We start from the raw sequence: 57,671 nt of genomic DNA, 5'->3' as shown, positions 1-57,671 counted from the left end.
GGGGGCGCATCCCCAACTATCACAAGTACGCTGGGCAGATGACACCCAAGGCCTATATTGAACAGGTACGGCAGAAAGCTATCCACGATCCGGTGCTTAACTTCCAGCTCTCTAACGACTTCCACCCCATCCGCATCCTGAAAGGGTATCTGGAAGGCGATGCGGCTTCCAATGAGTATGCGGTGCTGATGGAGTGGAACAATATTTTCTACGAAAAGCCGGTGCAGAAGGCCGCCACCCTTAAAAAAGTGATCCGCCTGGGGTTGATCCAGTGGCAGATGCGCCCCTACGATTCGGTGGAGGACCTGTTACAGCAGGCAGAGTATTTCGTGGATGCGGTTTCGGGCTATCGCTCCGACTTTGCCGTGTTCCCGGAATTCTTTAACGCCCCGCTCATGGCCAAAAACAACCACCTCTCGGAGGCCAACGCCATCCGCGAGCTGGCCCGGCATACCGATGAGATTGTAAGCCGGTTTTCCGGCCTGGCCATTTCCTATAATATCAACATCGTGACCGGCAGTATGCCGGAACTCCATGAAGGAAAACTGCTCAATGTAGGGTACCTCTGTAAGCGGGACGGGACGGTGGAACGGTATGAAAAACTGCACGTTACGCCGGACGAAGCCAAGGTCTGGGGCATGCAGGGCGGCTCCGGCCTTAAAGTCTTCGATACGGATTGCGGCAAGGTAGGGGTCTTGATCTGCTACGACAGCGAATTCCCGGAACTCAGCCGGTTGCTGGCAGACCAGGGGATGGACATCCTCTTTGTTCCCTTTTTGACCGACACCCAGAACGGGTACGCCCGGGTGCGCAACTGCGCCCAGGCGCGGGCCATCGAAAACGAGTGCTATGTGGCCATTGCCGGGAGCGTGGGCAACCTGCCCAATGTGCACAACATGGATATCCAATTTGCCCAGTCTGCCGTGTTTACACCCTGCGACTTTGCCTTTCCCACCAACGGGATCAAGGCAGAGGCCACCCAGAATACAGAGATGATCCTCATCGCCGATGTGGATATCGACCTGCTCCGCGAGCTGCACGAACACGGGGCGGTACGGAACCTGAAAGACAGGCGGACCGACATCTTCGAACTTCGGATGACTCCGGGGAAGTAATGCCTCAGGCGTCCTTTTCGGGGTTTTGCCTGGGCAGGCGCCGGACCTCTTTAAGCCCTTTGTGGATGATCCATTCCAGTTGGCCGTTTACGCTGCGGAATTCATCGTCTGCCCATTTCTGGACCGCTTTGAACGTTTCCGGGTCTAGCCGGAGGACAAAGGCCTTGCGCTTGCTCACAAAATCAGGAATTCAGCGTTCCGGCATTGACCACAGGCACCGCTTCCTTATCGCCGCATAGCACCACCATGAGGTTGCTGACCATGGCAGCCTTCTTGTCTTCGTCGAATTCAATGATCTGGTCCCGGCTCAGCTGCTCCAGGGCGTCCTCCACCATGCCTACTGCGCCTTCCACGATCTTCTTCCGGGCGGCTACAATGGCCACCGCTTGCTGGCGTTTGAGCATGGCATTGGCAATTTCCGGGGCATAGGCCAGGTACCCAATCCGGGCTTCGATAACTTTTATCCCGGCAATGGCCAGGCGCTCGGTAATCTCCACTTCCAGGGCCTCATTCACCTCATCCATCCCGGAGCGCAGGGTGAGCTCTGCCTGCTCATCGTCGAAATTGTCATAGGGATAGGACCCCGCCAGCTTCCGGACAGCGGCGTCGGTCTGCACCCGGACAAACTCCACGTAATTATCTACGTCGAAGGCAGATTTGTAGGTATCCTGTACCTGCCAGACCAGGATAACGTTGATCAGGATAGGGTTCCCGATCTTGTCATTTACCTTAACCCGTTCACTGTCGAAGTTGCGGGCCCTGAGGGAGATCTTCTGGCGCGCGTAGAACGGATTGGCCCAGAAAAACCCGTTCTCTTTAACCGTACCCTTATAGGCCCCGAAGAGGACCAGCACCTTGGAACTGTTTGGGTTTACAATAAAGAACCCCCGCATAATCAGGATCATCAGGGGGAGGCCCACCAGGAACCAGGGGCTGCGAAGGGCAATCAAACCGGCGATGGTCCCTGCAATAACCAGAAAGAGGACCAGCAACATCAGATACCCGCTGCCGGGCCTGATTTCTTTTTCATTTTTCATTTTGATACATATTTGATATCATAATAATACTACTTTTCTGCTAAATAACCAAACTGCCATACAAAAACGATCTATCGGTGCCCTAGGTTACATGGCTTTCTGGCCCTTTTGCTTATTTTTCACTCCGATAGACACCCTGCTCCATGAACCTGACCACCAAAATTATCCTGGCCCTTATTGCCCTGCACCTGGTTGTAGGGTTTGGCTGGCTGGTTTATAAACTCACCCCGCGTAAAACAGACAAGGAGGATGATCCGGAAGCTGGACCACCATAAACCTGATACTGCCCGCGCCATCCGGGAGGTTTTCCAGGCCTCTTACGCCGTAGAAGCCAGGTTGCTCGGGGCAACCGATTTCCCGCCTCTGAAACGGCCCCTTGAGGGGTTTACAACTTCCTCCAACGATTTTTATGGATTTTTTCGCTCGGGTGCCCTGGCCGGGGTTGTAGAGGTGGTACCCGGCACGAACTCAACGCATATCCAGAGCCTGGTGGTCCTACCCCGGTTCTTTCGAAAAGGGATTGGCAAGGCTCTGGTGCAGTTCGTCCTGGACACCTACGTTACCTCCCGTTATACCGTAGAGACCGGGCTGAAGAATCTGCCGGCCACAGCGCTCTATCTCCGCTGCGGGTTCCGGGAATCCGGGCAATACGATACCGACCACGGGGTCCGGAAGATCCGGTTTGAAAGGCAACGGGACCCTTCCCCATAGCGCTACCCCTTACCGCGCAGGCATAAAAAAAGCGGCCCGGGGGCCGCTTTTCGGAATTTAAAAATGAACCTCAGTTTTATTTCAGGTCGAAACGGTCCAGGTTCATAACCTTGTCCCATGCCTTGACGAAGTCCTTAACGAACTTCTCGGATGCATCGCTGCAGGCATATACTTCGGCCAGGGCCCGGAGTTCGGAGTTCGATCCGAAAATCAGGTCGGAACGGGTTCCGGTCCAGCGCAGGTCGCCGGTCTTGCGGTCGCGCCCTTCAAAGACCTCCTCGGCCTCATCCACCGGCTGCCACGCAGTACGCATGTCCAGCAGGTTTACGAAGAAATCGTTGGAAAGGGTTCCCGGACGGTCGGTGAAGACCCCGTGAGCGGAACCGTCGTAATTGGCACCCATGGTCCGCATCCCTCCTACCAGCACGGTCATTTCGGGTGCGGTAAGGGTCAGCAGCTGGGCCTTGTCTACCAGCAAGTGCTCCGACTTCACAGAAGCAGGGCCTTTCAGGTAGTTGCGGAACCCGTCTGCATAGGGCTCTAAGTGTTCGAAGGATTCCGGGTCTGTCATTTCCTGGGTGGCATCGGTGCGACCCGGGGTAAAAGGCACGGAAACATCATGTCCGGCATCTTGGGCCGCTTTTTCTACAGCCGCACATCCGCCCAGGACAATCAGGTCTGCCATGGAGACTTTTTTGTTGCCGCTCTGGGCTCCGTTAAAGTCTGCTTGGACCTGGGTAAGGGCATCCAGCACCCGCCCCAGTTGTACGGGGTTGTTGGCTTCCCAGTGTACCTGGGGCTCCAGGCGCACCCGTCCGCCATTTGCGCCGCCCCGGTTGTCGGAGCCGCGGAAGGTGGAGGCAGAGGCCCAGGCGGCCCCAACCAGTTCGGAAACGCTCAGACCTGTAGCCAGGATGGCTTTCTTAAGACCAGCGATGTCCTTGTCGTCTACCAGGTCGTAATCGCGGGCCGGGATCGGATCCTGCCAGATGAGGTCTTCCTTCGGTACTTCCGGGCCCAGGTAGCGGGACTTCGGCCCCATATCCCTGTGGGTTAGCTTAAACCAGGCTTTCTGATAAGCTTCCTTAAACTCCTCCGGGTTTTCCAGGAAGTGGCGGGAAATCTTCTCGTAGGCCGGGTCCATGCGCAGGGAGAGGTCCGTAGTGAGCATGAAGGGAGCGTGTTTCTTAGACGGGTCGTGGGCATCCGGTACAGTACCGGCACCTGCCCCGTCTTTCGGGCGCCACTGGTGTGCCCCTGCAGGGCTCTGGGTCAGTTCCCACTCGTATTTAAACAGGTTGGTCAGGAAAGTGTGGCTCCATTTAATCGGGGTATCCGTCCAGGCGCCTTCCAGCCCACTGGTAATGGTATCCGAGCCTTTACCGGTACCGAAATGGCTCTTCCAGCCCAGGCTCTGCATCTCGATGGAAGCCCCGGCGGGTTCTGCCTCCAGGTACTCGGAATCTTTGGCGGCCCCGTGGGTCTTACCAAAGGTATGGCCCCCGGCAATCAGGGCTACGGTTTCGTAATCGTTCATCGCCATACGCCCGAAGGTCTCGCGGATGTCATGGGCGGCGGCTACCGGATCCGGGTTACCGTTGGGGCCCTCCGGGTTCACGTATATAAGCCCCATGTGGGCCGCTCCCATTTGTTTTTCCAGCTCGCCCTTCTCGTTATACCGGTCCTTGTTGCCGAGCCATTCGGCCTCGGAGCCCCAGTAGATATCCTCCTCGGGTTGCCAGATGTCGGCACGCCCACCGGCAAAACCGTACATGGGCAGCCCCATGGACTCATGGGCCACATTCCCCGCCAGGATCAGCAGGTCTGCCCAGGAGAGTTTCTTGCCGTATTTCTGTTTGATGGGCCACAGCAGTACGCGGGCCTTGTCCAGGTTGGCGTTGTCCGGCCAGCTGTTGAGCGGGGCAAAACGCTGGTTGCCTGTTCCGCCGCCTCCGCGCCCGTCGGAAATACGGTAGGTCCCGGCTGCGTGCCAGGCCATGCGGATAAAGAAGGGGCCGTAGTGGCCGTAGTCTGCCGGCCACCAGTCCTGGCTGTCGGTCATCAGGTCGGTGAGGTCCTTTTTAACCGCGTCGAGGTCGAGCGATTTAAAGGCTTCGGCATAGTCGAAATCCGGATCCATTGGGTCCGCCTTTTCGGAATGCTGGCGAAGGATGTTCAGGTTAAGTGAATTGGGCCACCAGTCGCGGTTGGTAGTACCCCCGCCAGCCGCCTGGTTGAGCTCCCCGTTCAAAAAGGGGCACTTTGAGGCGTCGTTGACGTCGTAAGATGTGTGTGAATGATTTTTATCTCCCATGTTGTTTGTGAATTTTCGATTTGCTGGTATCCAAATGTAGCATAATGGATTCTTATACTTTTCGATTTTCCATAGGAATAAACTATACGGTTTAGGGAAAACTTATAGTAGTATCGCTCCCGTGGAAAGGACCTTAAATTTAAGCAATTAACATCCCATTCGAAAGCAATTCACGGGATATTTCGAGAGGGAAAGCTGTCCTGTCGGGATGGGGGCAGGTGCCTGGGATTGTTACCTCCCATACCATGCGGTTATCCGAAATTCCATAAGTTTGACCCTGACCCATCAGGCTTGTTAAAAATAGGCCTTCAAGACACCTGAATGAAACACCAACGACATTGCGCTCTGCGCGCCTGGGCCACCACCTGCCTGGCTGGCCTGCTGATGTGGGCTACCGGCTGCGGGGAGCAACCTCCTACCGCCTACCAGGAGCACCGCCCCAGTTTTTCTGAACTCCGACACGGAGACTGGACCGCAAACCAATGGGTGCGAAAACCCGAAAACCTGCTGATGCTCCACGAGAGTTTCAAGCAATTCGGGTACTTCAAACTCCTGGACCAGGTCCATCAGGGTGCCGGGGAGTTTCTCATTGGCCCTGTTTATGTCCGAAAGAATTTCCGCCAATGGGCAGACAGCCTGGAGGCCTCATTTGCGGATCCGGAGGCTTTTGGGACCTACTACCGGGAATTCTGGGAGCGCCGCCGAGAAGAAGGAAATGATTCGGCCGTACACCTCATCCTTCGGGAATTCAACGACCTTACCCACCGGGGCCGCATGCTGCCTTCCCGGCCCGGCAGGGTTAACGACACCCTCGCAGCCCTGCTGAACCTGGAATTCGGCACCGGGGCCTGGATCGAGGAGCGGGCCCTTTCGGCATTTGGCCAGCTTAAGGCATTTGGTATGCACCAATCGGCCTACAACCTGTTGTACGAGCGGCCCGAAACCGCCGGGCTGGGGTGGAACCGGGACAGTCTGGAACAAACCTTGAGGCCCTTGAAAGCGGGAACGTCAGGGTATCCGTGGCTGGCCGATCTGGAAAAATAAAAGGGTACTACCAGGAGGTTTAAAGCAACCCCCCGGGCAAAACCTTATCTTTATAGTATCCGCCAAGGCCCGAGACGGGTTTGTAGCGGAGATAAAACCCCAAATCTCACTGCCATGCGCCACTACATCCTATTGCTATTGGGCGTCCTGCTCCTGATGCAGGGCTGTTCCTCGGACGATTCCGGGGAAGACCGCCGTACCCTGCTGACCTTCACCGAGAATACCGCCGTGATCCCCCCGGACCCGGATGCCCCCGTCCAGATCGCTACGGTTGGCTCCGGGGACAAAAGGGTATTCCGCTACGAGTTCACCATCGATTCCGACCCTCAGATTGCCGATTCGGGCTTCTCGGAAATTCTGATTTTCGAAGTGGATGCGGCACTCACCTCCTTTACCGCGACAGGACTGGCCCTGGTGCGGCTTTCCCCCTATTACCGTCAAAGCTGTTTTTGCGAAACCAATGACAGCTTCCCGGTAACAAGCGGCACCATTTCCGGAAACCGGCGTTCGCAGACCGAATGGGAGGTGGATATTGATGTCTCCTTTCTCTATGGGTCCATCGAAAAAGAACTGCAGGTATCCGGCATCTTTAAATTGGCAAACTAAAGGGATGGGCGGACTTCCCGAAAAATCCGGGGGATAAAAATACCCGCCCCTTACTCCTTTGGCCACACCCGCTTTTGTATCTTTAAGTCCGGTATGAGGATACTTATTCCATTGTGGATGCTTGCCCTGGCCATTAGCACATGCACCGACCGGGGACGGGAATTGTTTGCCCCGGGCCAGGCAGATTGGGAGGTCCATGGTGCGGCCCAATGGGACTTCCGAGACGGGCTGCTTCAAGGCCGGGCCGATTCCGCAGAAGGTTTTGTAATGACGCGGGAGCGTTACACCGATTTCCGACTGGAACTGGAATTCATGCCGGACAGTACCATCAATTCCGGCATCTTTATCCGCTGTGCCAAACAGGAACTAAGTGCCACGGACTGCCATGAAATCAATATCTGGGACCTGCACCCCAACCCGGAGTTCCGGACCGGGGCTATCGTAACCCGGCACCCCCCCCTGGCCCATGTCAACACCCTGAACCGCTGGAATACCTACCGTATAGACTGCCGCCCCGATACCCTGAAGATCTGGGTGAACGACACCCTCACCGCCAGGCTGGCAAACCCCGGGCTTGGGTCCGGTTATATCGGATTGCAGGCCAGCGGGACTGGGACTATCCGCTTCAGGAATATCCGCTTATACCCTTAAATAATGCTCCGCACGATTATGACCCGAACCTTGGTTGCCCTGATTACCCTGTTGGTTGCCCCTGTCCTTCCGGGGCGCGCCCAGGCGGAAACCGACCTTGTTGAATGGTCAGAGGCGTACCAGGTAACCCTCTCGGACTTCCGCTCTGCCGCCACACAAATCCACCCGAAACTGCCCGGGAGCAGCATGCAGTCCGGGGTACGCCTGGGCTTTGGGGTACAGATGAGTACGGCCGCATTTATGTTTACCCGAAATTTCAACCCAAAGGTGAGCGCCACCCTGCAGCGGTCGGCGGCATTCCTGACCGCCCCGGACAGCACTACGGCCAAGCAGCTGGCAGGGCTGGCCCGCTACGAATTCGACCTTACCGAACTCTATGCCCGCAAACTCCGCAAAGCCCTGTTCGAAAACAAAAAAACCTTCTCGGACATCGGGTTTTTTGAGCCCTATTTCCAGGAATTACAAGCCGAAATGGCCGCGGAGAGCAGCCGGGTGGCCAACGTCACACAGATGGGGCAGGACCAGGATAAACTCAGGGAAGAGCAGGAGCGGGTGCGGGAGGAGATAAACGCGCTTTCCGGTTTCTGCAAGACCTGTAAACCGCCTAAAAAAAGGAATTAGAGAGAGTACTATTCCCTATTATAAGTATCTCAATTTTTGCATAAGTTGTATTTTGGAGATCATGTCACGTTTTCTGTCACTTGCCCTTGCATTCCTGACCTTCTTCATCCAAGGCTGCCGGGAAGCCGAAACTTATGAAAAAAACACCTCGGCTTCTGCCGAATGGGCCGGGCAATACCTGCTGCGAACCCAGGGGCAGGACAACCCCAACGTAACGGAACGCTACGTGCTGGCCACCAGTGGCCAGGCCGAACACCATACCTTAAGGCGCAACGGGCGGTTTTCGGAGTACCACCTGGAGAAAATCCGGCGCGGCAGGTGGTTGGAAACCGGTCAAAGCCTGGAGATTACCCTGGAAGCGCCCGGGGATTCCATACGCGAAACCTACCACCAGACACTGCGCTCCCCGGACAGCACGCGCACAGACACCCTTTGGGACAACGGCAAAGGCAGTACCCTGCAACGCCTGGTTAAATTCCGGTAATCTTCAGGAATAACCGGTCTGTAAGGCCACGATGAGCGCCAGTGCCGCTATCCCGAACAGCAGGAGGGCAGGTTTCCAGATAAACCGCAGCCACTGATTATAAGGGATTTCACAAACGGAGAGGATGGCCATAAGCGCCCCGTTGGTGGGTACCAGCATATCCATATTGACCGCCCCGTACTGATAGGCCAGGACACAAACCTGCCGCGGCATGCCGGCCAAATCGGAGAGGGGGGTCAGGATGGGCATGGTCAGGATGGCCTGGCCCGAATAGCTGGGGACCGGCAAGTGCAGGAGGGATTGACCCACAAGCATCCCCAGGGCCGCCAGGGGGGTGGGCAGGGCTTCCATGGGGGCAAAAAGGCCATATACAATGGTGTCTATAACCATCCCCTTTTTAAGCAGGAGGGAAATACTGCCGGCCATACCAATGACGACACTGGCGTAGATCATCTCCCGGAACCCGCCGGCGTAGGTCATCCCGGTCTGGTTAAGCCCCATGCGCGCTATAAGTCCACTGGCAATAGCCAGGGCAAAAAAACAGCCCGAAAGGTGGTTAAACCCCCAGTCCCATTGCAGCATCCCGTAGGTAACCAGGCAAAAAGTCGCGGCGAGCAACCCCAGGATAAGCATCCCCCTGGAGCTGAGTTGCCCGTTGGAGGCATCCATCGGGATTTTGGCTACCGGGTTCCGCCTTGCATACCGCACCAGGTATAGCACCCACACCCCCAGGGCAATGGCCAGCACTACCAACCGGAAAGGCATGCCCGAGAGCAGGGCCAGACCCGCTTCCTGCTGGGCCAGTAAGACGGCAAACGGGTTAAGCGGGCTGAAGGCTGCCCCGAGGACTGCGGAACCAAAACTCATGGCCACCGCCAATTTGGCGTCGTAGCCCATGGAGCGCGAGAAGAGCACCAAAATGGGAGCCATGGCAATCACTTCCTCCTGCAAACCGATGGTAGCCCCTGCGGCCGCAAAGAGGACCGAAACCGCCAGGATGGCCAGGGCTTCCCTGCCCTGTAACAGGTCTACGATACGCTGCAGGGCCTGCCCCAGTACCCCGGTTTTTTCGATCAGGTAGAAACATCCGCCAATAAGTAGGATCAGGACAATCAGGTCTGCCCGGTCTACCAGGCCTTCCGGGATGGCTAGGACCAGGTCCATAACACCAAGGGGTTCGGCCTGTATTTCGGAATAGGAATCCGGCACCACCGTTACCTGCCCGGAGGTTGGGTGGGTCTGGCGCTCATAGGCCCCTTTGGGAACCACAAAGGTGAGGCCCCACGCCAGCAGGATTACCCCCAGCATAATGGTAAAGGCATTCGGGAATTTTTTCATGGAAAATCGGTTGGTCTGAGGGGAAATGAATGTCCTGCCCACGGGAAACGCAGGTGTACGCCCCGGGGAAAGGTCAGATACCGCCCCTGGTTTTCTTAAATGTAGGTAAAAAAACGGTTCCCGGGCCGCTTACAGCAGGCGGTCTGCCGCGTCCTGCCAGTTGTCCAGGCGTTCGAAACCTGTGGTGTGGATGTTGTGGGGGGAGGTAAACAGGATACTGCGGCCCTGGAAGGTCTCCAGGTTGTGGCTGCGGTCGTCTATGAGGATATCTCCCCTGAGAATGTGCTTGTCCCCGCAGAGGATGCGGTTGCGCCAGTGGATAAAGGGGAAGTGCTCATCCAGCCATTCGTGTTTTTCCTTCAGGGAATTGGGAAATTGCATAGCAGCCGAAGCAATAAAGACCTCATACTTCTCAACGAGTTCCCTAAGCACTTCCTGGCTGTGGGCAATGGGGTTGAGTTCCCTGAAGAAGCCCGGCTCGTAATAGTGGTTCCAGATGGTTTGCCGGTACTCGGGAACCTGTTGCCAAACTTCCCCGCCCATGCATTGCTCCCGGCTCAGGGCCGTACCATGGCGGGCATTGAACCGTTCGATATGCGCGCCGTAGGTATCTGCAATTACCTCGTCCATGTCCACAAATAGCGTCATTGCCGTCCTTTTTTTTGCAAAGATCGGAAAAAGTGGCAAGCTGTTGCTTTCTGGGAATTCAGGGGCGTCGGATCTCGAAGTTCATGATGGGGGATCCCATTTGGACCATCAGCCCAAGCCAAAGGGGCATAAGCATTTCCGTGCCCCGGGCGGCACCGATCCCCCCGAGATCCAGCACCCGCCCACGTGGCCACCCCAGGGAAGCCAGCAACCCCAGAACCACCTCTTTTGCTCCGGGGTCATCCCCGCACATAAAGAGATTATGGGCGCCGGGAACGATATCCGGCTGGACCATGACCCGAAAATTTACCGTATTGAGGGCCTTCACAACCCTTGCCCCGGGAAACCGTTGCTGAATACGTTCCCCAAGGGAATCTGTATTGCAGTAGGCCAGGGTAGGCGGAAACCCTTGGGAAAAATCCAATGGGTTAGCCACGTCCAGGAGGACTTTGGACCCTATTTTATCGGCACCTATCTGGTCTAGTGCGTCCAGGGAAACCATCCCACCTGTGGCATTGACCAACACCTCGGACCCGTCCGGCACCTGCCCGAAGGACACCAGGGTTACCCCGGGGTTTTCGGCATGCCAATGGGCAAATGACTCCCCGCTTTGCGGGTCTTCCACCGTTCTTTTTGCGGTTTCATCCGGGTTTCGGGTCGCCATCCAAACCTGGTGGCCCTGGGAATGGAATGCAGCTGCCAGGGTTTGCCCCACCACACCGCTGCCAATGATTGTGATTTTCATGGTTTTTCCCATAATGTACTAAATATGAGCAAATAAACCCATGACCGCTCCGTCAGGAGGACCTGGCAATGCCCCGCCGTGAAAATTTAGTATCTTTCGGGACCGTCCCAACAGGGACGCCCCATTGCCTATACCTATGAGAAAGATCGCTTACCTTATGACAGCCCTGTTGCTGTGGTCCTGTTCGGACGACGACGGGGGCACTGGACCAAACCCCAATGCCGAACTGGTAGTGGGCACCTGGAACCTGACGGAACTCCGGATCAGCCCTGCCCAGGACATCGACGAGGACGGGACCCCTACCTCGAATGTCCTGACTGAGCTGGACTGTATCAGCGCACGCATTACCCTGCGCGCGGACAACACATGGACCTTTAACGGAAACGACCTGGTGGTGACTACCATTACCGGGGGCCTCTTCAAATTTTTCTGTTCGGAAGAGAACCGGACCTCCGGCGGGAACTGGGACATCCAGGGCAATACCCTGCGCCTGGCCGACGGCACCGGAAATGTCACCCAGTTTGCCTTCGACAGTGCAAACAACACCCTTACCAACCTCATCGGCGAGGTGCTGCCAGGGCTACAGGCAGAGGTGTATACGCAGTAACTTGACTTCCCTTATCCAGGGATGCCCACCTCCACACGGACCACCTCCCCGGACCTTTTGAAAATGGCGGCGGAACGTTCAGGGTCTAGCCTGTGCCCGGGCTTGCGCTCCGGCTTGCCCTTAGCATAATGCACTTCGATATAGGCCTCTCCCGAGCGGTGGTAAACAATGGGCACCTGGCAATAGGTAAAGGCCAGGGAACCTGCCGGCAGGGCCAGGGATTCCTCATTTCCTGCTAGGTTGCGGTACACGAAGGTATCTGCCTGGCCCAACCATTCTTCCGGGTCGAACCAGAACGGGCCAAACGCTATGGCACCGGATTGGACCCTTACCCCGAGCTCCATAAGCCGGGTCAGGACATCTTCCTTCACCTGGCCCGTCATCCCGGGTTGCTGGGCACCCCGGTGTGCAGGGGTATGAGAGTAGGGGTCTGTAGGGAAAGCCCCGTAAACCCCTGGGGATTTATGTACCCCAATTCCGGCGTTGACCTCGTGGTAATGTCTTTCAAGCCTGCGGATCAGCTCCTGCGGCGCCCCACTTGCCTGGCCCCTGGCACAGGTCTCCAGGACCGCCAGGGATAATTTGGATACCATGTGCCAATAAATGGATCCGAGACCTTCATAGCCAAAAAAGGTGCCGCTCCGCCCGGTGAAGGAGCGATGGTCGAAAAGCTCCTCATAGGTTTCCAGGATGAGCTTCCGTTCACCCGCTACCAAATGAGCGTAGGAGGGCGGAAGGCAGTCCAGGGCTTCTGCCAGACGGGAGGCATTATTAAAGGCCCCGTTAAAGTGATACCCACCAGAGCTGTCCTGCTCGATAACCGACCGGTCCCCGTCCTCCAGCAGCTGTTTCAACAATTCGGATGCTGCGACCCGGGCTTCCGGGATAAGATTCTTCCGGGTAAAGGGCGGCAGGTCTTTATTCGGGTAGAGGATATAGCTATTCTGATCTTTACGGTACAGGGCACTGGAGCGCAGGGCATCCATCAAGTCTGCGGATGCGGCCGCATCCAGGTACCCGGAACTCAGTACTGCGACCTGACCTTCGAGCATCAGGTCCAGGTAGGAAACCGACAGGGACCCGGGCTGGCTAAGGTCGATGAGGTTGTAACTATGGAAGAGTTGATCCTTCCGGCGGTTGGCTGCAATGGAATGTGCGGTGTAACGAAGCATCTGCTTAACAAAGACGGCCAGTCGGTCTGCAGGTAATTCGGATTTACCACTGGGGAGCCTCCCCTGATAGACAGAGGCACGGTACTGCTCCCCTGCCCTTCCCAGGGTCTCGGTAAGGGCCATCCGGCGCACATCGTCGAAGGATCCGGACAATTCCCCTTCATGGGCCTTAAGAGCCTGGTCCGCGGCGTCGAAGAAATCGAGCAAGGCCTTGGAAACCATGGCACGTCCGGGCTGGTGCCGATCCAACACCCCATCCAGGAAATTCAGGAAGCGGTGCAGGTAATACAGGGTTACCATGGATACCCCGTTGCCCACCAGGGCATTGTTGGCGTCATTCCACTCCGGGCGCTGGGTGTTGAGCCAAATCCCGGCTTCGGGGACAAAGTTGGATACCTTGGCCAGGAGCATGGCCAGGAGTTTTTCCACCAGGTTCACGCGGTAGGGCTGCCCGTCCACCCCCCTCAGGAGCACTCCATCGGAACCGGAATCGGACATTCGTTTGCGCAGTTCCTTATCCAGGGCCGCATCGAATACAATGGTATCCTTTGGGTTCTGCAGGATATCGTCGAAGGATTTGATGCGGTAGGGCACATCTACATAGACAAAGACATCTGTTTCCCAGAAATCCATGAGGCGCCCCGGTTCGTAATCTTCTGCAAATTCCAGGAATTTCAGCAGGTAGATCACCTGGTGGTCTCCCCAGTACCCTATGTAGGACCAGGGGTCGTCGGGTTCGATAACCTCCCAGTCCACCCCGTATTTGGTAATCCGGTACGGGTTATACCCATCTGCCGTGGAGGCATTCAGGAATTTGTGGATCATCCCATGGATAAAGCCCGGATACGAATGGGCCAGGGCTTCCCAATTCTGGAAAATATCCCTCCAGTTCCCCTGGTAATCCAGGATTTTAGCCCCATCCGATTCGCGCTGGGTATTGATGGAAAACTTATTCCAGGGCCTGCTGGGATCCCCGTGGCGGCGGCTGAATTTCAGGGGGAGGTATTCCAGGCACAGCCGCATCAGATCTGCATCGGCAACCTGCCCGGCCCTTTCCAGGAGGTCGAAGCGGGTAAACGCTTCCGGCAGGCCCGAGAGCATTTCCCGGTGCTGCTGGGAGACCCGCTGGCTGGCCCTGCGAATGTATTCCGCCAGGTCTTCACGCTCCAGGAGGTAATCCTGGTCCATAATTCCGCCCCGCATGATGTTGTACATCACGTTGGCGTAGTGGCGCATGGTGCGCAGGGGGTCGGCCGTTAGCTGTAAGCCATCTGCCGCTGCAGCAAGCCCCATTAATTTTTCGGTTCCCAAACGGATATCGGACTCTACTTCCTGTAGCAGCGCATCCGGCTTCCCAAGGGCTTTGTGCAGGTCCGCCACCGCGGAAGGCCCCTGGTTCACGTTGGCTACCAGGGTCCAATGGTGCTCCCTGCCTGCATCCAGGTTAAGCCGGGAATAGGCCAGGTACGCCCCTTTCTCCCCTTTGTTCAGGGTCTCCGGGGTGGGGGTTACCCCATGCCGAAAGTCCTCCACCTGCCTGGCAGATACCAGGCAAACCGGGGATTCCAGCCCGGCGGACCAGACCACATTGGCTTTTAGCGCCTCGCTGGGTTCGGCCCGGTCCACAATAATGGCGCTCAGGGCATAGATGCCCAGGCCGCTTTCGGGCAGCAGTTCGCTCTTCTTATAGGCGTCTACCAGGTTGCTCCGGGTATTCTGCAATTCTGTGGTTACCCCATGGGGTACCAGGTTGAGGAACCCGTCAAGCAGATGTACCTCACAAGGGTTCCCGGAAGTATTGCACAGCCGCGCCTTTCTCACAAATCCGAAACGGTTGCTGGTCTCCCACTGGTATTGAAAGACCAACCCCAGGTCCAGATTTTCCTCCTCGAAGATCAGGGTATTGCCATACCGGTTCTTATAGAGGTTGCGACGGATGTTGTAAAGCCCGGAATACCGCTCGGAGAAGGGTTCCCAAAGCATAGAACCCCCAGAAGCCGAAGCGACGCGGAAAAGGGTCTTACAGCCCGTGGTATCCACAGATTCCGTGATCTTGTCGTCTGTATAATACGGGAAAAGGGCGAACTCGCTGTTTTTACGACCTGCCGTCAGGCCCCCGTTACTGGAGATAAACATCCAATGGTTCCCATCGCTGACCAGGCTCATAAAAAATGGGCGCATCTGGTCTACATTGGCGATTTTATAAAAGGATTCCCCCTGGAATTCAACAATCTCTCCTTCCACCTTGCCGGAAGTATCCAGGATCGGGGTATTACCTACATGAGTTTGCATAAGTACTGCTCTTTTTAAATACCATAGGCCCCTTCAGAATTACGCTAAAGAGGCCCGCGGGTGTTTGTGATAGGTGCGTATCCCTTATTCCACCAGGAACGGGATGTTTGCCGTTGCGGCATGCGGATGGCCATCTGTAGCATATACAAATAGCCGGTAGGCGCCGGGGGCCGGGGCCGTCATTTCGAGCTCCCCTCCGGACTGGGACTGGAAAAGCCCCGTTACGGCTTCCGGACGCTCCTCATAATCCCCGCCTTCTCCCAGGTCAGTACTCTCAGGCAGCACTTCCCAGCGGTAGGTAAGGGGGTCAGACTCCGGATCTGTAATCACGGCGCTCGCCGTCACTACAGACCCGCTGGCAATTCTGACATTCTCATAGGCCGTTTTACCATTGAGGGTAAAGCTCTCGATCTGGGGGGTCCGGTTGTCCGGCCACGCCCCATTCCAAATATAATGCATCACATCTACAGACTCGGTTTCCTTTCCATCTTCGAGAAAAATCCCGTACCAGGTAGGTGTGCGCTCCTGTTTGTTTCCCCACAAAAAAACATAAGATCCGATACACTGCAGGCTGTCTGCCTCAATCCCACCCTGGAAGCGCTTCAGGTATTTCGAGGCCTTAACCGAGCTGTGCTCTTCAATTGGGGCTTTCCAATCCGTGGTAGGGACTTCCCAGTGGCCGGTAGCCCCCCATTCGGTCACCATATAGGGGCCTTCCCATCCAAACTCGCGCACCAGGCGCGGGAGGTCGGGTAAATCGCCATACATCTGTACCGAAAGAATATCCAGGTCCGGGCACCGGGCCTTGATGTAATCCACTTCCTTTTTGGAAATGCCCGCCAGGCTTGTAGTGGTCAGGTGGTTCGGGTCTACTTCATGGATCATCTCCGAAATTTCGTTCACTGCATCCCATACTTTCGGATTGGTATAATGCAGGTTGAGCTCATTGCCAATACCCCAGATGAGCAGGGCCGGATGGTCCTTTAATTCGAGGACCTGGCGACGAATATCCTCCAGTTGCGCCTGTACGGCCTCGCGGTCGTTGTAATCGAACCCGTGCCTTTCCCGTGCCACCTCGATCCCCATGGTTACCATCAGGCCATTGGCATAGGCTTCATCGAGGATTTCCAGGGCCGGACGCTGTCCGTTATCGGTCCTCCAGGTGCGAAACGAATTCCCGTTATGTGCGGCCAGGGCCGGGATATTGCCAAATTCGAGGCCTGCTCCTTTGATGTAGAACGGTTCTCCGTTTACCTCCAGGGTATACTTCCCTTCTGCTTCACTGAGGGTTACCTTGGCAGGGCCTGGTGTTTCCTGCTGCGCTGCGGCTGCAGGTTCGGGTTGCTGCTTACAGGCAATGAGACAAACAATGCTGAATAAAACTAAAATTGAACGCATAATGAAAACTTATTTTCGAATCAGTAACTCCTCCACCTCTTCCAGGCTCCTGCCCTTGGTTTCGATGACATATCGTTTTACAAACAAAAGCGCCAAAAGCGATAAAAGGGCGTAAATGGCAAAGGTTGTTGTGGGGCCCAGGTTGGATAGCTCCCAGGGAAATACCTGGGTTACCGAGAAACTCACCAGGGAGTTGAAGAAACCTACAACCGAGATGGCAATCCCTTTAATCTTACTCGGGAAAATCTCGGATATCAGCGTCCACATGACCGGTCCAAGCGAAATCGCAAACGCCGCAACATAGAGCAGAATGGCGACCAATACCAGGGTGGCATTGATCTGGATAAAGTTGGTGATCTGGTTCCGCTTGAAATCCAGGAACTCATCTTCCGAAAGGCTCGGGGCAATCGCCTCAAAGAGGGCTGCCTGCCCGTCGAAGGAACGCCCCTGGAACTCGGTCAGCTGCGCCCGGGTCTGCTCATTGGAGACCTTCGCCAGGGCGGCATCGCTAAACTCGTAAGTCGCATTGTTAAACGCCAGGGTTGCCAGCAGAAGGGCTATGGTCATACAGGTTGTCCCGATAAGCAGCAGGGGTTTGCGGCCCAGCTTGTCGATAAGCCAGATGGCCACAAGGGTAAATACCAGGTTGGTGAGCCCTACCACTATAGCCTGGAGGAAGGAGGAATCGGTGCTGCCACCCGCCTGTTCGAATATGGTGGGGGCATAGTAGAAAATGGCATTGATTCCGGTAATCTGTTGGAAAAAGGCAATCCCCATAGCAATGATCATGATGGTGGCGTATTTGCTTTGCAGCAAATCGGAGAGTTTGCCTTTGGACTCCTTTTTGGCGAGCCCGCGCTGGATTTCCACAATGGTGGCTTCTGCATATTCCTCCCCGCCGATTTTTACGAGGATCTTCCGGGCCAGATCAATTTTGTTGAGCTTCTGGATTAGCCACCTCGGGCTTTTAGGGACGGTAAAAAGGGCCAGGAAATAAATCAGGGCCGGGATGGCCTCCACCCCCAGCATCCACCGCCAGCTATCCTCACCCAGGTCTACCAGGAAATAATTGGAAAAATAAGCCACGGAAATACCGATTACGATATTGAGCTGGTTAAAGGATACCAGGCTCCCCCGGAGTTTGGGCGGGGCAATTTCGGCGATATAAACCGGGGCGATCAGGATGGCCCCGCCTATGCCCACACCCCCGATGATACGGGCGATGATAAATTCGGTATACCCGGTTGCCAGGGCAGACCAGGATGCAGAAATCGTAAAGAGGGCTGCCACCACAATAAGGACATTGCGGCGTCCGAAGCGGTCGCTTATGGGGCCTGCGGCAAGGTTGCCCGCCATGGCACCAAATATGACACAGCCTACGGCGAAACCGAGCATGGCGTCGGTCATTTCAAAATAGACGGTAATTCCGCGGACGGCGCCTGAGATTACAGCGCTGTCGAAGCCCAGAAGGAACCCCCCCAAAGCCACGATGAGGCTTATGAGGATGGTATAGGACTTGTTCATCTTAATGGTGGTTTCCTGTTGCATGTCGGTCGGTTTTGGTCAGGTTGATTTTCCATCAGACACCGGGGCTCCGGAGGGAATCCCCGGAGCCCGCTGACGATGTGCCTTGAAGGTACATAATTCTATTGATACACCCGGATGTAATCCACCTCCATGGTCGACGCCGTAAAACCGGGGTCGATGGCTCCTCCGAAGGTGCCGCCCATGGCTACATTCAGGATCAGGAAAAAGTCCTTGTTGAAGGGCAGGCCCGAATTATTGGTTACGGCATGGTACTCCTGGTCATCCACGAAAAAGCGGATTTCCTCTGCGGTCCATTCCATGGCATAGACATGGAAATCGTCCGAAACCCCGGTCACCACAGTGGATCCGGTACGGGCATTGCCCGCAAAGTTGTTCGGGTCGTGGGTAGAACCGAAGATGCGGTCCTGGTCGTTCCCTACGTGCTCCATGATGTCGATCTCCCCGGCAGCCGGCCAGATGTTGGTTTCAAAATCGGCCCCCAGCATCCAGATGGCAGGCCATGTACCGCCGCCGGTGGGCAGCTTGGCACGGACCTCTACCCTCCCGTACTGAAATTCGAACTTTTGGTAGCTCTGGATCCTGGAAGAGGTATAGTCACTACCGGAAAAAGCCTCTGCGCGGGCCGTTATTTTCAGCAGGCCATCTTCCACAATAACGTTCTCCGGGCGGTCGGTGTAATACTGGGATTCCCCGTTACCCCAGCCGTTGTTTCCGGTACCCAGGTCGTAATTCCAAACGGCCGGGTCCGGTGCCCCGTCGGTATCGAAGGCCTCTTCAAAAATGAGGGTGTCGAAACTGTCGGCCGGGGGGGTTCCGCTATCCTCCGGCACAAATGTGGAATACCAGGCCAGGGGGTCGTCCCCGTTAAAAGGCTGGCTGATTCCCCGAACCGTAAGACGGTCTTCGGTAAGTTCCACGATCTGATACTGGCCTGAGATAACGGCCCAATAACTCATAAAACTGTTCCCCACATCGAGGGTTCGGGTCCCGTCGGCATTGTCGATAATCACGAAATTACTGGCAAAGGAGGCCTGGTCGGTAATGTCGCGGCATTCATCCACAAACTGGCCCGGGGTGGCATCCGGAAAAAACCGGTTCACCTCTGTCCAGTTCATGAAAATCTGGTTGTCTGCCCCCGGTTCCAGGCGGAAACTGTAGTTGTCGTTGGCATCGTAACTGAACACCAGTACATCGTCGTACAGACAGGGGTTAAGCTGGTCGGGGCCTGCGCTGAAAAACTCGGGGAAGTCATTGGTAAGGGGACCTACCCCGAAATGGCCGGCCTCTGTGCGGTTCCATACCCATCGTTTTTCCCCGTTACCCGCAATCTGTTGCAGGGTAGCGGCGTCAATAAAAAGGCGGACATCCATGTCTACATAGACCGTTGTGCTGGAAGACAACCCACCGGCACTGTAAGCCACTACCGTTACCGGGGTGCTGTACTGCCCGGAACGCGTGAAGCGGAACTGGGCGGATTCGCCTGCGCTTATGACCACGGGATCATTCCCGGGAATAAAAAAGACGTGGTAATACAGACTGTTGTCGGACTGGGGTGTCACCGTCACATTCCCGGACTGGTCCGAAGCCACGCTGACGTTTACCGTCAGGTTTGTGGGGATGGCGAGCTCCTGGAGTTCGGGTTCCTCTTCCTGGCACCCGGCCATCAGGGCCAGTATCGCTATCAAAAATATTCCGAATCGTGTCATGCCGCGGTTTTTATTGTTGGGTGATATCGTCCAGGTAGAAGGTACCCGCCGTAAAGCCGGGCCCGTCTACAAAGAAGGTCATCTGGCCGTATTGGCCGGTAGGTACAAAAGGCTCTCCCACCCCCTGGGATCCGTCGATAAAGCTCTTGACTGCATCGGTGGCAAAGTCGAAGGTGAGTTCTTCCCATCCGGAGCCGCTGTGGTTGGCCGTAACCTCACACTGGCGTTCCCCGTTGACCCCGCCTTCGAACTTAAGCAGGACCGGGACTGCGGTGTTGGACCAGAACTTCAGAGCTATGGTCTTGTTGGCGCCGGAGAAATCCACCGGGACATCCAGGACAAAGAAACCGCCCTCAAACTGTACGCCGGCATTGGTAATGGCCCCTACGTTGCTTACCGTGGGGTTGGCACCGGAAGCGTCCGGGTTTGCCACCACCGCATAGGAGGCACCGTTAAACGTGGTCATATCGTAAGCTACTCCGGGCTGGTCGAAATCGATAGGCAGCTTCAGCTCTGTGCTGGGGGCTATCTGCTCGATATCGTCAAAATAGAAAGTGCCGGAGGTAAAGCCAGGACCATCTACAAAGATGACCATGGTGGCGTACTGGCCGGTGGGCACAAAGGGTTCGCCCACCCCCTGGCTGCCGTCAATGAAACTCTTGACCGCATCGGTGGCGAAATCAAAACTGATCTCCTCCCACCCGGTACCGCCGTGGTTGGCCGTTACCTCATTCTGGCGTTCTCCGTTAACCCCGCCTTCGAATTTCAGGAGGATGGGCACGGCTGCATTGGACCAGAACTTCATGCGGATAGTCTTGTCGTTTCCGCTGAAATCCACCGGGGTTCCCAGGTTAAAGGCTCCGCCCTCAAACTGGTTTCCGGAATTGGTCAGCGCCCCTACCTTAGATACGGTGGGGTTTGCCCCGGAGGCATCCGGGTTGTCTACCACCGCATAACTGGCCCCGTTAAAGGTGCCCATATCGTAGGCCACCGAAGGGTTGTCAAAATTCATCGGCAGCGCCAGCGGCTGGGTTTCAGCATCCTGGGAAATATCGTCCAGGTAGAAGGTGCCGGCAGAGAAGCCAGGCCCGTCTATAAACAAGACCAGGGTCCCGTACTGTCCGGTGGGCACGAAGGGTTCTCCTACGCCCTGGTTTCCGTCGATAAAGCTCTTGGTGGCATCGGTGGCAAAGTTGAAACTGAGTTCCTCCCATCCGGTACCGCCGTGGGTGGCTGTTACCTCGTTTTCGCGTTCCCCGTTCACTCCTCCTTCAAATTTCAGCAGGACGGGAAGGGAAACGGTAGACCACAATTTCAGGCGGATGGTTTTGTTGCTGCCGCTGAAATCTACCGGGGTATCCAGGACGAAAGCTCCGCCTTCCCACTGGTTACCGGAATTGGTGATGGCTCCTACTTTGCTGACCGAAGCATTGGCACCGCTCGGGTCCGGGTTGTCTACGATATCATAGGAAGCCCCGTTAAAGGTCCCGAAGGCGTAATCTACCCCGGAGACATCGAAGGTAATGGGCAGTTCCAACGGACTTGTGGTGCCGCCTGACTGATCGATATCGTCTATATAGAATGTCCCTGCGGTGGTGCCCGGGCCGTCTACAAAGATGACCATGGTGGCGTACTCCCCAGTGGGGACAAAAGGCTCACCTACCCCCTGGCTGCCGTCGATAAAACTCTTGACGGCATCGGTGGCAAAATTAAAGCTGAGTTCTTCCCATCCGGTACCTCCGTGGTTCACGGTAACTTCATTCTCGCGCTCCCCGTTCACGCCTCCTTCGAATTTCAGGAGGATGGGAACAGCGACATTAGACCAGAACTTCATGGTGATGGTCTTGTCGGAGCCGCTGAAATCCACAGGGGTTCCCAGGTTGAAGGCCCCGCCCTCAAAATTATTCCCGGAATTGGTGATGGCCCCTACTTTGGAGACGGTCGGGTTGGCACCGCTCGGGTCGGGATTGTCCACCACCTCGTAGCTGGCGCCGTTAAACGTGCCAAAGGCGTAGTTTACAGTGGGGGAATCGAAGGTGATCGGGAGGCTGATGGGGTCTGAAGCCCCGCTGATGGTCACCACTTCGGTATATTCAAGGGTTGCTGCTCCGGCCCCCCGGGCTACAACCCGGATGGTGTAATCGCCGGTTTCGGCATACAGGTGGGTAGCCGTCTCCCCTGCCATGATGGTCTGGGGTACTTCGTCCGCTACGTCCCCGTAAAAGATGTCGAAGACCGTGGCATTATCTGCCGTGGGGGCTACGATCACCTCAAAGGGATTGGTCTGGGAGATGGAGATATCCACCGCCAGGTTGGTGGGCGGGGTAAAGGAGATATTTACCACGCGTACCAGCTCGCTGGTGAGCCCGGTGGCCCCGACCGCTACAATGCGGAGCTGGAAGGTGCCCTCTCCGTAGATATGGGTAACCGTTTCACCCGGTGCTGCCTGCACGGGGGTTTCATCCTCCACATCGCCGAAGAAAATATTGAAGGAGCTCGCCCCAATGGCCGTCGGGGTAACCGAAACGGTCCCGGTGTCGTCCTGAGCGATATCGAAGATGGCCTCGACATTGGTCGGAGCGGAGATATTCTGCAGCACATACGATACCTGGTCGTCCTCGGAGCATCCGGAGAATACCAGTAAAGCGATACATGCTGTTACAAATGTTCTGATCTGTTTCATGGTTGCCAATTTTTATTAATACCCGGGATTCTGCTCCCAGCGGTTGCCCGCTAATTCAATTTCTATAGATGGAATAGGAAATAATTCGTGTTTGCCGGACTGGAATCCGGGGATGTTGGCCGCAGCCCGCCCGGTGCGCACCAGGTCGAAGAACCGGTGTCCTTCGCCCATTAGTTCCACGCGCCGCTCCCGGTAGATGGCCTCGGTCAGGTCGCTACCCGTGGCGCTCAGATCCGACAGACCTGCGCGGTTGCGGACCTGGTTGAGATACCCCAGGGCGCGCGCATCGTCAATACCACCCCTGTTCAGGGCTTCGGCAGCAAGCAGCAGTACTTCGGCATAGCGGATGGCCCGGTAGTTGTTCGGGTTGGTCAGGTTGGCGTCCCCCGTGTTCAGGTCTCCCTGGCGGGCGATGTATTTCCGGTTGTAGTACCCGGTGTGTTCAAACCCTTCCACGTAGGATACCCCATCGTTGGCGGCTGCCCATGCCTCGATGTCGAGGATAGCTACATCCCGGCGAAGGTCGCCGTCCTCGAAGGCCGCATAGGCCTCGGCCGTTGGGACATTAAAACTAAAGCCCGATTCAAAAACAGGCCCGGAGTAATTCCGGATCCCGTTAAACCCGACGGCCACATTCCCTTCACTGCACTGGAGGCACCCGAAACCGGCACCTTCCACGTCTGTGTATTGCACTTCGAAAACCGATTCCACGGTGTTCTCGTTGTCATTCTCAAACAGGGTGGTGTAGTCAGTCACCAATTGGTGCGGGCCATTGTTGATCAGGTCTTCGAGGACCTGGGCGGCCGGCTGGAATTTTTCACGGTAGACCAGAACCTTACCCAGCAAGGCCTGGGCAGCACCCCGGGTAACCCGTCCGGTTTCGAATGCGGTGTACGGCAGGTTGGCTGCTGCATAGGTCAGGTCTGCCTCAATCTGGTCGTAGACCTCGCTTGCGGGTGTCCTCTCAACCACATCCTGGTCGCCGAACAATAGCCGCTGGTCTACTGCCAGCGGGACGTCGCCAAACCACTTTACCAATTCGAAATAATAGTAAGCCCTGAGGAAGGTGGCCTCGGCAAGGATGCGCTCTTTCCCGGGGAAATCCGTCTTGTCCCGGAATTCCAGGATGTAGTTGGCACGGTTAACCCCTGCAAACATCCAGCTCCAGATGGAGCGAAGCTGTTCATTGACCGGGGTGTGTACCATATCGTCTATTTCCTGTATCCCCGGTACGTCTGTGGCGCTTTCGCCCCCGGCCAGAGTGTTGTCGGAGGCAATTTCACCAAGCATGACGTTCAGGTAGGTGGATTGAAGCATGTCATAGGCCGAGATCAGTGCCTGCTCGTAGTCCTCTTCCGAATTGAAGAAGTTCTCGGAATCCTCATCGAAGGAATCCACATCCACGAAGTCGTCACTACAGGCGATCCAGAGGGTGGCCAACAGCAGGCCCAGAAGGGTCTTGAGGTGTTTTGATGCTACCATGGTTTTTAAAATTTGAAATTAACACCCAACAAATACGTCCGTGCCACAGGATAGAATCCCTGGTCTATACCGGCCCCAATGGGGGCACCGGAAGAGGCTACCGGATCATAGCCACGGTACTTGGTAAGGGTGAAAAGGTTGTTGACTGAAACGTAAAACCGCAATTTGTCTATCCCGAGGTCCTGGTTGAAGACATCGGAAAAGGTGTACCCAAGCTGGGCATTTTGCAGCCGGACAAAGGATCCGTCTTCCACAAAGAAATCGGAAAACAAAGTGTTGGAAGTAGCCCCGGTCGTGACCCGCGGGACCTCTGTACTGGTACCCGGGCCTGTCCAGCGGTCCAGGGTGTAGACCGAACGGTTCACCAGGGGTTGGTTCCGCTCGTAATTGCGGACAATTTCATTCCCGATGGAGGCAAAGGCATAGGCGGTAAAATCCCAATGTTTGTATCCCAGGCTGATATTGAGACCCATGGTGGCATCCGGGAAGGGATCCCCGATGTTCGTCCTGTCGTCCGTATCTATGACGCCATCCCCGTTGATGTCCACAAAGCGCAGGTCTCCGGGAGCCGCATTGGCTTGAGTGGCATGGGCATCCACTTCCTGCTGGGTCTGGAAAATCCCGTCGGTCTGAAGGCCGTAGAAATACCCCAGGGGGAAACCATCCTCCATTCGGGAAGGCGGGTCCTGACCTACCCCGAAAGAACCTCCGGGGATGAAACCAACACCATTGTTCACCGAGATGACTTCATTCTGAAGGAAGGTGACGTTGTAGTTGATGTTGGCGCTGAAGTCCGACATTGGGTCTGTCTGGTACCCAACTGCTAATTCAAGACCCTTATTCTCCACGGTACCGGCGTTCACAAAAGGAGGGCCGGAACCCGGGGCGGCAGCCCCCAGGATGCCGGAAACCGGAGGGGAAACCAACAGCCCTTCTGTGCGTTTCTGGAAATAATCCGTGGTTATGGTGATATGGTCGTCAAAAAGGCGCGCATCCAGACCGATGTCCAGGGTTTTTTGCTCCTCCCATTGGATTTCGGGGTTTGAAATGGCTCCGATGGCCTGGCCAAAGCGCAATTCATCGTTGAAAACATAAGCCCCTTCCCCGGAGAGGATAGAACGGAAAGCATCTGAAACCCCAATCCGGTCATTACCCACAATTCCGTAACTGGCCCGCAGCTTGAGGAAATCCAACCAGGAACTGTCATTCAGGAAATTCTCCTCGGTAACAATCCAGCCCAGAGAAGCAGAAGGAAAATACCCGAATTTATTTCTGGGGCCGAAAACAGTGGAGCCATCCCTCCTGAGTACTCCGGACAGGAGATACTTCCCGGCGTAGTCATACTGAAGGCGCACAAAATAGGATAGCAGGCGGGAATCGAATTTACCGGCCGTATTGATAAAGTTGTCTATGACGTCCGAGGCGTTTTCAATGGAGGCATTGGTAAAGTCATTTCCGGGAATGTCAAAGCCCGTACTCCCTGAAAACTGACCGCTGGTGCGGAAAACCGACATCCCCAGGGTAGCATTAAGACTGTGGTCTCCCCCAAGTTCCTTCGCGTATTTCAGGAAGGTGTCCCAGGTATAGTCCCTGAAGATATTCTTGCTTTCCACCACGAAATTCCGTTCCACGTTGAAAACCTTCCCGGAACCATAAAAGGCCGTGGGCGCAAAGAAAATACTGTTCACTTCCGCGTAGTTGAACTGGAAATTGGATTCCGCGGTAAGGCCCTCGAATAAGGTGTAGGCGGCCCCTATTTTACCGCTGATCCGGTCTACTGTGGTTTTATTGAAGGTGTTTTCAATCTGGGCAAGGGGGTTGATAACCTCGTTACCCAAACCTTCGGCCAGGGTGAAATTACCTGTGGCATCCCTGACGGCAAAGGTAGGCGCGTTGTTCAGGGCATTAAAAAGCACGCTTCCCAGGCTGTTTTCCGGGAGGGTCCTCCGGTTGGTCCGGGTGTACAAGACATTGGCGACCAGGTTCAGGTTTTCAAGGAGCTCCGTATTATAGTTGAACCGCAGGGTGGAACGGTTGAAGTTGGCCTTCGGACCGCCCACGATCCCGTCCTGGGTAAGGTAGGATGCCCCAAAGGAATAGGTCGATTTTTCACTTCCCCCGTTGGCGCTAAAGTTGTGGTTGAAAATCGGAGCGTTGCGGAATACTTCGTCCTGCCAGTCGGTACCGCTGCCCAGGCCGGAAAGGGTCGGATACGGGTTGGGACTGCCTCCGGCTGCAAAAGCCTCATTGGCAATAACAGCATATTCCGTGGCATTGAGTACCGGTATGCGTCGGGAGGTCTGTTGCATCCCGCCCCAGGCATCGTAACTGAACTTCAGGTCGGTATTGCGCCTTCCCGTTTTGGTGGTAATCAGGATAACCCCGTTGGCAGCCCGTACCCCATAAATACCGGCGGTGGCATCCTTCAGGATATTGATACTCTCAATATCGCCAGGGTTGATGACACTAAGGTCTTCTATGACGTTCCCATCCACAAGGATGAGCGGACGGTTGTCTCCGTTGGTGGAAATCCCCCGGATGCGGATATTTGAGCCGCTACCCGGCGACCCGGATTCCGAGGTGATCTGAACCCCGGCGACCTGCCCCTGAAGGGCCTGTTCGATCCGTGTCGGGTTTAGTTCCTCAATGGTCTCAGCACCTACCACGGACACGGCACCGGTGATCTCTTTCTTGGTCTGGGTACCATAACCGATAACCACTACCTCATCGAGGGCGCTGACATCCTCCTGCAGGGTTATGGTGATGCTCTCGGGCCCCCGAACCGTATATTCTTTCCTGAGATACCCGATGTACGAAAATTCCAGAACCTCCCCGACAGACAAATCGGAGAGCTGGAACGCTCCGTCGAAATCCGCAGACGTGCCGCGATTGGTTCCTTTAACAATAACATTTACCCCTGGCAGTGGCTCCGAGGTCATCGCGTCCAGAATGACCCCCTGGACCTGAATATCCTGTGCGTACAACCCGAGGGTTAGAAAACCGAAGATAAGGACTAACCTGTGTTTCATTTCCACGACATTTGATGGATGTCCCAATGTATACCTTGTATAGGTGAAAATCTAATTTGTTACCCCTACAAAAAACATACAGCCCCAAATTACAAGGGCCATATTTTGGTACTATAGCAGTGAAATAGCCCTGAAATTAAGGCATTCGCAATTCCAGGCAGATTTATAACATTTCATTAGGAAAGAAGCCACACCCACCTATGTTGTGGTAATGTTGTGGTAAATAGCAGGAAATATAAAGTTTACTTTTAACGCTTAAAGCTCCAGGATATAGTTGGTAAGGCTCTGGTCGTGTTCCAGATCCATCTTTTTGCGTAGCCTGTAACGTTTGACCTCAACACTTCGTACCGAAATGTTGAGCAGGGGCGCAATCTCCTTGGAGGACAGGTTAAGACGCAGATAGGCACATAACCGGAGATCATTTGGCGTAAGTTCCGGATGGCGGTGTTTAATATTCTTCAGAAAATCCTTGTCCGCATTATTGAAGGCAGCCTCAAAAAACTCCCAATCTTCCTCATTGTTGATATTGCGGTCTATGGTTCGGATAACCGACCTAATCTGGGCGGTATTCTCCGCCTTCTTAAGCTGCTCTTTCAGGGTGTTCAGGAATTCATTCTTCCTGATCAGGGACATGGTGGAAACGGCGAGTTCACGGTTCTTGCTTTCAATTTCCTGCCGCAGGTTTGCATTTCGCACCTCCACGAGTTTCTTCCTCGCCTTGAGTTTCTTCCTTTTCAGTTTTTTCCGGGCTTGGGATTGCAACTGGGCTTGTTGTTTGCGGTAGTAAGCCCGGTATCGAAGATGAATCAGAAAGGCCATCCCGGCTGCGGCTAAGGTGAACAGGGCAATGGCCCAATAGGTGAGGTACCAGGGCCTGGAAATGGAAAACCGGAAGGGTACAGCCCCATCGGATTCTGCTTCCCCGATGCGGGCCCTTACGTGGAAGGTGTAATCGCCGAAGGATAAATTATCGAAACGGACTTCGGACCGGGTACTCCAGGCACTCCAGTCCTCCTGTAAACCTTCCAGCCAATACTGATACTCCACCTCCCGGTATTTATCGTATTGGGGAACACCGTACTGGAACTCGAGATTATTCCGGGCAGATTGCAGGGTCCGAGGAGTTTCCATAAGTGGTAATCCCACGAGGGAATCCCGGTTCTTGCCGTAATGGAGGGCCTTGCTTATCTGAACCACAGGGCGCTCCTCCCGCAACCGGTCCGGGTTAAGGATGAGAAAACCATCGGACATGCCCAAGAGGTATTGCCCATTTTCCAGGGGAGCAATACACTCAAAACCCACCACGCCCAGGCGCCTGCGAAGGCCTTCGGGAATATGGATGGTACGTGTCTTCAGCCCTCCGCCCAGCGGCTCCGGCTCTACCTGGTATATGGTGCTATTGCCCATTGCCCAGATACGTTCTGCCCTTTCGTCAGGGAGCACCACCCCAATGGGGTTATCCACTCCGGAAAACAAACTGGTATTAAGCAAGGTGTCGGCTACAAACCCCCCATTATTGCCCACATACCGGAATACCCCGCTGCTATTGGCATAATAAACCTTTTGGCGAAAACGGAAAAGACTGGCACCAAAACCAAATGCCGGGGTTTGACTGCTATCGGTTACCCGCCTGAGGGCACTGTCGGTATCCAGGTCAAAGACCCCTTTGAATTCGTGGTTGACAATGATGTGGTTGGGGCCGGTGAATTCAAAAAAGCGGCTGGAGATCCCAAAACCTTCCAGGGTATTGCGAGACTCCCATCCCCTGTCACCCTTCTGTAACAGGCTCAACCCCTGGTAGCCCCCCTGCATCAGCAGGTCATCTTCTCCGGGGACCGGCTTTATCTCCCATGTACCAGGGGTTTCCGCTATTATCCTTGCCCCATTACCCTCTACCTGAAAGGTGCCTTTATGATGGCCCACAAGCAATATCCCGTCGTATTCCCTGAGGGCCCACACCTGCCCTTCAGTACCCGGAACAAGCCTGTAGGGTCCTCCCAGACCGGAAGCGGATTTAAAAAGCCCCTGGTTGGTACCCAGATATAACCTGCCGTCATATTCCTTTGCGGTATAGACCACCCCGAGTTTCCCTTCCCTGTCTATATATTCCCGGTAGGCGGAACCCCGGTTAATGACCCCTATGCCATTATCCAGGCCAAGCCAAATGTTCTGGTACCTGTCCTCAAATACCGCCAGGACCGTGTTGTTGTTTAATCCTTCAGCCTTTCCCATCTTGGCCATATACTCCCCCTCAGCATCCAGCAGGATAAGGCCTTGAGACAGGCTTCCAAGGGCAAGAACCCCGTCGTAAAGCTGGTGGGCGCTATACAGTTTTATCCCGGGAAAGGAAACCAAACCGGGCGGGGTCCAGGTCCGGATCCCATCCGGATACAGCAAATGAAAAGCACCATCCTCTCCTATAAGGGCAGGCATTCCCTTTACCTCTGCCATGGCAATAAACACTTGGTCTGCTATTTCCTGACCGGGAATAAGGACTTCCGGCTGCCCATTGCGCAGCCGCATCAGTCCTTCGTCCTCTTTTTTGTAATACAGCTCTCCCGCGTAGCCGAAGAGCTGGGCTCTGGATGCCTGGGCAGGGATAACAGTAATTTCTGTATGATCGGCCCGGAAGGCGTAAATGCGTTGTAAGGACTGGAACAGTACCCAGTCCCCCACGGAACGGATTTGCCAGATTTCCTCGTCCGGCAGCAACTGGTCCCGCAACCCGTCGCTCAGGGAGGTGTAGCGCCGCTGTCCGAAAGGGTCCATATCCCAGAACCCGAATTCCATATAACAGCCGGTGTACACCCGCTCCCCCAGGGCCAGGACAGACCGCAATGCGGAGCCGTTGGGAGAATTGTACAGGGTCCATCTGACGCCGTTGAACTCCAATAATCCCGCATTATTGGCAAAATACATCCACCCGGCATCGGTTTGCTGCACCCCCCAGTTCTGGTTGGCTGCCGCGTATTCCGAGGGTTCAAAACTGCGTATTGGGGGAAGGACCTGGGCATGTCCGAGGCCTATGCAAAAAAACAGGAAGAAACATATGGGTAATACGCGCATGTCAGAGGGCATGGGCATAAGCCTGGTTACTCGCGAACGGGCTCCGCCACGGAAGGCGTTCACACAATCTCCGCACTCAGGCCAGCTTGCAGCAGCCGGGTGCACCGGGGTTTCAAATCGCTGTACTCTCCCGTTTTTACGGTGCATTTACCGTTGTGGTGCACAATAAGGGAACATTGGTGGGCCTGCTCGGGCGTATGTTCGCAAACATCGATAAGGGTTTGGATCACGTGGTCGAAGGTGTTCACCTCGTCGTTGAACAATACAATCTCACTGAGGTTCTTCTCTTTTTCGTCGACCAGAAGGGTTTCCTGTAAGCGTTCCTTCCCACTCATAACCAAAGGTTTGTCACGAATATACAAAAATTAGGGGCCCAACGCCACCCGGGGCCTATATTTGCGGAACCCTCAGATTACCAGCGGTTTTACCATTAAATCCTCGGATCGCTACAGGGGAAAATACGAATCAGCCCTTGCGAAACACAGCCGCCACCCAGGCATCCCGCTCCTGATGTGCGATGTACGCCAACCCGAGTTCCCGGGCTGCCTGTTTCAGGTCATCCAGGTCTTCCCGGTAAAACCCGCTGAGCAGGAGCTCCCCCCCGGGCAGAAGGGCCTGGGCGTAGATAGGCAGGTCTTGCAGGAGGATGTTCTTGTTGATGTTGGCCAGGATCAAATCGTAGGTCTCCCCACCGATGGCCGAGGCATCCCCGAGTTCCACCCGGATATGGCCGACCCCGTTGCGGGCGGCATTTTCAATCCCGTTCTCACGGGCCCATGGATCTATATCTATGGCGCGAACTACCCGGGCGCCCATACGGGCCGCCAGGATAGCCAATACCCCGGTACCGGAACCCATATCCAGTACATCCTTTCCTTCCAGATCCCGCTCCAGCAGTCCCCTAAGCATAAGCCAGGTGGTTTGGTGGTGTCCTGTACCAAAACTCATCTTAGGGGCAATGACCAGGTCGAACGCCACCGGGGTTTCGGGCTCGGGGTGGAAGGGGGCGCGCACCAGGCATCGATCCCCCACGCGGATGGGCTCGTATTCGGACTCCCACCGGGCATTCCAGTTCTCCAGGGGGATTTCCTCCAGGGTAAAACGGGCTTCCCACAGGGGAGAGTCCAGGTAGGGAAGCTCCCGGAAGGCCGCCTCGTCGAAATCCGAAGCTTTAATGTAGGCTTTTAAGCCTGTTTCAGTCTCCTCAAAACTCTCGAAGCCCAGGTCCCCCAGGGCGGCAATAAAAATCTCGGAAGCCGGTTGCAGGGGTTCCAGGCTAAGGGTACAACACAGGTACATCCCCCTACCCGATTGCCGCTACAATGGCCGAAAAATCCTCTGCATTGAGGGATGCCCCCCCAATAAGGCCACCGTCCACATCGGGTTTGGAAAAGATCTCGGCGGCATTCCCGGGCTTCACGCTGCCCCCATACAAAATGGTCACGGCATCTGCCACTTCCGGGGTATAGGCATCGGCTACAATCTTGCGGATAAAGGCGTGCATTTCCTGGGCCTGTTCCGGGGAAGCGGTTTCCCCGGTCCCAATGGCCCAAACCGGTTCATACGCCAGGATGATCTGCCCCCAGGCCGTGTCCGGCAGGCCGAAGAGGGCGTTTTTCAATTGGGATGCCACTACCTCGAAATGCTTCCCGGCCTTGCGGTCCTCGAGCTCTTCCCCGAAACAGAAGATAACCTGCATACCCTTGGAGATGGCCTGCGCGGTTTTTTTCTCCAGCAGGGCATCGTCCTCGCCGAAATACGCGCGGCGCTCGGAGTGCCCGAGAATCACCGTTTGTATTCCGATATCGGCGAGCATGTCTGCAGAAATCTCTCCCGTATAGGCCCCGCTGTCCGCGAAATGCATGTTTTGGGCCACCACTTCTATAGCCGAACCGCCGAGTTGCTCCACAGCTCCCGTCAGATTCACAAAGGTGGGGGCCACCATTACTCCGGCCGAAGTAGCCGGCAGTTGCGCCTGCAACTCCTCCAGTAGCGCCCGGGTTTCGGAGGCCGTTTTATTCATTTTCCAGTTTCCGGCAACGATTTGCTTTCTCATGTCTGTGTGTTATTGTTGGTTCGCTTCTTCTTGGATCGCCTTGATTTCTTCTATGGTATAGGCCTTGTAGGTAAACTCCGCACCAAACAGGTCCCTGCCGTAGGTTTCCAGGTCACTGTCGAACCCAGCGGCTGCCCGCCAGGCATTTACTGAATCGGGGGACTCAATAGGCCAGATGATGTTGAGCTCCTTTGGGGACCCGATGTAGAACGACATTCCCTGGGTGCCATACCGCTGGGGGAGCCCGCGGTTCATCAGGGAGCGGTCCAGCATCATGGCGTACAGCCGGTACGGCAACTCCCCGGTCTCGGCAGCCTCCTGAATCTGGGGCAGGAAATCATCGATACGGGTAGAGTGCTGGATCACATACCAGGCAGCCTTGTTGGCCGGTTCCCCCACCACACTCTTGCCGGGGTATCCGGAATTCGAGATGAGGGAATCGATATAGATGATATTGGCGCTGTCTATCTGCATCTGCAACCTCCAGGTCTCCATGTCGGGCGCTGCCCGGTATTTCTGGTCCAGTTCCAGGATGCTGTCCAGGGCCTTTTTCAAGGGCATATCATAGCGCTGCTCGTCTGAAAGCTCTGGCAGCTGAATCTCCTCCAGATCATTGTAGTGGACCTTCTGGCGGATGGTCCCGGATTCCAGGCGGAGCACCCCGGGGTTAGACCTGACAATGGTCTTCAGGGTAGTCTGGTCGCTGAAATAAAACGGGAAATCAAGGCCATAGGCCTCTTTCAGTCCGGCTACCTGCTGGGGGGAGGAGGCAGACATCCCGATCACGGAATACCCGCGGGCCAGGGCCGTATCGGTAAGGGTTTTCAGGGCCTCAAAGGCCGGGAGGTGGGCTCGGTCCAGGTCGTAGGAGATCACCATCAGCAATTGCTTGCGCTTCAGGAGGGAAGCGGCATAATCGGTGCCCTCCCGCTCCAGGGTAAAATCGTGGATGGGCGGTTCATACCCGGCGCGGATCTCGCGGGTCTCGGCCACTTCGATAAATTCCCCGTCTACCGAAGGATACGAACCGTCTGTGGTAATGATGGTTTCCTGCCCATCGATGCGGAACTTCCAGTCGTACTCATAGACCGGTTTGGGGGCATCGTCCGGGATGCGCATGCCTTCCGGGATGCTGGCCCCGATTTTATAAGGCCTGAAATCGATCCAGGGCAGGTGGGCCAGGACGTGCTGGGCAAAAAGGACGCAAGCCACCAAAGAAGCTATAGTAGCCCCCAGCCGGAATGCCGGGCTCCCCAGGGGGGATAGCCATTTGCGGCCCCAGAGCAGGAACAGGATCAGCACCAGCAGGGCCACGTCCTTGTAGAAAGACTGCCAGGGAGTGAGCTTCAGGGCGTCTCCGAAACAGCCGCAATCGGTCACCTTCCCGGTTACAGCGGAATACAGGGTTAGGAAGGTAAAAAACACAATGGTGGCCAATAAGGTCCAAAGGGTAAGTTTTATCCGGTAGCCCAGCAGCAGGGTAACTCCCAGGATTACCTCCAGGACGACCACGAAAAGGGCAAGGGCAAGGGCATAGGGCTCCAGGAAGGGAAGGTCCAGGACCGGCGCGCTGAAATACTCCTCCAGCTTAAAGGAGAACCCCACCGGGTCGTTGAGTTTGATAAAGCCTGAAACGATAAAAAGGACCCCCACCAGGACCCTTGCAATCTGGACTGGGATTTTCATGAGGCTTGCTGTTTTTCCGCTTCCCCCATATGGATCAGGGCAAACACGGCATAATTGATCATATCCCGGTAGTTGGCATCTACCCCTTCACTGACTTCCGTACGGCCCTGGTTGTTTTCAATCTGCTTAACCCGGAGGAGTTTTTGCAGGATCAGGTCCGTAAGGGAACTGATGCGCATATCGCGCCAGGCCTCCCCGTAGTCGTGGTTCTTGTCTTCCATCAGGGATTTGGTGCGTGCCACTTCCACATCGTATAATTCCAAAGCCTCCCCGGCATCCAGGTCGGGCATTTCCACCACTCCTTTCTCCAATTGAATGAGGGCCATAAGGGAATAATTGATAATCCCTATAAACTCGGGCCGCTCCCCTTCTTCCACACGCCGCTGTCCGGATTGCTGCAGGCTCCGGATGCGCTGGGCCTTGATAAAAATCTGGTCGGTGAGGGAGGGCAGCCTCAGGATTCTCCAGGCCGCGCCGTAGTCGTTCATCTTGCGCCTGAACAGCTCGCGGCACTCCCCGATAACAAGGTCAAAGGCTTTCGAAGTGTCCTTCATGGGTTGTTGGAATTTGTGTAATTTCCCGCGGGTTTTCCCCTGTCAAAAGTAGGGTTTTCAACGGAGTTTTGCAGGGCAGCCACAAAAAACCACAAGCGCATGACCATTTGTTGCAAAGGGGAGCTTATAGACCTGACCCACCCCCGGGTAATGGGCATCCTGAACACCACCCCGGACTCCTTCTACGACGGGGGCCGGTATACCGGTACGGGCGCAGCCCTTACACAGGCCGGGGAGATGCTCAGGGCCGGGGCGGACTTCATCGACATAGGCGGATACAGTTCCCGCCCCGGCGCAGACGATATCCCGGAGGAAGTGGAGCGGCAACGGGTAGTGCCCGTCATAGAAGCCCTTACAAAGGAATATCCCGATATCCGCATCAGTGTGGATACCTTCCGCAGCGGGGTTGCCCGGGCGGCACTCGAAGCCGGGGCCTCCATGGTAAACGATATCAGTGCGGGGCTCCTGGACGAAAAGATGTTGCCCCTGGTGGCGGCATACCGGGTTCCGTATATCATGATGCACATGAGGGGAACGCCGCAGACCATGGCGACCCAGGTCCACTATGAGGACCTCGTTGGGGAAGTGCTCTACTATTTCTCCGAACGCCTGGCAGCCGCCCGGGCCCTTGGCATTGCCGACTGTCTGGCCGACCCCGGATTCGGCTTCGCCAAAACCCGGGAGCAGAATTTCCAGTTACTGGGTAACCTTCGGGACTTTGCGGAATTGGGCGTACCACTCCTGATAGGCCTTAGCCGAAAATCCATGATCTGGAAAACCCTGGGGACCAGCCCCGCCGAAGCCCTAAACGGGACCACGGCCCTCAATATGCTGGCCCTGGAGGCCGGGGCACACATCCTCCGGGTCCACGATGTTCGGGAGGCCTCGGAATGTATCCGCCTTTGGCGGGAAACAAGGGGGCGCTGATTCTTGTAATTTTTCTACTTTTACAGAAACCGGCGCAGCTTGGACTTTCTCAATTTTCTGGATTTTGGTGTTACGGACCTCATCGACATCCTGCTGGTCGCCATCCTGCTCTATTATTTTTACCGCCTGGTTCGCGGGACGGTAGCCATCAATATTTTCCTGGGGATCGTTTTTATCTGGGCCTTCTGGAAGTTTACCCAGCTTATGGATATGCGCATGACCAGCAGTATGCTGGGCGGGTTTATGCAGGTGGGGCTCATAGCCCTGATCATCGTCTTTCAACAGGAAATCCGCAAGTTCCTGCTGGTGATCGGCTCCACCAACTTCGCCAACAAGCGCCGCTTTATCCGCCATTTTAAATTCATCAAACAGGAAGGCATCAGCCTGGAACTCAACGTGGAGGCTGTGCTATTGGCCTGCCAGAATATGGGAAAGTCGGGTACAGGTGCTATCCTGGTCATGGAACGGGACACCTCCCTGGACTTCATCAAATCCAGCGGGGACCGCATGAACATCGAAGTAAACCAGCCCATCCTGGAGAGCATCTTTTTCAAAAACAGCCCCCTGCACGACGGGGCCGCCATCATCAAGGGCAACCAGGTGGTGGCCACCCGCGTTATTCTTCCGGTATCGCGGGAGCGATCCATCCCCCAGCGCTTCGGCCTCCGCCACCGGGCAGCCGTTGGTATTACCGAACGGAGCGATGCCCTTGCCCTTGTGGTAAGCGAGGAAACCGGGCTGATTTCCTATATCAAAAACGGCGAGTTCGTGCTTTTTAAAGACCTGGAGGAACTGGGCCGTATGATCCGAAAAGACTTGAGTCAATGAATTGCAAGAATTGCGCTACGGCATTGCGGTTGGAATACCGGTTTTGCCCTACATGCGGTGCCAAAACAGAGGTTCAGAGGATTACCTTTAAAGCTCTGATTCGGGATGTGGTCGACCGGTTTTTTAATCTTGATAACTCCGTGGTCCGGACGCTGACTCAGATGATTGTCCGGCCCGAGGCTGTTATTGGCGGGTATATATCGGGGCTGCGCAAACGGTACCTAAACCCCATTAGCTATCTCGGGATTGCCCTGACGCTTTCGGGAATCATGATTTTTGTGATGCAAAAAATGTACGGCGGAGAAATCGATTTTACCGGAGGGGCCGAAAACGTCAACCCGGAATTTACCCGGAAATGGGCGAATATCGCGTTCGACTTCAATGCCGTCTTTTTCCTGCTCTACTTTCCGGTCCTGGCATTACCGGCCTTCCTCTTATTTAACAAGGTTAGGTATAATCTGGCTGAACACTTTGTGGTACTCGTGTATACCATTGCCGAATTCAGCATACTTACCTTTCCAATCAGCCTGGGTTTCCTTATCTATGACGCCGAACATTATATGGATTTCAGCCGGTATACGCTTTTGGTGACCCTGGCCTACGTTCTATGGGTTCTTTGGCGGATTAACTCCTACAAATTCCTCCCCTTTTTGGGAAGGTCCATAGCCTTTTTGGCCATGGTTGTATTCCTGTTTTTTGTGCTTATAATGGGGCTGATGGTCGTATTGATACTAACAGGCTATTTTGACCTAAGCGATTTTAAACCCGTCGAGACGGCTCAGGCCATTTCCTCCTCCGCCATAAACTGGGCCTCGTAAAGTTTGTGGTAGTACCCTTTCTTGGCGAGCAGGGTCTTGTGGGAGCCCATTTCCACGATCCGGCCGCTCTCCATCACCACAATGGTATCGACCTTTTTGACCGTTGCCAGACGGTGGGCAATGATAATGGAAGTCCGGCCCTCGGTAACCTTCTCGGTAGCCTGCTGGATGAGCTGTTCGGTGTAGGTATCCACCGAGGAAGTGGCCTCGTCCAGCACCAGGATGCTGGGGTTTCGCATATAGGCCCGGAGGAAAGCGATGAGCTGACGCTGTCCGCTGGAGAGCATGCTGCCCCGCTCCTTTACGTTGTAGTCGTAGCCTCCGGGAAGGCTGCTGATAAACTCGTGTACCCCTATGGCCCTGGCGGCGGTTTCGATGCCCTCCTGCCGGATGTCCGGGTCGTGGAGGGTGATGTTGGCCGCGATGGTATCGGCAAACAGGAATACATCCTGCAGGACCACCGCGATGTTCCGCCTCAGGGAAGCCAGGCGGAAGTCCTTGATGTCTTTTCCGTCGAGCACAATGTGGCCCGAATCGATATCGTAGAAACGGTTCAGCAGGTTGATGATGGTCGATTTTCCCGCCCCGGTAGCGCCTACAATGGCGATTTTCTGCCCGGGTTCCACGGCAAAGGAAATCCCGTGCAGGACCTCCTCTCCTTCCACATAGCTGAAGCGCACGTCTTCAAAACGGATCCCCCCGTCCATATGAGGGACTTCCAGGTCTCCATGGTCCTCGATGCGGCTCTCGGTATCCAGGATGCGGAAGACCCGGCCCGCAGCCACCATCCCCATCTGGAGTGTATTGAACTTGTCGGCAATCTGCCGTAGGGGCCGGAACAACATCTCGATGAGCAGGATAAACCCGAAAATAATTCCCTTGTTGTCTGCCCCCAGGTTGGTGATGTCCTGCAACCCGCCATACCAGACCACCAGGCCGATGGCAATGGAAGTTACAATCTCGGCAATAGGAAAGAAAAAGGAGTTATACCAAACCGTTTTCAGCCAGGCGTTCTGGTGCTTTTCGTTGATTTCCCTGAAGTTGCGGCTTTCGGCTTTCTCCCGGGTAAACAGCTGCACGATCTTCATCCCGGTAATGCGCTCCTGCACAAAAGAGTTCAGGTGGGCCACCTGGGCCCTTACCTCGGTGAAGGCCACTTTCATTTTCTGTTGAAATACCCGTGTAGCATACAGGATTAATGGCAGGATTGCAAAGACAATGAGGGCCAGCCGCCAGTTCCAGTAAACCATGATGGCGGAAGCCGCCAGCATTTTCAAAAGGTCCGCTACGATGGTGAAGAATCCCTGGGAAAATATTTCCCCAATACGTTGCAAGTCTGCAACGGCACGGGTTACCAGCACGCCGATGCTGGACTTGTTGTAGTACTCCATACGGAAGCCCACCATGCGATTAAACAGCTTGATGCGCATATCCTTGATTACGGATTCCCCCAGCCAGTTCGCGTAGTAGGTGAAGAGCAACTGGCAAACCACCTGCCCGATGAGCACCCCGAGCATGGCCAGGGAGAGCGTTAGCAGGTAGTCCTGGTCTTTAAGGGCGATGGCCTTGTCGATGGTCTCCCTCAGGATCATGGGGGTTAGCACCGAAAAACCCGTAAGCAGGATGGCGGAAAAGGCCGTCCCGAAGAAGGTCCACCGGTAGGGCTTCGTGTAGGCCATTACACGGCGGAACAAAAACAAATCGAATGCGTTACCGGTTTTCTCCTTCTCCATCTTCGTAAATGCCAGGGGGGTATTGGATATCCGTCAAATATAGCCCTTTTGCCGGGACTGAAGGCCCTGCCCTGCGCCTATCGCGGCTTTTTATTATTGTCTTAACATCGTCCGGGTGCCACTCCCCTTTTCCCACCATAAGAAGGGTCCCCACAACCGCGCGAACCATGTTCCTGAGGAAGCGGTCTGCCGAGATACAGAATACCCACCCGTGCGGGGCCGGCCTCCACTGCGCCTCCCGGATGTCGCAGCGGTATGTCTTTACATCGGTCTTGGAGCGGGAAAAAGCCTTGAAGTCCTCGAACCCTGGCAGCAGGCTGGCCGCCCGGTTCATGGCTTCGAAATCCAGGGGTGCATGCACCAGATGTGCCCCGTGGTGCCAGAAGGGGTTTTTCTCCTGTACCAAATGGTACTCGTAACTTCTGCTGGTGGCATCGAACCGCGAATGCGCCCCTTCCCGGACGGGCCGGATCCCGTGGATGGCAATATCGTCAGGAAGGAAGGCGTTGAGCCGGTGGGCAAAGTCCGCAGGCAGGTCCTCCCGGTCGAAATGCGCCACCATTTTACGTGCATGTACCCCGGCATCCGTGCGCCCTGCTGCCACAACATCCAGGTGGTCAGTGCCCAGGAGGGTGGCCATCCGGGACTCCATGACCTCCTGGATGCTGAGGGCATTGGGCTGCCGCTGCCAACCGTGGTAGGCGGTGCCCAGATAGGAGAATTCCATGAAATAGCGCATGGTAGAAGAATATGGGCAAAGATAGGAAGTTCAAGCAGGTTACCGCCACTTGATTCCTGCCAGGTACTTGCAGGGAAAAAACCGAACTTTGCTGTGGGGCGGAGGTGAGGAGGCCCCCTACCCGCGCTTTCCCAGCTCCACTACCTCCAGGTCCTTGATGTCCGACCCGTCCACCACAAAGCGGAGCATCGTCCGCACCTGGTGGAACCCCTGCTTGCCGGCTGCCCCTGGATTCATGTGCAGCAGGTCGTGCTTCTTGTCGTACATCACCTTCAGGATATGGGAATGGCCACAGATAAACAGCTGTGGGCGGTTTTCGGCAAACCCTTCCCGCACCCGTTTTTCATACCGGCCGGGGTACCCGCCAATATGTGTGATCCACACCTTAACCTTTTCACAATAAAAGCGCTGGTCCAGGGGGAACTCCTGCCGGAGTTTGTGGCCGTCTATATTGCCGTAAACGGCGCGCAGCGGTTTTACCGCGGCCAGGGCATCGGTCACTTCCAGGGTCCCGATATCCCCGGCATGCCAGATTTCATCCGCCTGGGACGCGTACTGCAGGATACGCTCGTCCATATGGCCATGGGTATCAGAAAGCAAGAGGATTTTTTTCATAGGTATGGGCGCGTAAAGATAGGGTACCGGAGGCCTATACTAAAATGCAAAGACCCCGGCCTGAGCCAGGGTCTATCGCACTAATACTACTAAGATGAAAGGCTTATCGCAACCGGTCCACAGATTTTACAAGATCCTCATCCCTTTTAATGGCCTTGTTGGCCAGCACTAAAAAAACGATAGAAAAAATGGGGATAAGCATCCCAATACCCTTCTCCGAGGCACCAGCCTCTCCGGGTAGGTTTAGGGAACGGTACACGAAAAATCCTAGTAAAAAAAGGTGCAGTATCATATTGAACCGGTTCAATACGAACTGTTGCTTACGATCTTTAAAACGCACGATAGCCACCAATGCCAAAAGGGCTGAGCCGTAGAAGGCAACAGACACCGGCACTTCCTGATGGGCATACACAGGCGCCCCGGCAGCGTCGGTCCAAAGGGCAAGCCAGAACGGGAGTACCCCGCAAAGCAGGGCCACGATAATCAGGTATACGGTCTGGATGCGCTGTATCATACGTGAATCTGTCAGGACAGGAAGCAAAAATAAAGAGAAAATCGCTTTTGACCTACCCGTCCCGCCAGGAATTGGTGACTTGGGTGCAACCCTATGGTTTCAAAACATTTGGGCGTTAAAATAAGGCATGTTAAAACGCTATTTCGAAAAAGTTTCGTATCATTGTAGTGTTATTTCACGCCGCACTTACCAAACGGGCTTTCAGATCCCGGGCAAATTCCGAATAACCTTTCTTCAATTTTTTTATGGGACACGTCCCCATTATTCGACACACAGTAGTACTTCAACAACGATTATTCTAACAATACATGTTTGAGATTTCCGAATTAAAGGCAAAGAAACTGCCTGAACTTCAGGACATTGCTAAAGATTTAAATGTTCCTAAATACCGGACCATGAAAAAACTGGACCTGGTATACCAAATCCTGGACCTGCAGGCGAGCAACCCCGCGGCAGTGCGCGAACAGATCAAGGAAGACGCCTCATCCCCTGCGCAGGAGGCCCCTGCCCAGGAAGAAAAAGAAAAGCCCAAGCAACAGCGCGGACGCGGACGTCAGGATGCGCGTCAGGATGGGCGCTCCGGGCAACAGCGCCACAAGAGCAACGGGGAAGAGCAAAAGGAATCCCGCGACTCCCGTTCCGAGGAGCAGCCCCAGAAAAAACAAGAGCGCAAACCGCAACAACAGCAGCAGCGCAAGCATGACAACGATGGCGACGCCCAGGGAAAAAAGCGGGGCAAACATCATAAAAAAGAGCCTTCTTCGGATAAGAAGAACGGCAACTATGACGCCAGCCAGAAAAACAAATACAAGCAACCCGAATACGAATTCGACAGCATCATCGAGAGCGAAGGCGTACTGGATATTATGTCCGATGGGTACGGTTTCCTGCGTTCCTCAGATTACAATTACCTATCCTCACCGGACGATATCTATGTATCCCAATCCCAGATCCGCCTCTTCGGCCTGAAATCCGGAGATACCGTACTGGGCAATGTCCGGCCGCCTAAGGAAGGGGAAAAGTACTTCCCCCTGATCAAGGTGAACAAGATCAACGGCCTGGACCCAGCCGTGGTGCGGGACCGGGTGGCTTTTGAGCACCTGACCCCCTTGTTCCCCAAGGAGAAATTTAAACTGGCAGACAAGTCCAGCAACATTTCCACCCGTATCATCGACCTGTTCTCCCCTATCGGGAAAGGGCAGCGCGGGATGATTGTGGCCCAGCCTAAAACGGGAAAGACCATGTTGCTCAAGGATATTGCCAATGGCATAGCGGCTAACCACCCGGAGGTATACCAGATTATCCTGCTCATAGACGAGCGCCCGGAGGAAGTAACCGACATGCAGCGCAATGTGCGGGGTGAAGTTGTGGCTTCCACCTTCGACAAGGAGGCTTCCGAACACGTCCGCGTGGCCAATATCGTCATCGACAAAGCCAAAAGGCTTACCGAATGCGGGCACGATGTGGTCATCCTCCTGGACAGTATTACCCGTTTGGCGCGGGCGTACAACACCGTACAACCCGCCTCCGGTAAAGTACTCAGCGGGGGTGTGGATGCCAACGCACTGCATAAACCCAAGCGCTTCTTCGGAGCTGCCCGGAACATCGAAAACGGGGGGTCCCTTACTATAATTGCCACGGCCCTTACCGAAACCGGATCCAAAATGGACGAGGTAATCTTTGAGGAATTCAAGGGAACCGGTAACATGGAACTGCAACTGGACCGCCGGATTTCCAACCGCAGGATTTTCCCGGCCATCGACCTGGTGGCTTCCAGTACAAGGCGGGACGACCTGTTGTTGGACGAGCAAACCCTGCAGCGCATGTGGATCCTTCGCAAGTACCTGGCCGATATGAATCCTATCGAGGCCATGGAATTCCTGGAACAACGGATCAAACAGACCCGTTCCAACGAGGAGTTTTTGATGACCATGAACGAATAGCATCCGCAATACCAAAATGTAAAAACCGGCCTTTAAAGGCCGGTTTTTTTTATCCCGTTAATCGAAAGCTGGCGGCTGGTGGCCGGGCAGAAGGAATTATTGTACTATTTTTATACAGGTTCCCCCAAGATTACAATAAACATTAACCTTTAACCCTTTCCTATGAAGTACACGAAAATCTTGGGGATAGCCCTGCTGGCATGCGGGATAACCCTACTGAGCTGCGGGCAGCAATCCGGAGAAACCCAAGGTCCCGATCCCCAACAGGCGGCCAAAGTAGAAATTGCCACCCCCACATCTATTATCCCGCTGGAACAGGCGCAGGTGTATTACGACCGCTATAGCACCCGGCGCGTTCCGCTTATCCAGCAATACGAGGATTCCGTAAACCGCAGTACGGATGCCGAAGCGCGTTTTGATGTGGCCCGCTATGTCTCCTTCGACTACGAGACGCTCAAACAGTACATGGCCTATATCGAACAGGAGGCCGGCCGTGTAGACTCCAAGATTGTAAGCCTCCGCGTTTATTTCGGAAATAACCCGGATGAAAAAGAAAAAGTGCACCCGAAACAGAATACCGTTATGCTGGTGCCCGCGGTGAAACCGATGGCCGAAAGCGAAGCGGAATGGGGGTTGTTCATCAACAACGGTAAAGCCGGCTTTCTCGGGCTGGACCTGAAACCCGCAGACCCTAAGGCCATGGGGATGGAATTGCACCTGGAGGAGCGGTCCGAAGCAGGGATGCTCCCATCGCTACCCCTTACGGCTCAGGGAGGAGGTGGAAGCCTGATTATGAACGAAGGTACTTCGGCACCGCCCCCATATAACTAATTCTTGATGTAACGCCGCGATGAAGCCCGGATGGTTAATCGAATACCTTTGGGGAGAACCGTTTCTGGCAGTCTACCTGCTGGCGGTGATTTTTTCCCTGTGGAAGTACCGTAAATACTACGATACCCCGTTGCGGTTCCTCCCCGTACTTTTGATGTATACCCTGCTCACCGAACTCATGGGGATGATCATCCGGGACAACGCGGAATACAGCCTGAACCTGACCGAATTTTATTTCAATAACAACTGGCTGATTTTCAACATATACAACCTGATTTTCTTCCTGTACTTCCTGTACGTATACCGGTTGTATCTGCAGCGTGATAGGTGGAAGAAAATAGCCTGGGCAGGGACAGCCGTTTTTGTTCTGACCAGTGGCATCAACGCCCTTATGGAAGACTTCCGGATCGTCTCCCAGTTGTATTCCTACACCGTGGGAGGGCTATGGATGATCCTTCTCTCCGGGGCGTATTTATACCAGCAGTGGAAATTGCGCTTTCAAATACCGCAAAGGCGGAACCTTCTGGTCTGGATCAGCCTGGGCATCCTGGTTTTTTACACCGGGTACCTGCCCATCAAATACCTGCGCTTTTCCATAGTAACCATGGACAGCGATGCTTCCCTTGCGCTGCTGCGGACGTTTCACCTTGGGCTTATTTATTTTATGTACGGCAGCTTCCTATTGGGTTTCCTCCTGCTGAAGCGTATGAAAAAACCCCAGGGTAGTTAGTGTTGCCGCCACTTCTGGTCTGGACGGAGATTTCCTTTATGGCCCTGTATGGCATTACCCTGCTTTTGTCTGTCATCAGGTTTCCGAAGTACTACGACACCCCTGTACGTTATTTACCCGTACTGCTTGCCTATACCCTGCTCACAGAGGCCATGGGCATGGTGATCCGCGATAACCCGGAGTACAGCCTGTTCTTACAGGAACTTTATTACAACAATAATTGGCTGATCTTCAATATCTTTTCCCTGATTTACTTCGGCTTCTATTTCTACGTTTATTACCACTACCTCCGGCTTAGATGGATTCTTCCCGGGGTTGGCCTCTATGGCCTAGCCGTCCTTCTGAATGCCTTTCTGGACGATTTCCGGGTGGTGTCCCAGGTGTATTCCTATGGGGTAGGCAGCCTGTTGCTGATTCCGATGGCCTTCATATACCTCAAAAAGGAAAGCCGCAACCGAAAGAATGGCCCGATGGGGAGGAACCTCCTGGTTTGGCTTAGTAGCGGGGTTTTGCTATTCCAGGCAGGTTATACCCCAATTAAACTCCTGAGGTACCTGATGGTGGAGGTACCCCTTGCCACCATGGCCTGGGTACGTCCGGTACACCTCGGGTTAATCCACCTGATGTACGCCCTGTTTATAGCGGGTCTTTTGGTGATGAAAAAAATGAAGCGTCCCGGTCCGGAGAAGGAGATCCACGGCAACGGGAAATAAAAAACCCCGGCAAAAGCCAGGGTTATCTCGTAGAGAAAGACAAGGGGCTACAGGTGAGCCACTTGCTTCATCAGCTTTCCTTTCAGGTTAGCTGCTTTGTTGCTGTGGATGATATTGCGCTTGGCCAGCTTATCGATCATACTCACAACAGACGGCAACAAGGCCTCAGCCTTTTTCTTGTCGGTTTCGTTGCGCAGCTTCTTGATCGCGTTGCGGGTGGTCTTGTGCTGATAGCGGTTGCGAAGGCGAACAGCTTCGTTTCTGCGGATGCGTTTTAATGCGGACTTGTGATTTGCCATATGTATTTTCTCCTTAGTGCCGGGCCCGTCCCCGGGATTCCCATGCGCGTATCTAAACCTATTCTTAGTAGCCCGTAGGGGATTCGAACCCCTGCTACCAGGATGAAAACCTGGCGTCCTAACCCCTAGACGAACGGGCCTTTTAAAGCCTTCTGGCTGCCTGGGGTTAAGCCCCGGTAACCTCTTGTAGCCCGTAGGGGATTCGAACCCCTGCTACCAGGATGAAAACCTGGCGTCCTAACCCCTAGACGAACGGGCCATACCTGAAAACCGCAATTGCGGCTTCGATTAGGCGCCTGCAAAAATACAATTATTTTTTTCCCCAACAACAGCCAAAAGGGATTTTTTCAACCCCTTAATAGGCCTTGGCAAAGAGTACCCGGTAGGGCGATGGTTTGCCGGTGCGGACACAACTCCCCGGATCGGGTTTCGGGTCCAGGGGGATACAGCGGATCGTGGCCTTGGTCTCCTCCTTGATCCGCTCCTCGGTTTCCGGGGTTCCGTCCCAATGGGCACTTACAAAACCGCCTTTGCCCTTAATGACAGCCTTAAACTCCTCATAGGTGTCCACCTCGGTAATATGGGCTTCCCGGAAGGCCTCCGCCTTCTGGAAGATCTGCTGCTGGATGTCTCCCAACAGCTCCTTAATGTGGTTTTCGATCCCTTCCATGGCCACCACTTCTTTCTGAAGGGTATCCCTTCGGGCTACTTCCACGGTCCCATTTTCCAGGTCCCTGGGTCCTACGGCCAGTCGGACCGGTACACCTTTGAGCTCGTACTCGTTGAACTTAAACCCGGGCTTGTGGGTATCCCGGTCGTCGAATTTCACGGAGATATCCAGGTCGCGCAGGCGTTTTACCACCGGGGTTACCGCCTGGCGGATGGCCTCGAGTTGTTCCTCTCCCCTGTAGATCGGGACGATTACGACTTGTATAGGGGCAAGCCGCGGGGGGAGTACCAGGCCGTTGTCGTCCGAGTGGGTCATAATCAGGGCTCCCATAAGGCGGGTGCTTACCCCCCATGAGGTCGCCCAGACATATTCCTGCTGGCCTTCTTTGTTGTCGAAGGTCACATCGAACGCTTTGGCAAAATTCTGCCCAAGGAAATGGGAGGTGCCAGCCTGTAAGGCCTTTCCATCCTGCATCATTGCCTCAATACAATAGGTTTCCACCGCTCCGGCAAATCGTTCCCCCGGAGTTTTGGTACCCCGGATAACCGGGACCCCCATATGCTCCTCGGCAAAGGTGGCATATACATCCAGGATGGTTTCCGCCTCTGCAATGGCCTCGGCCTCGGTAGCGTGCGCGGTATGGCCTTCCTGCCAGAGGAATTCCGCTGTCCTGAGGAACAGACGGGTACGCATTTCCCAGCGCACCACGTTTGCCCACTGGTTAATGAGCAGGGGCAGGTCTCTGTACGACTGAATCCACTTGCGGTAGGTATCCCAGATAATGGTCTCCGAGGTAGGTCTTACAATGAGCTCCTCCTCCAGTTTGGCGTCTTCGTCTACGACAATCCCGCTCCCGTCTTCCGCATTCTTCAGGCGGTAGTGGGTAACCACAGCACACTCCTTGGCAAACCCCTCCACATGGCTGGCTTCCTTGCTCAGGTAGGATTTGGGGATAAAAAGCGGGAAATAGGCATTCTGGTGGCCTGTATCCTTAAACATCTTGTCCAGGCCTGCTTGCATCTTCTCCCAAATGGCATATCCGTAGGGCTTGATCACCATACAGCCGCGCACACCCGAATTTTCGGCCAGGTCTGCTTTGACCACCAATTCGTTATACCACTTTGAATAATCCTCGCTGCGCTTTGTTAGATTTTTTCCCATCTACCCGAGTTTGGCACAGAACTTGTGCAAATATTAACGGAAATCATTCGCCAAAGCTAACTAATTTTAGTATGTTCAACAATAAAAGATTGCAGCCATGAATGCACTACTACCCCACTTGAAATTTCGGCATTCCCTCTCTTTCGGGCTGCTGGCCGTCTTGATGACTTCCTGCGGTTCGTACCAGCAGGCTTCCTATTACGATACAGACGGTATATACGCTACTGAAGACATGCGCCCCACGGAGCGCGTGGTGGTTCGTGACGCCCGCAGTCAGCGCCCCCCTGCCCGAAGTGAAAATGCAGAATTCTACGAAGATTACTTCGGCCAGCGCGCCCAGGAACTGGACCAGATCCTGGATAGTGAAGTATTTACCGACATAGACTCCTACTCGAGTGCCGGGCAGGCAGACAGCCTTGGCATTGCCCAGGATAGCCTTATCGGCAACCCGAATGACTATTTTGACTCCTACAATAACGATTATGCCGGCAACCCCGGATGGGGCGACAGCGGTAGCAATGTAAGCATCAACTTTTACGGCAACTCCTTCGGGTGGGGCTGGAATGCTCCGGGATGGAACAACTGGGGGTGGTATGACCCCTGGGTATGGAACAACGGCTGGGGCTGGGTAGACCCGTTCTATTACGGCTGGGGCTGGAACAACTGGGGCTGGAACCGCTGGGGTTGGAACCGCTGGGGCTGGGGCTGGAACAACTGGGGTTGGAACAACTGGGGCTGGGGATACGGCTGGGGCTGGAACAACTGGGGCTGGAACAACCCCTACTACGGATACAACCGATATGCCTGGGGCTATAACCGGGGCCGGCGCGGATTTTATACCCGCGACAACCTCAACCTGCAAGGGGCCCGATACGCCTCAACCCGGGCAAATACCACCTCGAGAATCCGCAATAACAGCGGCCGGTCCAATGCGCGCACCAACGACAGCCGATACGGAACCTCTCGCTACTCACGAAGCCGTGTAAATGCCGATGCGGCAGCACGGAACCGCGCCTATCGCAGCAGCAGGAGCACCCGGTCTGTAGTGGGGTACAACGGACGCAATTCCCGCACATATTCGGGCAATTCCGCCAATAGCGCAAGGAGGACCTACGGTACCACTCGCAGCGGCTCAAGCGGCTCCTATTCCGCCCCAAGAAGCGGGACATACCGGGGCTACAGCGGGTCGAGCCGGAGCGGAGGCACCTATCGCAGCAGCGGTAGCAGCAGCCGGTCTTCCGGGACTTTCCGCAGTAGCGGTGGAGGAAGCCGGTCTTCCGGAAGTTTCCGAAGCAGTGGCGGAGGAAGCCGGTCTTCGGGCAGCTTCAGGAGCAGTGGAGGCGGAAGCCGCAGCAGTGGCGGTGGCCGAAGCAGCGGCGGAGGTCGCAGTGGTGGTGGCCGCAGTGGTGGTGGCCGTTCCAACGGATAAGAACCCATAAGCCTATTTACCGAATCAAATCCTTTACTATGAAACGGATCATCACTTTCATAACGCTCGGCCTGTGCCTGGGCGCAAACGCCCAGACCATTAGCGATGCCTTGCGCTACAGTCTGGAGGAAACCCAGGGCACCGCACGGTTCCAGGGAATGAGCGGCGCTTTTGGCGCCCTGGGCGGAGACCTTTCCGCCATCAATGTAAACCCTGCCGGATCGGCTGTATTCAACAACGGGTTCTTTACGGTTACCGGCTCTAATTATAACCGGGACAACCTGGCCGGGTTTACCCGTTACAACACGGGGGCCGAGATCAATTCGGTAGAACTGAACCAGGTTGGTGGCGTTTTTGTCTTCAAAAGCAATGAAGGCTCGCCCTGGCGTAAACTCGCCCTGGCGGTGAATTACGACATGGTACAGAATTTCGACGACGAGTTTCGCGTTGTGGGTGCAAGCCCCATCGGGCTGGATAATTACTTCCTGAATTTCGCAGACGGGGTCCCCCTGGGTCCGTTGCGGGTGCAACAGGGGGAAAGCATCGTGGATGCCTACTTCGACATAGGAGCCAGCCTCGGCTTTGCAGACCAGCAGGCCTTCCTGGGTTTCCAGGCGGGCTTCATAGACCCGGTAGACCCGGACGATGATGGCAATACCCAGTATTTTTCCAACGCCTCCTATAACACGGTAAACCAGGATTACCTGCAGCAGACCAATGGGTACAACAGCAAGTTTGTCCTGAACTTTGCCGGGCAATACCAGGAAAACCTATACCTCGGGGCATCCCTCAATTTTCATTCAGTACTGTATGAGCGCCTCACCTTTATGGATGAAACCGGGTACGATACGGATTCGCCTATCCAAAGCGCCACCTTCGACAGCTTCCTGCACAGCGAAGGGGCCGGCTTTTCCTTCAGCCTGGGTGCGATAGCGCGCGTAAACGACAACGTACGGCTGGGCGGCAGCTACCAATCCCCAACCTGGTACAGGCTTACTGACGACTTTGCCCAACGGGCCAATACGGACTTCCCGGATAAAAACCCGAATATCTCAGCCATTAACTTTGGGGTGGTAAACCTCTTCGACGAGTATACCATCAAAACCCCCGGAAAATGGACCGGCAGCCTTGCCCTGGTTTTCGGCAAGCAAGGGCTGCTGAGTTTCGACTACGACTACCAGGATTTCTCCCGTGCCGAACTACGGCCTACCGGGGATCCGTCCTTCAGTAGTGAGAATCAATTCATCTCCCAGGAATTGGGAGGGGCGTCCGGCTTCCGGCTGGGCGGGGAATACCGTATAGACCAGGTAAGCCTGCGCGGCGGCTACCGCTACCGCCAAAGCCCTTTCAAGAATAACGACAGCTGGGGGGACCTTCAGGGGTATTCCGGAGGCCTGGGCTATGCCTGGGGGCCCAACAGACTGGACCTGGCCTATAGCCGCAGTGAGCAGGATACCGGGGAAGCCCTCTACGATGGCGGCCTCGCAGATGTCCTCATTAACAGGGTAAACCACTATATTACCCTGAGTTATTCGCTCAACTTTTAGTTAGAAAACAAAACAGGAAAGCCCCGGTACCGGGGCTTTTTTATTGAGCGGCATTGGCTTTAAACTGATGGTGAGGTGCAGGGGTGCAGGGTATCTTTTCGGCGGGGGAGGGCGCAAGCCCCCGGGGGGGCAAAAAAATGCCTCAGGTTTCCTGGCTAAAGGTCATCTTCGGTATTTATGATTGGAAAAGCCCCAATTCTACTACAGTGAAAATTCGTGGTGATATTGAAAGGTAAATGCACCCTTACAGCCTATTATGGTTGTAGGGGGCGGGGGCACCCCCAAATTTTATGGGATTACTCCCCTATCTTTTCAAGGTAAAATGGGTACGCACCAGGTTGGCAACCAACACGCCGGCTTCGTCCCGGCTGTATTCCAGGCGGAACCAGTAATCCGAAGAGGGCAAGGGCCGTCCGTTAAAGGTTCCGTCCCAACCCAGGCTGGTCTCGTCGATCTGCTTGAGCAGCTTGCCATAGCGGTCAAAAATAAAAACGACCGGGTCCGTGAGGGTTTCTATGCCCAGGATATGCCAGGTATCGTGAATCCCGTCGGCATTTGGCGTAAAAAACTTCGGGTAACCCACCACCAAAAACGGGATGGGTTCCGTAGTGCCACAACCATTCTTATCGTTTATCACCAGGGTGTTTTCCCCGGGGGGGACATCCGTAAAAATGGGGGAATCCTGATATGGGCCGCCGTTAATGGCATATTCGTAGTCTCCGTTACCCTGGACAAAGACCTCTATCGTATTATTGTCCGATAGGTCCTCCAGTATATCGATCCGGTCCAGGACGGGCTCCCCGTAAAAGGTGATCAGGATGTCGTCGGTAATAACCGGGCCTACCGTTGGGGTAATCTCCACAAAATACCGGCCGGAATTGGGGCTGCTCACCACCAGCTGGGTCTCAGCAGGGCCACTGAGCAGGTTGGGGTCGTCTATGGTACCATCGTCATCGTAATCCACGGACCAGACCACGTTGGCAATATCCGGCCCAACAGGCGAATTGAGGGCCGAGAGGGTAATATCCGGGTCTCCTTCACAGGCCACGATGTCCAGGCCCAAAAACTCGTCGCGTAAGGTACAGTCCAGGGCATTGTTCTGGTCCTGGTTAACCGAATTCCCGGTAAAGGTCAGGGAAAACGGTTCCGGATCCCCGTCAAAATTGGTGTTGTAATTGTTGATGAGCAGGTAGTAGATTTCCCCGGGCTGTACTTCCAGGAATTCATCGTACGTATTCTGACTGCCCTTAATAAAAGGTTGGCCTGCCTGCCCGTTCTCCGGGTTTACCCCTATCCCGGTAAACCGGGTATCGTTTACTTCGTAATTGCAGCGGATAGGCTGGGCGGTACCGTTACTGATGTCGGCGCAGGCCACGTCCGGCCCATAGAGGGCAAAGTCCCATTCGGCAGTATCGGAAAGGGCTTCGATGTCAAAACCGATTTGACCGCCGGTCCCGGCGCGGAAGACAAACCAGGAAGTATTATTCTCGATATTGGCAGAAGCGATACTCCCCTTCTCCAGGCAACCGGATTGCCGGATTACATCCGGATCAAAATCATCGATATCCCCGCTGCCATCGGCAAAGGTGGTAATGACCGTGTCCGCACAAACAGGGATGGCAGATCTGCAGTCCGGAGAGTTCTGGGCCATCAATGCAGGGGCGCATAGCAGCCAACCCAATAGCAGCATCAGGGTGCTTCTCATAGCAGGTGGGGCAGGTTTTTTTCAAATAGTATAACTCGCACACCCGGCATTTAGTATGCTTTTACCGAAGTTTTTGACCGTTAATCGATAAACGGCACACTTCGGCAGTGTCAGCGTTTCAGGGAGAAATGGGCGTTCAGGTACCGGGCCTCCACGCGCTGGCCCCTTGGATCGGTATAGGTAAGGCGAAACCAGTAATCCGCAGCCGGCAACAAGTGCCCATTGTAGGTGCCGTCCCATCCAGGGCTGGTTGGATCCAATTGCTTGAGGAGCTTGCCGTACCGGTCAAAAATATGGAGGATGGGGTCCGTCAGGGCCTCCAGGCCGCTTACCTGCCACTGGTCGTTAATCCCATCGCCGTTAGGCGTGAAAAAGGGCTGGAAGCCCACAACGGTTATGGTTTCGGCCACTTCCCCACAACCCAGGGCATCCCGCATGCGCACTTCGTGTTGCCCGGGAAGGACCCCATCGAAAACCGGGGAATCCTGGAAAGCCCCGCCATCCAGGGCATATTGGAAATCCCCCGCTGTGGCGGGCTCCAGGGTTATGCGGTTGGACACCTGCAGGTCCTCCACTAAAACCGAGGCAATGGCCGGAGGCAGGGATTCCTGCACCCGAACCGTACGGGCCGCCATACACAGGCCGTTAGCACTTGTAGCCGTCAGGGTGTATTCCCCGGAGGTGACTACCTGCAAGCCCGGTGTGGTTTCCCCCGAGTCCCACAAATAGGACACGCCTGGTTCAGGTGCGGGTAACCCGATGGTAGCCAGGCCCCCATCGGAACAAATAAATGCCTCTTCCGGAAAATCCAGCGCCGGCATGGCATCCGCCACCACCTGAAAAGACTCCGAGGTATCGTAACAAGCCGGGTTGGCAAGGGACGTGGTGCGGATATAGACGGTTTGAACTCCGGGTGGGACTGCCCATTGGGAAGGCAGGGGGTTTGTGTCTGCCTGGGCGTCTGTAAGGTTGGTATAAAAGCTTACCCGGAATTCCATGGGAGACTGGGCTCCCAATGCCTCAAGGGCTTTTACCTGCAAATCCAGCTCCCCGTCCGATTGGCATAATGCTTCATCGGAAACCCCCTGGGTAACCGGATTGGGGCTGAAGCCCACCTGCACATCGCTGATGATCTGGGAGCCATCCGGCATGGTAACCCTCACGCGGCACACCCCCTCGGATACCACATCCAGTTGGGAGGTGGAAGCCCCGGTGATCGGCTGGAATCCGGAACCAATATCCAGGAACCAGTGGTAGGACTGGGCTCCTGAGGTGTACGCATCCAGGGGAACCGTATCCCCCTGACAGGCCGCCACGGGAGGCCCCAGCAGGTTGCTGACTATGGAACAATCCAGGGCATCATAGGGGTGGTCTACAAAAATCTGCCCGGAAAACTGTATGGAAAACCCGGAGTTGGTATTGCTGAAATTATTGATAAGCAGGTAATAGTCTTCCCCGGGCAGGACATCCAGCCAGGGCTCGTACTGGTAGCTTCCGGAATTTCCCGTGGGGTCTTCCCCCACCCCCATATAGGAGGCCATTTCCTGGTTGTCGAAAAAATTACACCTGACGGGTTCCCCCAGGCTGCCACAATCGGCCGCACGGTAAAGTGCAAAATCCCAGTCCTCGGTAGGGCTGAAGGCAATATTGAACCCGAGCTGACCGGCCGCTCCTGTGCGGAAACGGTACCAGGCCGAGTTGGATTCAATAAAGCCGCTTAGGGTGCGCTCCAGGCACCCGGAATCGGAAGCCCCGTAGAAATCATCGGCTCCAAAACCACTGGTGCCCCCATTCACCGGGGTATTACTGCAAATAGGGATTGCCGTCTGGCAATCGGGCGATACCTGCCCCAGCAGATGAGGCCCGCAAAGGAAAATCCCGCAGGCAAAAAACCAGATGAAAAGCCTTAAAATGCGCATGGCAAGGTTTTGGCAACCTAAAAGTAAATGCGCCTTCCCCTTAACACGAATTTATGTTGTGTACCCGTGGATTCGGGCCATTAAGTGCTATTTTATGTATATCTTTGCCACTTGAAAACGCGAGAAATGGCCAATACAGATCCCGCCCTGGAACCCAACCCGGACCTGTACGGGGAAGACCATATTTCCACGGGGGAACAGACCCCGCTACGGGACGATGCCTTCGTGCTTAGCGAAGAGGAAAAAATCGAACGGATCACCACCAGCGTACGCGATATCCTGCTTACCCTGGGTATGGACCTGACAGACGACAGCATGAAGGGTACCCCACTGCGCGTAGCGAAGATGTACGTAAAGGAAATCTTTGGGGGGTTGAACCCGGAACGCCGGCCCAAGTCCTCCACCTTCAGCAACAAGTATAAATACGGGGAAATGCTGGTGGAGAAAAACATCACCGTCTACAGTACCTGCGAGCACCACCTGCTGCCCATTGTGGGGAAGGCGCATATCGCCTACATTTCCAACGGCTCCGTGGTGGGGCTTTCCAAAATGAACCGTATCGTGGACTATTACGCCAAAAGACCGCAGGTCCAGGAACGGATGAACATCCAGATTGTACGGGAACTGCAGCGCGTTCTGGGCACCGAAGATGTGGCCTGTGTAATAGACGCCAAGCACCTTTGCGTAAATTCCCGGGGCATCCGCGATGTAGACAGTAGCACGGTTACTGCAGAATACGGCGGACGCTTCAAGGAAGAAGGCATCCGAAGGGAATTCCTGGATTACATCAACCTGGAGACCGAATTTTAAGACCCAGATGGCCCTGTATAAAACCCAAACCCTCAAGATCCACAACTCCCTTACGGGGAAGAAAGAAGAATTCACGCCCTTACACGAGGGCCACGTGGGCATGTACGTCTGCGGGCCTACGGTATACAGCAATGTGCATCTGGGCAATTGCCGGACCTTCATGTCTTTCGACCTGATATTCCGCTACCTGTTGCACCTTGGGTATAAGGTGCGCTATGTGCGCAACATCACCGATGCGGGCCACCTGGAGGACGATGCGGACCAGGGCGAGGATAAAATTTCCAAGAAGGCAAGGCTAGAAAAGATCGAGCCCATGGAAGTGGTGCAGCGCTACACCGTGGATTTCCACAATACCCTTCAGAAATTCAACCTGCTCCCCCCCAGTATTGAGCCTACCGCCACAGGGCATATCGTGGAACAGATCGAGATCATCAAGGTTATCATGGACAAGGGCTATGCCTATGAAAAGAACGGCTCGGTCTACTTCGACGTGGTGAAATTCAATGAGGATTACCAGTACGGGAAACTCAGCGGCCGCAAACTCGAGGACATGATTGCCAATACCCGGGAGCTGGCAGCCCAGGACGAAAAAAACAACCCGCAGGATTTTGCCCTCTGGAAACGGGCCGAACCCCAGCACATCATGAGGTGGCCCTCCCCCTGGGGGGAAGGGTTCCCGGGCTGGCACCTGGAATGCACGGTAATGAGTACCAAATACCTGGGGGAGACCTTCGACATCCATGGGGGTGGGATGGACCTGAAGTTCCCGCACCACGAATGCGAAATTGCCCAGGCAGAGGCCAGCAACGACAAGTCCCCGGTACGCTATTGGCTACATGCCAACATGCTGACGCTCAACGGCAAGAAAATGGCCAAGTCTACCGGCAACAACCTGCTCCCCAATGAGATATTCAGCGGGGAAAACACCTTGCTAAGCAAGGCTTTTGCACCAACGGTTGTCCGGTTTTTTATGATGCAGGCGCATTACACCAGTATTCTGGACCTCAGCGACGAAGCCCTTCTGGCGGCAGAAAAAGGCTACCACCGCCTGATGGATGCCATGGAACTGCTCCACAACCTGCCCACCGGGGTCACTTCCGGCTTCGACCTGGGGGCATGGCGGCAGCGGTGCTACGACGCCATGAACGACGACTTTAACGCCCCGGTGCTTATCGCACAACTCTTCGAGGCGGTTAAGGCCATCCATCTGATACGCGAAGGGAAACAGGAAATCACCGCTGCAGACCTGGAAGGGTTGTCCGAAACCCTCCACGGCTTTGTTTTTGACGTCCTGGGGCTGGAGCGCGCCCACAGGGAATCCGGGGAATCGGAAAAACTGGACGGCACCCTGGAGCTGCTGGTAGAACTGCGCAACCGTGCCCGGACCGACAAGGATTATGCAACGGCAGACCGCATCCGCGACGCCCTCAACGACCTGGGCATCCAGATCAAAGACGGCAAAGACGGCACTACCTTTTCCTATTGATTCTTAAAACCCTGGTTTACATAGTACTTCCGGTAGACCCCGGGAGTCATATGGTATTTTTTCTTGAAGGCCCGGTTAAAGTAGGAACGGCTCTCGAACCCGCTGCGCATAAAGACTTCCTTGATACTGACTTCCGGATTCTGCAACAGGCTAAGGGCTAACCTCAGGCGCTCGGTACGGATATACTCCAGGGGTGACATGCCAATTTCCTGCCGGAAAACCCTGTGGAAATGCGAGACGCTCATAAAGGCCCTTTTACTCAGATACGGGATATCGAGGGTCTCTGCCAGGTTCCGTTGAATGTAGCGGACGGTATCGGCCATACGGCTGTCGTCCCGCAGCCGGATGAATTCAAGGCGGTATCCCGGCTGCTCATACGCCTGCAGGATGCGGATCACCAGCTCCTGTAGCATGTTATCCAGGAAATAGTCCTTATTCGGATGGTCCTCACTGAGTAGAAAAAGGAAGCGCTGCAGAATCTGGTGGAAGGCACAGTCGTTCACAAAGTGGAAATTCCCCCTGGGAAACTCCCATTTTCTCCCATCCTTCCGGGGCATGTTGGCATTCATCCACCCTATGACCTGGGCGTATTTGTCATCGGAAATCTCGAGACTCATACATCGGGCCGGCCGGGACATGGAGGCCTCAGGAAAATCGATAATAAGGGATTCGCAGCACGGGATAATAAGGGACTCCCCGGGAAGGAACGGAAAGCGTTCGTAATCCCGCAGATAGACTGTTTTTTTGCCCTCTATCATACTCAGCAGGGCTGGGTGGGAAAAAGACACCTGAATCTGGTGGGCTTGCTGGTGCGTTTCGAATATATGGAGAACTGCATCCTTGAACCCATAGGTGGTCTGATTTTCCACCAGGGTTTGGAGCTTTCTGGTTTCCAGAAATTTGGCAGGCAATTGCATACAGAATCTTTGGTCGGAACAAGATACCAAACCCTAACACCTTATGGGAATTACCTTTTGTTTATGATAGTATCGGTCATATATATGACAGGATTCGACAAAGGGTTGAAAGGCGCAATACCTACTTTGGTACCAGGCTGGCACAACTGCTCGGCCTGCCCTTAAAGCTACTGAAGTAGCAAACCATTAACTACCTGGAAAGCGGATAAAAAGTCGTCACCAGGAGCGCCTTAACCCTACATAGTTTGGTTGTTTTGGGAATCACCGCCCCTCGATTCCGTGAGTTATAGCGCCCGTGACGACTTTCCCTCTCCAGTCCTCCCATCCCCCCAAAAAGGCGTACCTTTCTCCTCTAGTTTTGCCAATGGCTTCACAAACCCTCAAATACCTGGCACGGCCTGTTATCTGGCTGATCCGGGGGTACCAAAGGTATATTTCACCCTTAACGCCCCCTACCTGCCGCTATACCCCGACCTGTTCCCAGTATACTGTGGAAGCCCTGCAAAAGCATGGGTTGCTGAAAGGGGGGTGGTTGGCTGTGAAGCGGATTGGGAGTTGTCATCCCTGGGGGGGATCCGGCTACGACCCGGTACCTTAATCCACAGGGATGACAACTCGGCCAGCGCGCCATCTCGCCCGTCGCGCCAAAGGTCCACCGGACCTTTGGGTTTCGCTCCGCCGCCCTGGGGGGGATCCGGCTACGACCCGGTACCTTAATCCACAGGGATGACAACTCGGCCAGCG

49 protein-coding genes and 2 tRNA genes (1 of these 51 only partly in view) are annotated in these 57,671 nt (G+C 55.0%); 21 read left to right on the top strand and 30 right to left on the bottom strand.

Translation table 11 applies throughout. The annotated features are described in order from the left end of the window. Positions 1 to 1,115, top strand: partial view of a carbon-nitrogen hydrolase family protein gene (locus CA832_RS11170; RefSeq protein WP_088341696.1) — the 3' portion only. The gene continues 421 nt to the left of window position 1, outside the view; the window shows 1,115 of its 1,536 coding nt (coding positions 422-1,536); the start codon falls outside the window, past its left edge; it ends in the stop codon at positions 1,113 to 1,115. Positions 1,116 to 1,119: 4 nt separating this feature from the next. On the opposite strand, the gene CA832_RS11165 is transcribed toward CA832_RS11170, so the two are convergent. Together CA832_RS11165 and CA832_RS11160 are read right to left on the bottom strand one after the other, a co-directional pair. After that, the gene (locus tag CA832_RS11165) at positions 1,120 to 1,293 is read right to left on the bottom strand and encodes an Arc family DNA binding domain-containing protein (protein ID WP_088341695.1); all 174 of its coding nucleotides are present in this window, start codon (positions 1,291 to 1,293) and stop codon (positions 1,120 to 1,122) included. A gap of 4 nt (positions 1,294 to 1,297) precedes the next feature. Next, positions 1,298 to 2,152: an SPFH domain-containing protein gene (locus CA832_RS11160; RefSeq protein WP_088341694.1), complete on the bottom strand. Its 855-nt coding sequence runs from the start codon at positions 2,150 to 2,152 to the stop codon at positions 1,298 to 1,300. A 143-nt stretch (positions 2,153 to 2,295) separates the two neighbouring features. Between CA832_RS11160 and CA832_RS15265 the strand changes: the two genes are divergently transcribed. Together CA832_RS15265 and CA832_RS11155 are read left to right on the top strand one after the other, a co-directional pair. Next, positions 2,296 to 2,427, top strand: a complete 132-nt coding sequence (locus CA832_RS15265; RefSeq protein ID WP_262502097.1) for a hypothetical protein — start codon at positions 2,296 to 2,298, stop codon at positions 2,425 to 2,427. Next, positions 2,402 to 2,863, top strand: coding sequence for a GNAT family N-acetyltransferase (locus CA832_RS11155; RefSeq protein ID WP_088341693.1), 462 nt, complete (start codon positions 2,402 to 2,404; stop codon positions 2,861 to 2,863). The genes CA832_RS15265 and CA832_RS11155 overlap by 26 nt, the downstream gene beginning before the upstream one ends. A 76-nt stretch (positions 2,864 to 2,939) precedes the next feature. Here the strand turns inward: CA832_RS11155 and katG are convergent, their stop codons facing one another. After that, complete coding sequence (katG, locus tag CA832_RS11150) at positions 2,940 to 5,177, bottom strand: catalase/peroxidase HPI (protein WP_088341692.1); 2,238 nt, start codon at positions 5,175 to 5,177, stop codon at positions 2,940 to 2,942. A gap of 321 nt (positions 5,178 to 5,498) precedes the next feature. Here katG and CA832_RS11145 point away from each other — a divergent pair, with 321 nt between their 5' ends. From CA832_RS11145 to CA832_RS11125, 5 genes are all read left to right on the top strand, one after another. Further along, positions 5,499 to 6,221, top strand: coding sequence for a hypothetical protein (locus CA832_RS11145; protein ID WP_088341691.1), 723 nt, complete (start codon positions 5,499 to 5,501; stop codon positions 6,219 to 6,221). Positions 6,222 to 6,335: 114 nt separating this feature from the next. Beyond that, entirely contained in the window at positions 6,336 to 6,827 is a 492-nt protein-coding gene (locus tag CA832_RS11140; RefSeq protein ID WP_143542382.1) for a hypothetical protein, read from the top strand. Between the two features lie 93 nt (positions 6,828 to 6,920). Continuing rightward, entirely contained in the window at positions 6,921 to 7,478 is a 558-nt protein-coding gene (locus tag CA832_RS11135; RefSeq protein ID WP_088341689.1) for a 3-keto-disaccharide hydrolase, read from the top strand. An 18-nt stretch (positions 7,479 to 7,496) separates the two neighbouring features. Further along, entirely contained in the window at positions 7,497 to 8,099 is a 603-nt protein-coding gene (locus CA832_RS11130) for a hypothetical protein (RefSeq protein WP_088341688.1), read from the top strand. Between the two features lie 61 nt (positions 8,100 to 8,160). Continuing rightward, positions 8,161 to 8,583: a hypothetical protein gene (locus tag CA832_RS11125; RefSeq protein WP_088341687.1), complete on the top strand. Its 423-nt coding sequence runs from the start codon at positions 8,161 to 8,163 to the stop codon at positions 8,581 to 8,583. A gap of 3 nt (positions 8,584 to 8,586) precedes the next feature. Here the strand turns inward: CA832_RS11125 and CA832_RS11120 are convergent, their stop codons facing one another. The 3 genes from CA832_RS11120 to CA832_RS11110 form a co-directional block, all read right to left on the bottom strand. Next, positions 8,587 to 9,921 (bottom strand): YfcC family protein, encoded by a 1,335-nt coding sequence (locus CA832_RS11120; RefSeq protein WP_088341686.1) that lies wholly within the window; start codon positions 9,919 to 9,921, stop codon positions 8,587 to 8,589. Between the two features lie 129 nt (positions 9,922 to 10,050). Continuing rightward, positions 10,051 to 10,569 carry a 5' nucleotidase, NT5C type gene (locus CA832_RS11115; RefSeq protein WP_088341685.1) on the bottom strand — a complete coding sequence of 173 codons (519 nt, stop codon included), beginning with the start codon at positions 10,567 to 10,569 and terminating at the stop codon, positions 10,051 to 10,053. A 58-nt stretch (positions 10,570 to 10,627) separates the two neighbouring features. Then, a complete protein-coding gene (locus CA832_RS11110; protein ID WP_088341959.1) occupies positions 10,628 to 11,314 on the bottom strand; it encodes an NADPH-dependent F420 reductase in 687 nt (228 codons plus the stop codon). Between the two features lie 136 nt (positions 11,315 to 11,450). Here CA832_RS11110 and CA832_RS11105 point away from each other — a divergent pair, with 136 nt between their 5' ends. Next, a complete protein-coding gene (locus tag CA832_RS11105; RefSeq protein WP_143542381.1) occupies positions 11,451 to 11,921 on the top strand; it encodes a lipocalin family protein in 471 nt (156 codons plus the stop codon). 11 nt (positions 11,922 to 11,932) lie between these two features. Here the strand turns inward: CA832_RS11105 and CA832_RS11100 are convergent, their stop codons facing one another. The 13 genes from CA832_RS11100 to CA832_RS11040 all read right to left on the bottom strand — a co-directional run bounded on the left by CA832_RS11100 (position 11,933) and on the right by CA832_RS11040 (position 34,593). Next, complete coding sequence (locus CA832_RS11100) at positions 11,933 to 15,385, bottom strand: hypothetical protein (RefSeq protein ID WP_088341683.1); 3,453 nt, start codon at positions 15,383 to 15,385, stop codon at positions 11,933 to 11,935. 84 nt (positions 15,386 to 15,469) lie between these two features. Further along, positions 15,470 to 16,783, bottom strand: a complete 1,314-nt coding sequence (locus CA832_RS11095; RefSeq protein ID WP_143542380.1) for a glycoside hydrolase family 2 TIM barrel-domain containing protein — start codon at positions 16,781 to 16,783, stop codon at positions 15,470 to 15,472. A gap of 9 nt (positions 16,784 to 16,792) precedes the next feature. Beyond that, on the bottom strand, positions 16,793 to 18,331 hold the full coding sequence (locus CA832_RS11090) for a sugar porter family MFS transporter (protein ID WP_088341681.1): 1,539 nt from the start codon (positions 18,329 to 18,331) through the stop codon (positions 16,793 to 16,795). Positions 18,332 to 18,429: 98 nt separating this feature from the next. After that, a complete protein-coding gene (locus CA832_RS11085) occupies positions 18,430 to 20,037 on the bottom strand; it encodes a family 16 glycosylhydrolase (RefSeq protein ID WP_088341680.1) in 1,608 nt (535 codons plus the stop codon). A gap of 10 nt (positions 20,038 to 20,047) precedes the next feature. Continuing rightward, positions 20,048 to 22,720, bottom strand: a complete 2,673-nt coding sequence (locus CA832_RS11080) for a hypothetical protein (RefSeq protein ID WP_088341679.1) — start codon at positions 22,718 to 22,720, stop codon at positions 20,048 to 20,050. Between the two features lie 15 nt (positions 22,721 to 22,735). Beyond that, positions 22,736 to 24,202: a RagB/SusD family nutrient uptake outer membrane protein gene (locus tag CA832_RS11075; protein ID WP_088341678.1), complete on the bottom strand. Its 1,467-nt coding sequence runs from the start codon at positions 24,200 to 24,202 to the stop codon at positions 22,736 to 22,738. Between the two features lie 5 nt (positions 24,203 to 24,207). Next, positions 24,208 to 27,231, bottom strand: coding sequence for a SusC/RagA family TonB-linked outer membrane protein (locus tag CA832_RS11070; RefSeq protein WP_088341677.1), 3,024 nt, complete (start codon positions 27,229 to 27,231; stop codon positions 24,208 to 24,210). 255 nt (positions 27,232 to 27,486) lie between these two features. Then, a complete protein-coding gene (locus tag CA832_RS11065; protein WP_158211923.1) occupies positions 27,487 to 30,297 on the bottom strand; it encodes a helix-turn-helix and ligand-binding sensor domain-containing protein in 2,811 nt (936 codons plus the stop codon). 59 nt (positions 30,298 to 30,356) lie between these two features. After that, entirely contained in the window at positions 30,357 to 30,632 is a 276-nt protein-coding gene (locus CA832_RS11060) for an ATP-dependent Clp protease adaptor ClpS (protein ID WP_088341675.1), read from the bottom strand. A gap of 130 nt (positions 30,633 to 30,762) precedes the next feature. Continuing rightward, on the bottom strand, positions 30,763 to 31,596 hold the full coding sequence (prmA, locus tag CA832_RS11055) for a 50S ribosomal protein L11 methyltransferase (protein ID WP_088341674.1): 834 nt from the start codon (positions 31,594 to 31,596) through the stop codon (positions 30,763 to 30,765). 4 nt (positions 31,597 to 31,600) lie between these two features. After that, the gene (gene tpiA, locus CA832_RS11050) at positions 31,601 to 32,353 is read right to left on the bottom strand and encodes a triose-phosphate isomerase (RefSeq protein ID WP_088341673.1); all 753 of its coding nucleotides are present in this window, start codon (positions 32,351 to 32,353) and stop codon (positions 31,601 to 31,603) included. Between the two features lie 9 nt (positions 32,354 to 32,362). Next, positions 32,363 to 34,039, bottom strand: a complete 1,677-nt coding sequence (locus tag CA832_RS11045) for a BT_3928 family protein (RefSeq protein WP_088341672.1) — start codon at positions 34,037 to 34,039, stop codon at positions 32,363 to 32,365. Beyond that, the gene (locus tag CA832_RS11040; RefSeq protein WP_088341671.1) at positions 34,036 to 34,593 is read right to left on the bottom strand and encodes a DUF1599 domain-containing protein; all 558 of its coding nucleotides are present in this window, start codon (positions 34,591 to 34,593) and stop codon (positions 34,036 to 34,038) included. Before CA832_RS11040 ends, CA832_RS11045 begins: the two co-directional genes overlap by 4 nt. A 99-nt stretch (positions 34,594 to 34,692) precedes the next feature. On the opposite strand from CA832_RS11040, the gene folP reads away from it, so the two are divergent. The 3 genes from folP (at position 34,693) to CA832_RS11025 (ending at position 37,166) form a co-directional block, all read left to right on the top strand. After that, positions 34,693 to 35,520, top strand: coding sequence for a dihydropteroate synthase (gene folP, locus CA832_RS11035; protein ID WP_088341670.1), 828 nt, complete (start codon positions 34,693 to 34,695; stop codon positions 35,518 to 35,520). Between the two features lie 39 nt (positions 35,521 to 35,559). Then, on the top strand, positions 35,560 to 36,348 hold the full coding sequence (locus CA832_RS11030) for a diadenylate cyclase (RefSeq protein WP_088341669.1): 789 nt from the start codon (positions 35,560 to 35,562) through the stop codon (positions 36,346 to 36,348). Between the two features lie 140 nt (positions 36,349 to 36,488). Continuing rightward, entirely contained in the window at positions 36,489 to 37,166 is a 678-nt protein-coding gene (locus tag CA832_RS11025; protein ID WP_158211922.1) for a DUF3667 domain-containing protein, read from the top strand. On the opposite strand, the gene CA832_RS11020 is transcribed toward CA832_RS11025, so the two are convergent. The 4 genes from CA832_RS11020 to CA832_RS11005 form a co-directional block, all read right to left on the bottom strand. Then, on the bottom strand, positions 37,127 to 38,899 hold the full coding sequence (locus CA832_RS11020) for an ABC transporter ATP-binding protein (protein WP_088341667.1): 1,773 nt from the start codon (positions 38,897 to 38,899) through the stop codon (positions 37,127 to 37,129). The genes CA832_RS11025 and CA832_RS11020 overlap by 40 nt on opposite strands. After that, positions 38,877 to 39,638 (bottom strand): tRNA pseudouridine(38-40) synthase TruA, encoded by a 762-nt coding sequence (gene truA, locus CA832_RS11015; RefSeq protein WP_088341666.1) that lies wholly within the window; start codon positions 39,636 to 39,638, stop codon positions 38,877 to 38,879. The genes CA832_RS11020 and truA overlap by 23 nt, the downstream gene beginning before the upstream one ends. 117 nt (positions 39,639 to 39,755) lie before the next feature. Then, on the bottom strand, positions 39,756 to 40,253 hold the full coding sequence (locus tag CA832_RS11010; RefSeq protein WP_088341665.1) for a metallophosphoesterase family protein: 498 nt from the start codon (positions 40,251 to 40,253) through the stop codon (positions 39,756 to 39,758). Positions 40,254 to 40,356: 103 nt separating this feature from the next. Continuing rightward, positions 40,357 to 40,767, bottom strand: coding sequence for a DUF4293 domain-containing protein (locus CA832_RS11005; RefSeq protein ID WP_088341664.1), 411 nt, complete (start codon positions 40,765 to 40,767; stop codon positions 40,357 to 40,359). Positions 40,768 to 41,075: 308 nt separating this feature from the next. Here CA832_RS11005 and rho point away from each other — a divergent pair, with 308 nt between their 5' ends. The 4 genes from rho to CA832_RS10985 all read left to right on the top strand — a co-directional run bounded on the left by rho (position 41,076) and on the right by CA832_RS10985 (position 44,984). After that, positions 41,076 to 42,710, top strand: a complete 1,635-nt coding sequence (gene rho, locus CA832_RS11000) for a transcription termination factor Rho (RefSeq protein WP_088341663.1) — start codon at positions 41,076 to 41,078, stop codon at positions 42,708 to 42,710. A 162-nt stretch (positions 42,711 to 42,872) separates the two neighbouring features. After that, positions 42,873 to 43,541 (top strand): hypothetical protein, encoded by a 669-nt coding sequence (locus CA832_RS10995; RefSeq protein WP_088341662.1) that lies wholly within the window; start codon positions 42,873 to 42,875, stop codon positions 43,539 to 43,541. A 19-nt stretch (positions 43,542 to 43,560) separates the two neighbouring features. Further along, positions 43,561 to 44,271, top strand: a complete 711-nt coding sequence (locus CA832_RS10990; RefSeq protein WP_088341661.1) for a hypothetical protein — start codon at positions 43,561 to 43,563, stop codon at positions 44,269 to 44,271. 2 nt (positions 44,272 to 44,273) lie between these two features. Next, entirely contained in the window at positions 44,274 to 44,984 is a 711-nt protein-coding gene (locus CA832_RS10985) for a hypothetical protein (RefSeq protein WP_158211921.1), read from the top strand. 47 nt (positions 44,985 to 45,031) lie between these two features. Here CA832_RS10985 and rpsT read toward each other — a convergent pair whose 3' ends face one another. The 4 genes from rpsT to proS form a co-directional block, all read right to left on the bottom strand. Beyond that, positions 45,032 to 45,283 (bottom strand): 30S ribosomal protein S20, encoded by a 252-nt coding sequence (gene rpsT / locus CA832_RS10980; RefSeq protein WP_088341659.1) that lies wholly within the window; start codon positions 45,281 to 45,283, stop codon positions 45,032 to 45,034. A gap of 68 nt (positions 45,284 to 45,351) precedes the next feature. Then, positions 45,352 to 45,423: transfer RNA gene (locus CA832_RS10975), tRNA-Glu, on the bottom strand. A gap of 47 nt (positions 45,424 to 45,470) precedes the next feature. Next, positions 45,471 to 45,542 (bottom strand) — tRNA-Glu (locus CA832_RS10970). A 96-nt stretch (positions 45,543 to 45,638) separates the two neighbouring features. Beyond that, on the bottom strand, positions 45,639 to 47,114 hold the full coding sequence (gene proS, locus CA832_RS10965) for a proline--tRNA ligase (RefSeq protein WP_088341658.1): 1,476 nt from the start codon (positions 47,112 to 47,114) through the stop codon (positions 45,639 to 45,641). A gap of 97 nt (positions 47,115 to 47,211) precedes the next feature. On the opposite strand from proS, the gene CA832_RS15040 reads away from it, so the two are divergent. Both CA832_RS15040 and CA832_RS10950 read left to right on the top strand, forming a co-directional pair. Then, on the top strand, positions 47,212 to 48,543 hold the full coding sequence (locus CA832_RS15040) for a hypothetical protein (protein ID WP_158211920.1): 1,332 nt from the start codon (positions 47,212 to 47,214) through the stop codon (positions 48,541 to 48,543). Positions 48,544 to 48,581: 38 nt separating this feature from the next. Continuing rightward, a complete protein-coding gene (locus tag CA832_RS10950; protein ID WP_088341655.1) occupies positions 48,582 to 50,090 on the top strand; it encodes an OmpP1/FadL family transporter in 1,509 nt (502 codons plus the stop codon). A gap of 304 nt (positions 50,091 to 50,394) precedes the next feature. Here CA832_RS10950 and CA832_RS10945 read toward each other — a convergent pair whose 3' ends face one another. Both CA832_RS10945 and CA832_RS10940 read right to left on the bottom strand, forming a co-directional pair. Next, positions 50,395 to 51,795: a T9SS type B sorting domain-containing protein gene (locus CA832_RS10945; protein ID WP_088341654.1), complete on the bottom strand. Its 1,401-nt coding sequence runs from the start codon at positions 51,793 to 51,795 to the stop codon at positions 50,395 to 50,397. Positions 51,796 to 51,905: 110 nt separating this feature from the next. Next, positions 51,906 to 53,714, bottom strand: coding sequence for a T9SS type B sorting domain-containing protein (locus tag CA832_RS10940; RefSeq protein WP_088341653.1), 1,809 nt, complete (start codon positions 53,712 to 53,714; stop codon positions 51,906 to 51,908). Between the two features lie 126 nt (positions 53,715 to 53,840). Between CA832_RS10940 and folE the strand changes: the two genes are divergently transcribed. Further along, positions 53,841 to 54,524, top strand: coding sequence for a GTP cyclohydrolase I FolE (gene folE, locus CA832_RS10935; protein ID WP_088341652.1), 684 nt, complete (start codon positions 53,841 to 53,843; stop codon positions 54,522 to 54,524). A gap of 7 nt (positions 54,525 to 54,531) precedes the next feature. Next, positions 54,532 to 56,010 (top strand): cysteine--tRNA ligase, encoded by a 1,479-nt coding sequence (gene cysS / locus CA832_RS10930; RefSeq protein WP_088341651.1) that lies wholly within the window; start codon positions 54,532 to 54,534, stop codon positions 56,008 to 56,010. Here the strand turns inward: cysS and CA832_RS10925 are convergent. Continuing rightward, positions 56,004 to 56,927, bottom strand: a complete 924-nt coding sequence (locus CA832_RS10925) for an AraC family transcriptional regulator (protein ID WP_088341650.1) — start codon at positions 56,925 to 56,927, stop codon at positions 56,004 to 56,006. The genes cysS and CA832_RS10925 overlap by 7 nt on opposite strands. A 364-nt stretch (positions 56,928 to 57,291) precedes the next feature. Between CA832_RS10925 and yidD the strand changes: the two genes are divergently transcribed. Next, positions 57,292 to 57,525 (top strand): membrane protein insertion efficiency factor YidD, encoded by a 234-nt coding sequence (gene yidD, locus CA832_RS10920; protein ID WP_088341649.1) that lies wholly within the window; start codon positions 57,292 to 57,294, stop codon positions 57,523 to 57,525. Positions 57,526 to 57,671: the final 146 nt, after the last annotated feature.

The sequence above is a fragment of the Robiginitalea sediminis genome (genome assembly GCF_002198115.1).
GTDB classification, from domain to species: Bacteria; Bacteroidota; Bacteroidia; order Flavobacteriales; family Flavobacteriaceae; genus Robiginitalea; species Robiginitalea sediminis.
This window is presented reverse-complemented; position numbering and strand designations above follow the sequence as displayed.

Bases quoted from the DNA above. Each gene is read 5' to 3' on its own strand.
- CA832_RS11160 (WP_088341694.1), bottom strand. From the start codon at position 2,152: ATGAAAAATGAAAAAGAAATCAGGCCCGGCAGCGGGTATCTGATGTTG.
- CA832_RS15265 (WP_262502097.1), top strand. From the start codon at position 2,296: ATGAACCTGACCACCAAAATTATCCTGGCCCTTATTGCCCTGCACCTG.
- CA832_RS11155 (WP_088341693.1), top strand. From the start codon at position 2,402: ATGATCCGGAAGCTGGACCACCATAAACCTGATACTGCCCGCGCCATC.
- katG (WP_088341692.1), bottom strand. From the start codon at position 5,177: ATGGGAGATAAAAATCATTCACACACATCTTACGACGTCAACGACGCC.
- CA832_RS11145 (WP_088341691.1), top strand. From the start codon at position 5,499: ATGAAACACCAACGACATTGCGCTCTGCGCGCCTGGGCCACCACCTGC.
- CA832_RS11140 (WP_143542382.1), top strand. From the start codon at position 6,336: ATGCGCCACTACATCCTATTGCTATTGGGCGTCCTGCTCCTGATGCAG.
- CA832_RS11135 (WP_088341689.1), top strand. From the start codon at position 6,921: ATGAGGATACTTATTCCATTGTGGATGCTTGCCCTGGCCATTAGCACA.
- CA832_RS11130 (WP_088341688.1), top strand. From the start codon at position 7,497: ATGACCCGAACCTTGGTTGCCCTGATTACCCTGTTGGTTGCCCCTGTC.
- CA832_RS11125 (WP_088341687.1), top strand. From the start codon at position 8,161: ATGTCACGTTTTCTGTCACTTGCCCTTGCATTCCTGACCTTCTTCATC.
- CA832_RS11120 (WP_088341686.1), bottom strand. From the start codon at position 9,921: ATGAAAAAATTCCCGAATGCCTTTACCATTATGCTGGGGGTAATCCTG.
- CA832_RS11115 (WP_088341685.1), bottom strand. From the start codon at position 10,569: ATGACGCTATTTGTGGACATGGACGAGGTAATTGCAGATACCTACGGC.
- CA832_RS11110 (WP_088341959.1), bottom strand. From the start codon at position 11,314: ATGAAAATCACAATCATTGGCAGCGGTGTGGTGGGGCAAACCCTGGCA.
- CA832_RS11105 (WP_143542381.1), top strand. From the start codon at position 11,451: ATGAGAAAGATCGCTTACCTTATGACAGCCCTGTTGCTGTGGTCCTGT.
- CA832_RS11100 (WP_088341683.1), bottom strand. From the start codon at position 15,385: ATGCAAACTCATGTAGGTAATACCCCGATCCTGGATACTTCCGGCAAG.
- CA832_RS11095 (WP_143542380.1), bottom strand. From the start codon at position 16,783: ATGCGTTCAATTTTAGTTTTATTCAGCATTGTTTGTCTCATTGCCTGT.
- CA832_RS11090 (WP_088341681.1), bottom strand. From the start codon at position 18,331: ATGCAACAGGAAACCACCATTAAGATGAACAAGTCCTATACCATCCTC.
- CA832_RS11085 (WP_088341680.1), bottom strand. From the start codon at position 20,037: ATGACACGATTCGGAATATTTTTGATAGCGATACTGGCCCTGATGGCC.
- CA832_RS11080 (WP_088341679.1), bottom strand. From the start codon at position 22,720: ATGAAACAGATCAGAACATTTGTAACAGCATGTATCGCTTTACTGGTA.
- CA832_RS11075 (WP_088341678.1), bottom strand. From the start codon at position 24,202: ATGGTAGCATCAAAACACCTCAAGACCCTTCTGGGCCTGCTGTTGGCC.
- CA832_RS11070 (WP_088341677.1), bottom strand. From the start codon at position 27,231: ATGAAACACAGGTTAGTCCTTATCTTCGGTTTTCTAACCCTCGGGTTG.
- CA832_RS11065 (WP_158211923.1), bottom strand. From the start codon at position 30,297: ATGCGCGTATTACCCATATGTTTCTTCCTGTTTTTTTGCATAGGCCTC.
- CA832_RS11060 (WP_088341675.1), bottom strand. From the start codon at position 30,632: ATGAGTGGGAAGGAACGCTTACAGGAAACCCTTCTGGTCGACGAAAAA.
- prmA (WP_088341674.1), bottom strand. From the start codon at position 31,596: ATGTACCTGTGTTGTACCCTTAGCCTGGAACCCCTGCAACCGGCTTCC.
- tpiA (WP_088341673.1), bottom strand. From the start codon at position 32,353: ATGAGAAAGCAAATCGTTGCCGGAAACTGGAAAATGAATAAAACGGCC.
- CA832_RS11045 (WP_088341672.1), bottom strand. From the start codon at position 34,039: ATGAAAATCCCAGTCCAGATTGCAAGGGTCCTGGTGGGGGTCCTTTTT.
- CA832_RS11040 (WP_088341671.1), bottom strand. From the start codon at position 34,593: ATGAAGGACACTTCGAAAGCCTTTGACCTTGTTATCGGGGAGTGCCGC.
- folP (WP_088341670.1), top strand. From the start codon at position 34,693: ATGACCATTTGTTGCAAAGGGGAGCTTATAGACCTGACCCACCCCCGG.
- CA832_RS11020 (WP_088341667.1), bottom strand. From the start codon at position 38,899: ATGGAGAAGGAGAAAACCGGTAACGCATTCGATTTGTTTTTGTTCCGC.
- truA (WP_088341666.1), bottom strand. From the start codon at position 39,638: ATGCGCTATTTCATGGAATTCTCCTATCTGGGCACCGCCTACCACGGT.
- CA832_RS11010 (WP_088341665.1), bottom strand. From the start codon at position 40,253: ATGAAAAAAATCCTCTTGCTTTCTGATACCCATGGCCATATGGACGAG.
- CA832_RS11005 (WP_088341664.1), bottom strand. From the start codon at position 40,767: ATGATACAGCGCATCCAGACCGTATACCTGATTATCGTGGCCCTGCTT.
- rho (WP_088341663.1), top strand. From the start codon at position 41,076: ATGTTTGAGATTTCCGAATTAAAGGCAAAGAAACTGCCTGAACTTCAG.
- CA832_RS10995 (WP_088341662.1), top strand. From the start codon at position 42,873: ATGAAGTACACGAAAATCTTGGGGATAGCCCTGCTGGCATGCGGGATA.
- CA832_RS10990 (WP_088341661.1), top strand. From the start codon at position 43,561: ATGAAGCCCGGATGGTTAATCGAATACCTTTGGGGAGAACCGTTTCTG.
- rpsT (WP_088341659.1), bottom strand. From the start codon at position 45,283: ATGGCAAATCACAAGTCCGCATTAAAACGCATCCGCAGAAACGAAGCT.
- proS (WP_088341658.1), bottom strand. From the start codon at position 47,114: ATGGGAAAAAATCTAACAAAGCGCAGCGAGGATTATTCAAAGTGGTAT.
- CA832_RS15040 (WP_158211920.1), top strand. From the start codon at position 47,212: ATGAATGCACTACTACCCCACTTGAAATTTCGGCATTCCCTCTCTTTC.
- CA832_RS10950 (WP_088341655.1), top strand. From the start codon at position 48,582: ATGAAACGGATCATCACTTTCATAACGCTCGGCCTGTGCCTGGGCGCA.
- CA832_RS10945 (WP_088341654.1), bottom strand. From the start codon at position 51,795: ATGAGAAGCACCCTGATGCTGCTATTGGGTTGGCTGCTATGCGCCCCT.
- CA832_RS10940 (WP_088341653.1), bottom strand. From the start codon at position 53,714: ATGCGCATTTTAAGGCTTTTCATCTGGTTTTTTGCCTGCGGGATTTTC.
- folE (WP_088341652.1), top strand. From the start codon at position 53,841: ATGGCCAATACAGATCCCGCCCTGGAACCCAACCCGGACCTGTACGGG.
- cysS (WP_088341651.1), top strand. From the start codon at position 54,532: ATGGCCCTGTATAAAACCCAAACCCTCAAGATCCACAACTCCCTTACG.
- CA832_RS10925 (WP_088341650.1), bottom strand. From the start codon at position 56,927: ATGCAATTGCCTGCCAAATTTCTGGAAACCAGAAAGCTCCAAACCCTG.
- yidD (WP_088341649.1), top strand. From the start codon at position 57,292: ATGGCTTCACAAACCCTCAAATACCTGGCACGGCCTGTTATCTGGCTG.